The organism is Longispora albida DSM 44784, from assembly GCF_000379825.1.
Classification (GTDB): Bacteria; Actinomycetota; Actinomycetes; order Mycobacteriales; family Micromonosporaceae; genus Longispora; species Longispora albida.
On sequence record NZ_KB903836.1, the window covers coordinates 168,609 to 221,232 of the forward strand.

Genomic DNA, 52,624 nt, shown 5'->3' on the forward strand with positions numbered 1-52,624 from the left:
CCGCCATTCGCCGGAGCTGATCGAGGGCGTGCCGGAGCGCTGCCACAGCCAGGTGTTCGCCGACCTGTACCGGGCGATCGTCATCCATGCCGGGCATCGCGGGGTCGACATCCTGCCGCGCTGAGTCGCCATCTTTCCGGGTACAAGGGATAGATCGCCGGGCAATCGTGCAAGATCCATCGGTACAGTGAGCAGAAACGCGCAGTCAAGGCGCAGCGGACGCGTGCTGCTGCCCGTACGATGATCTTCATGACTGAACGGAAGCAGATCGGCTGCTGGCTGACCGACATGGACGGGGTGCTGGTCCGCGAGGGCAGCATGATCCCCGGAGCCGACGAGTTCATCAGCGCGCTGCGCGACTCCGGCCGCCCCTTCCTGGTGCTCACCAACAACAGCATCTACACCCCGCGTGACCTGCGGGCCAAGCTGCTGGCCACCGGCATCGACCTGCCGGAGGAGTCGATCTGGACCTCGGCGCTGGCCACGGCGCAGTTCCTCGACGCCCAGCGGCCGGAGGGTTCCGCGTACGTGATCGGCGAGGCCGGCCTGACGACGGCCCTGCACGAGGCCGGGTACGTGCTGACGGAGACCAGCCCCGACTACGTGGTCCTCGGCGAGACGCGCAACTACTCGTTCGAGGCGATCACCCGGGCGATCCGCCTGATCAACGACGGCTCGCGGTTCATCGCGACCAACCCGGACGTGACCGGCCCGGCCCCGGAGGGCGCGCTGCCGGCCTGCGGCTCCGTCGCGGCCCTGATCACGAAGGCGACGGGCGTCGAGCCGTACTTCGTCGGCAAGCCCAACCCGCTGATGATGCGCGAGGCTCTGAACAAGATAGAGGCGCACTCGGAGGTCACGGCGATGATCGGTGACCGGATGGACACCGACGTGCTGTGCGGGATCGAGGCAGGCCTGCGGACGTTCCTGGTCCTCACCGGCGTGACCCAGCCCGACGAGATCGACCGTTTCCCGTACCGGCCCTCGCGGGTGGTCAACTCGATCGCCGACCTGGTCAGCGAGGTCCGCGCCAAGAGCTGAGCCATCACGGGCCTCACGGGAACTGGGCGGGGCCGGGGCGCGACTATTACTGCGTGATCAGGAAACTTCTCGCCGTACCGGTTCTCGCGCTGGCCCTGGTGGCCGTGCTGGCCTCGCCGGCCGCCGCGCACAACACGCTCAAGTCCAGCAACCCGGCGAACGGATCGACAGTGGCGGCTCCGCCGGAGGCCGTCACGCTGACGTTCACCGAGCAGGTCGACGCGCCGAGTACCACGGTGACGGTGACCGGGCCGGATGGCGCTTCGGTGTCGGAGGCTCCGCAGGTCGCTGGGGCCGTGGTGACGGTCAGGCTGAAGGCTGGCCCGGCCGGGGCGTACTCGATCGTGTACCAGATCACCGGCCATGACGGCGATGTCACCAAGGAGACGCTGAAGTTCACGGCGACGGCTGGCAACCTGCCGGCCGCGGTACCTGCCACCGCGTCTCCCTCGCCCAGCCAGGTACCTTCGCCGGCCCCGGTCGTGATCGCCACCGCTCCCCAGGCTGGCGAGGTCACGAAGGAAAGCTCCTCGCTGTGGGTGTGGGCGGTGCTCGGCGGGGCCGTGGTGCTCGTCCTGGCCGGCGTCGCCCTCGTGCGGTCGCGGCGCGGCCCGGCCTGATCCGCAGTTTCATGTGGAGTGGACAGCGCACCCGCCGCGTACGCCATGATGGGGCCGTGGAAGATCGACTACAGGTGACCGCCCGGGTCGCCATCCCGCGTGCCGAGCTGCACTGGCGGTTCAGCCGCTCGGGCGGGCCCGGCGGGCAGGGCGTGAACACGGCGGACTCGAAGGCGGAGCTGCGCTTCGACCTGGAGGGCTCGCCGTCCGTCCCCGGGCATCTGAAGGCCAGGGCCGCCGAGCGGCTCGCTGGCCGCCTCGTCGACGGCTCGCTCGTCATCGTGTCCTCCGAGCACCGCGCCCAGCTCGCCAACCGGAAAGCCGCCGAGGCCCGGCTGGTCGCGCTGCTCGCCGACGCCTTCGCGCCGCCAGCGGCCCCGCGCCGTCCGACGAAGGTGTCGAGGGGCAGGCTCGAAGCCCGGATGAAGGAACGCAAGGCGCGGTCGGAGACGAAGCGGCTGCGGCGTGACCAGGGAGACTGGAAGGCATGAGCGTGCTAGCACCAGGCAGTACTGTCACCGTCCGCCTTCTCAAGGCCCCCCGGCCGGACGTCACCTATCCGGCCACTGTGCTCGGCGACGACGGTGTGCGCGTGGTCGTGCGGGCTGACTGGGCGGGGCCGCCGGTGTCGGACTTCGGCGCGTTCCGGTTCGAGACCGGCGACGTGTTCACGGAGTACTACTGGCGCGACCGGTGGTACTCCATCAAGGAGGTCCGGTCGGCCAGCGGCACGCTGAAGGGCTGGTACTGCGACGTGGCCCGCCCCGCACAGGTCACCGCCGCCGAGGTCTCCACAGCGGACCTCGACCTGGACCTGTGGCTGTCGGGCGACGGCTCGCTGGTCCTCCGGCTGGACGAGGACGAGTTCGCCGAGTCGGGGCTCGCCGATACGGACCCGGACGCGGCAGCCGAGGCCATCCGTACCCTCGACGAGCTGGAGACGCTGGCCCGGCGCGGCTTCCCCGGGCTGCTCACGCTGCCAGGTTCACCGCTTCACTGAGCTGTTGCGGCTGCGGCCGACAGGATTCTGACGACCTCGGCTCCGAAGGCCACGTCACACGGGTGAGCCGTCCGGCCACCCCGCACGTTGGCGATCAGATCACTGATCGCGACCCCGAACGCCGTGCCGGAGCCTTCCGTCCGGCCGTCTGGGAGCGCGAGCTTGCCGGACTCGCCGTAGAAGGCGACCTCCTTCACCGGGTGCGGCGCGTCGATGCTGAGCGCGAGCGAGCTGACCGCGCCGCCGGCGTGCCGGAGCAGGAGATGGCTGGTCCGGTGCGCCCCGGTCATGGCCTTGATCTCCTCGACCGGCCCGAGTACGGGCAGGGCCAGGCTCAGCGCGTGCGGCCCGAGATCCCAGAGCCCGCCGTGCTCCTGCCGCCAGACCGAATCGGCGTAGGGGCTGCCCGGCGTGAGTACCGGATAGAGCATCTGGATCCTGGCCAGTGTCCAGCCCGGACGGGCGGCAGCCTCGCTGAGGAACGCGGCGGTGGCCGGCTGGAAGCGGTTGGTGAAGAACACGACGGTGGCCAGCCCGCGATCAGCCGCCTCGGCGGCGATCGCGTCAGCCACGGCCGGGTCGAGCGCGACCGGCTTGTCGAGGATCAGGTGCTTGCCGGCCCGCGCCGCACGCAGCGCCAGCTCGCCCTGCACGGCGGGCGGGAGGGAGAAGGACAGCGCGTCGCAGCCGGCGATCAGCTTGTCCACGTCGGAGTACGCGGCCGTGCCCAGCTGCCCGGCCAGCGCCTCGGCCTTCGCCGGGTCGCGGCCCCACACGCCGGCCAGCTCGGCCTCCGGGTGGGCGGCGAGCGCCGGCCCCTGTGTCTTCTGTGCCCAGTGCCCGGTGCCGAGCAGCCCGATCCTCATGCGGCCGAGCGTAGCCGCCGGCCGGGTCACGGTGCGGAAAGCGGATCAGCGTTCCCGGACTCTGAGCAGAATCAGGCGGGCTCCGAACAGAAACGCGCGGCTAATTGCCCGGATTAGCGGGCTTGGCCCGGATGTTTCCTGCACGATCGACAGGGGCGGCACGGCCGGGAGCCGAGCTAAAGTTGATCAAGAAAACCGGACACCATCCGCGCAGGGGGAACACACTATGGCAAACGTCAGGATCAGCACGGCACTCAGCGAGGACGCCCGGAAGATCGCCGGTGAGGCACTCCAGGGCGCGCTGGCCGACCTGGTTGACCTGTCGCTGGTCGCCAAGCAGGCACACTGGAACGTCGTCGGCCGCAGCTTCCGCTCGGTCCACCTCCAGCTCGACGAGGTCGTCGACTCGGCACGGCTGTTCTCCGACCAGGTCGCGGAGCGCGCCGCTGCGATCGGCATCAACCCCGACGGCCGCGCGTCCACCGTCGCCAAGACCAGCGGCGTCCCCGAGATCGCCCTCGGCTGGCTGCCCGACACCGAGGTCGTCGGCGCCTTCGTCGCCAGCTACACGGCCGTCGTCCAGCGCATGCGGCAGCGGATCGACGCCACGGCGGACGCTGACCCGGTAACGCAGGACATCTTCATCGGCATCACGGCCGAGCTGGAGAAGCAGGCCTGGATGTTCCAGGCCGAACACGCGGGGTAGTGCCGACCCGCTGAGAGCGACGATGCGCGCGTTGTCGGGAACCCCGCATACAACACCGGTATGCGGGAACCCCTCCGCCTTCGCATCCTCGCTCTCAGCGGGCCACCTCGTGTCAGATCAAGAGCAGAAGATCAAAATCTGATTCTTGTACTGCGGGGAGCCAGCCGCCGGGTCGCCATCCTCGGCCCGGCGGCTTCACCGTGGCTGGTCAGATCTCGACGAGGCGGGTGACGAGGCGGGCCAGGTCGGCCGCCGGGTCGGCTGTCAGTCCGGTGTGGACGGGGCCGGTCCGCAGGATCGTGCTGCGGGGCGCGGTCAGCCAGCCGAAACGTTTCCCGAGGTCCAGCTCGGCGGACGGGCCGCTCGTGCAGCCGGACCGGTACGCGTCCAGCGCCCCGCGTACCCCGTCGATGTCGACCGCCGGGTCGAGCGCGAGCAGCCGGGCCTCGTCGACGTGCAGGCCGACGTCGAGGAAATCGAGGGCCTGGCAGTACAGGATCACGCCGACGTTGACGCACTCGTCCCGCTCGATCCGGGGCACGAGCTTGACCAGGGCGTAGGAGAAGGACTTCACGAGCGGCCCTCCGGCAGCCAGGAGTCAGCGGCGGCCAGGCGGGCGCCGAGGTGACTGACGTAGGCGGCCCGGACCTCGTCCGGTGAGCCGAAACCGGGCTCGTCCGCCAGCCACTCGTCGGGGATCAGCGCCGTCACCTCGCGCAGCAGGTCCGGGGTGACCTGCGGGGCCAGGGCCGCGTGCGTGCCGGCCATGTCCCGGGCGAAGGGCGCGAGCACGTGGTCGTCCCACTTGTAGGACCGGCCGACGTAGCTGGCGGCGCGGGGCCAGTTGTGGTGGAAGTACAGCGAGGCGCCGTGGTCGATCAGCCACAGCTCCTTGTGCCAGACCAGCATGTTGGGGTTGCGCCAGCTGCGGTCGACGTTCTCGATCAGCGCGTCGAACCACAGGACCCTGGCCGCCAGGGCCGGGTCGGGGCTGAATCCGGCCGGGTCGAAGCCGAGGGCGCCGGGCAGGAAGTCCATGCCCAGGTTGTCGCCGGGGCTGGCCTTGAGCAGGTGCTGGATCTCGGGGTCGGGCTCGCCGGGCGCGATGGCCGGGTCGAGCTCCGCGAGGACCAGGTCCGGGACGCGCAGTCCCAGCCGCCGGGCCAGCTCGCCGCCGATGATCTCGGCGGCGAGGGCCTTGGGGCCCTGACCGGCCCCGCGGAACTTCACGACATAGGTGCCGAGGTCGTCGGCTTCCAGCAGGCCGGGTAGTGAGCCGCCCTCGCGGAGCGGCGTCACGTACCGGATGGCAGTCACTTTGGGGAGCACGGAGTCGAGCCTAGATGACCCGGCAACGTGAATAGCTGGCTACTGCGCCCACGGCGGGGAGATGGTCCTGTCGCCCAGCATGCCGATGATGCCGGCCGAGGTGACCACAAGGCCGGTCACCTCCTCGGTGTCGCTGCCGTTGCGGATCTGGAACTTGGTGGCCGGCGGCACCATGATGACGTCACCGGGACCGGCGGCGTGGTCGACGCCGGCGATGGTGATGGTGAGCCGCCCGCTGCGGACCAGGAACAGCTCCTCCCGGGTGACGGAGTGCTCGAGGCTGGCGCCTCCGCCGGGCAGGGTCAGCTCCCACATGGCCAGCTCGCGGGAGCCACGGGACGGTGCGGCGAGGGTGCGGATCACGAAGCCCTCGGGGGTGTTGAACTCGGTTGCTGCGGCCAGGGTGGCGACGGTCAAGTGAACTCCTCTAGGATGGTCAACGTGGTTGACGATATGAAGGTAAACCGGGTTGACCAAATCCGTCAAGGGGAAAGCGCGCCCGGAACGGAGAACCTGCGCGAGATCCCGATGCTCCTGCACCGGGTGACGCGGGCGATGGTCGACCGGTTCCACGACCGGCTCGAAGCGGAGGACTGCCCGCCGCTGCGGCCCGCCCACGGGTACACCTTCAGGTTTGTGGCGGGGCAGGACCTGGTGACCACTGTGGACCTGGGGACGCACCTGGGTGTGACCAAGCAGGCGGCGGCGAAGATAGTCGCCGAGCTGGAAGGCTGGGGTTACCTCGCGCGGGCGGCACACCCGACCGACGGCCGCGCGCAGGTGCTCCGCCTGACCCAGCAGGGCTGGGACTACCTGGCCTACGCCGACCGCGTGTGGGGGGAGATCGCCGCGGAGTGGGGCGGAGTCATCGGCGGCGAACGGCTCACGGCGCTGCGCGCCGACCTCCAGTCCTACCTGGACACCTTCGCCTCCGGCCGGAACAATCTCCGGCCGGTCTGGTGACGGGCGGCGGTGCCTTGCTGGCGGAGAGGGCAGGATTCGAACCTGCGGAGGTCTTGCGACCCCTCCGGGACGGATCCCGGATCCCGATCGGCCACTACGGGGACCTCTCCATGTTTCCCGCTGTTTCCCGTTGCTGGTACCAAGTCTGGCAGCCGGCCCTGATCCGGCTCTGACCCCGGGCTGACGGCCACGGGGCAGCGAGCTGGCCGCAGGCCTGGGATGCTCGGCCGATGACTGATCTCGAAGTGCGCGAATCCGTCGACGAGGAACTGCTCCCGCAGCTGATGGCCCTCTACGCCGGCGAATGGTGGAGCAGCAAGCGCCCAGTGGAGCAGGTCCGGGCACTGCTGGCGGGCTCGGACCGGATACTGGCGCTGCTCGACCAGGGCGAGCTGGTCGCGTTCTGCCGGGCCATCACCGACGGCGTCATCCTCGCGGTGGTCCTGGACGTGATCGTCGCCCCCAGCCGGCGCGGAGCCGGGCTCGGCGACCACCTGATCCGCGAACTCCTGAATCTGATGCCAGAGGTGCGCAACTTCGAGCTGGTCTGCCGCCCGGACCTGGTCCCCTTCTATGCCCGGCACGGCTTCGCCGCCCCACCCGGCGGCTCCCAGGTCCTCCGCTTCAGCCGCACGTGAAGAGGTGACGACCCCGCGCGCGGGAATCGGCTAGGCGGGCTGCGGGTGCTGGCTGGGGATGTCCTTGCGGACGTGAGCGCTGTGATCGGTGGCTGGGGTCTGCGGGCGCGGGTTGGGGATGTCCTTGCGGGCGTGCGCGCCGGATAGGCGGTGGTTGATGCCGATCGGGCGGCCTCCGGGTACAGGAGCCCAAACGTTCGTTAAGCTGAGCGCGACACCGCCAGAGCCCGGGAGACAACGTGACCGTCGAGCGCATCCTGCCCACCGAAGAAGCCGCAGCGCTGCTGGAGCTGACCACGGAGCTGGCCGACGCCGAGCTGGCGCCGCGGGCCGCCGCCTTCGAGGAGCGGGGCGAGTTCCCGCGTGAGGTGCTGCGCACGCTCGGCCGGGCCGGGCTGCTCGGCCTGCCGTACGAGGAGAAGTACGGCGGCGCCGCCCAGCCGTACGAGGTGTATCTCCAGGTGCTCGAGATCCTCGCCTCCCGCTGGCTGACGGTCGCCGAGGCGGTCAGCGTCCACACGCTCGCCTGCTACCCGGTCGCCATGTACGGCTCGGAGGAGCTCAAGGCGCGTTTCCTCCCCGACGCGGTCGGCGGTGAGCTGCTCGGCGCGTACTGCCTGTCCGAGCCGGCCGGTGGCTCCGACGCCGCGAACCTGACGACGAAGGCCGTCCTCGACGGTGACGAGTACGTCGTCAACGGCACGAAGGCGTGGATCACGCACGCCGGTGAGGCCGACTTCTACAACGTGTTCTGCCGTACGGGCGGCCCCGGCCCGAAGGGCATCTCCTGCCTGTTCGCCGACGCGTCGACGCCGGGGCTCAACCCGCAGAAGCGTGAGCGGACGATGGGCCTGACCGGCTCGCCCGTCGCGCAGGTCGCCCTCGACGACGCCCGGGTCCCCGCCGACCGGCTCGTCGGCGGGGAGGGCATCGGCTTCACGATCGCGATGAGCGCCCTGGACGCCGGCCGGCTCGGTATCGCGGCCTGCGCCGTCGGCCTGGCGCAGGCGGCGCTGGACTACGCCGTGGAGTACGCGAAGGGCCGTGAGCAGTTCAACACGCGGATCATCGACTTCCAGGGCCTCGGGTTCATGCTCGCCGACATGGCGACCCAGGTGTCGGCGGCCCGGGCGATGGTCCTGGCGACCGCGCGGCTGCGGGACAACGGCCGCCCGTTCAGCGTGGAGGCCGCGAAGGCCAAGCTGTTCGCGACGGACATGGCCATGAAGGTCACGACGGACGCCGTGCAGGTGCTCGGCGGCTACGGCTACGTGCACGACCACCCGGTCGAGCGGTACATGCGTGAGGCCAAGCTGCTCCAGATCGTCGAGGGCACGAACCAGATCCAGCGCCTGGTCATCTCGCGTTCACTGGCCAAGTAGGGCCAGCGCGGCGTCGACAGCTGCCTGCGGGGCCGGTACGAGGGGGAGGCGTACGTCCGGGGCCGGGATGCGGCCCTGGGCGTGGAGTACTCCCTTGATGACGGTCGGGTTGGGCGCGGCGAACAGCGCCGCTGACAGCCTCGCGAGCCGGGCGCCACGTTCCCGGTCCGGCTCGGCGATCTGCGCGGCGAAGTGGGCCGTCTCGATGTGCGCCGAGGCGAGGACGCCGCCGTGCGCGCCGAGCGCGAGCATGGGGGAGAGGAACACGTCGTCCCCAGCCAGCACGGAGAACCCGGCCGGCGGGTCGGCGAGCAGGTCCACCGTGTCGGCGTCGATCCCGCCCACCGCGTACTTGACGGCGGCCACGCCCGGGATGGCGGCGATCCGGCGGAGCGCGCCAGCGCTGAGAGCCTGCCCCGTGCGGTACGGGATGTGATAGACGACGAGCGGCACGGGGCTGGCGGCGGCGAGCGCGGTGAAGTGGGCGACGACGCCGTCCTCGCCGGGGCGGAGGAACGGCGGCACGAGCGTGAGCGCCGCGTCCGTCCACTCTGGATCGATCGCGCGGAAGGCCTCCGGCGTGTTCGCGCCGATGATGAGCTTCGCGCCGTGCGCGTGGCAGGCCGCGGCGGCCACGGTGATCACCGTTTCCTGTTCGGCGGGGCTCAGCGAACCTGGCTCGCCGGTCGTGCCGAGCGCGACAAGGCCGGCCGCTCCGGCGGTGAGCGCGTCGCCGGCGAGCTTCGCCAGGGCGTCGGCGGCCAGGGAGCCGTCGGTGTCGAAGGGCGTGATCAGGGGGACGAAGAGCCCGGTCAGTGTCATGATCCCAGCCTGCGGCCTGATGATGGTGAAGGTCCAGTTCACTTTTCTGTACCTGACCGTAAGCTGAGCTTATGCTCGACGTCCGCCGCCTCCACCTGCTCCGCGACCTGGCCCGCCTCGGGACCATCGCCGCCGTCGCCGGGATGCACCGGTACACGCCGTCGGCCGTGTCGCAGCAGCTCGCGACCCTCGAACGCGAAGCCGGCACGCCGCTGCTCGAACGGACCGGGCGCCGGGTCACCCTGACCCCGGCCGGGCGCGTGCTGGCCGAGCACGCCGAGGCCGTCCTCGCCGCGCTGGAGGAAGCCGGGTCGGCGGTCGCGGCCGTGGCCAGGGGGCTGAGCGGGCCGCTGAGGATCGGCGCGTACCCGACGGCCGTCCGCGCCCTGCTTCCCGCCACACTCGCCGCGCTCGGCCGCCGCCATCCCGGGCTGGAGCTGCGCGTCGACGAACTCGACCCGGCCCTCGTCCCGGCCGCCCTCCGCGAACGCCGGCTCGACGTCGGGCTGCTCCACGACTACGACGCCGTCCCCGTGCGGCCCGACCCGGCGCTCGACACGACACCCCTGCTCGACGAGACCGTGTACCTGGCTGTGCCCGCAGCGGACGGCCCGCCGCCCGGCGAGGACCCCGTCCGGGCATCCCGGGACCGGCCCTGGATTCTCGGCAGCCCCGGCACGCTGTGCCACACGGTCGCGGTGGAGCTGGGAAGGCGGGCCGGGTACGCCCCGCGCGCCCGCCACCACGCCGACGACTTCGCGACCGTGGTGGCTCTGGTCGCCGCGGGGCTGGGCGTCGCCATCGTCCCCGAGCTGGCCATCGAGCACCCGCCGGCCGGTGCCCGGCTGCTCCCGCTGCCGACCAGGAGACGGACGCGGATCGCGTACCGGAAGGGCGCGGCAGACCATCCGGCTGTCGCCGCGTTCACGGCCGAGATCAGGACGGCAGTGGCGGCCCGGCCCGCGCCATTGCACTAGTCTCCTAGGACGCTTTAACGGGTTGTGACGCCCCCTACGCTTGGCGAACGTGAGCTTCTCCAACTTCGTCCGCAGAGCCCGCGACCCCGGCCGCCCGCACCTGGCCCGGGTCGCCAGCCTCTGCTCGGCAGTGCAGGTCTACCGGCCGCTCGGGCACCGCGCGACGCTGAGCTACCTGACGCGGATCTCCGGCCCGTACGAGAAGGACGAAGCGGCTCTGCTGCGCGCGGTGGAGCTGCTGACCGCGAGCCGGGGGATCGCAGTACAGGAACGGGCGGCCTACGGGGCCCGGCGGGGCACCGAGAAGGCAGCCGGCCGGCGCAGGCCCGCACCCGGCGACTACCCGGACCAGCAGATCTGGCACCTCGACCCGCGCGACGGCGCGATGCACGCGCTCTGGTTCTGGCTACGGGACACGCGGCGGGCGGGACACCGGGACCCCGGGCTCGTGCGGCTGGCCCGCGAATGCCTGGTAACCGGAAGCCTCAGCCCAGCCGATCAGGAAGCCCTGGCTGAGGTGCACAGCGTGAGCCAGGCAGTCGTGCGCATGCCCTGGACAGGAGCCCCGGGTGGTGACTCGCGATGGCATACTGCCCGGCAGCGGCTGAGGATCGTCCACCATCTGCGGACCGCCGCCAGGCTCTACACGCCGAGGGACAGCAGCCAGTCCACGTAGCCGGCGGGCGGCTGCATGTCCTGGCTGAGCATCCAGTGCACTCTGGACACGCCGGTGAGCTGGGCCGTGATCTCGTACCCGAGCCGGACGTCCTCCGCCTGGCCGGTCCAGCCGGCCGCCGACAGCCCGGCGAGGTACGCGTCGAGGAGCCCGCCGGGCGATGGGGCCGACAGGGCCAGGTGCGCGAGGTCGGCGCCGTACGGGCTCAGGCCCATGCAGCCCCAGTCGATCGCGACGACCTCGCCGTCCGGGCCGGTGAACAGGTTGCCGAGGTGGTAGTCGCCGTGGCTGGGGACGAAGGGGAGCTCGTCGAGGATGCCGAGCAGCCGGTACCGGTCGGCCCACGCTCCGGCGAGGCGGCGGCGTACCGGGCCGTCCACTGGGAGGACGGAGAAGTCGAGCCCGCCCTTGGCGCCGGTCGCGTCGATCCGCTGGGCGAGCTGGTGCCCGGCGAGCCAGGCCGGGCGGTCGGGGGACGGGCTGCCCTGCCACGTACCGAGGGCGGTGGCTGCGGCGTGCGGGGTGGCGGGGGAGGGCGGGGTGATGGCTTCCCAGTACACGATGAGGGTGTCGGGGGTTTCTTCCACGCCGTGGCAGTGAGGTGCACGCAGGCCGTGCTGGGGCAGGATGCCGCTGGTGGCGGCGAGGGCTTCGCGGCGCCAGTAGGCGAAGTGCCGGGGGTCCTCGCTGCCGGTGGCGGGGGAGAGGTGCTTTTCGATGACGGTGAAGGGCTGCTCGTGCCCGTCCACTCTGGCCAGCCCGCTGACCTGCCAGACTCCGGCGGTCGCGCGGCCGGAACTGCCGGTCAGGGGCTTGCGGTCGCTGTGCAGGATGTCCCCCGGGAAGTGCTTCACGCCAGGAAGTATCCCGTATGAGGTCTCTGGCTAGTTTCCTAGGATGCACAAGCCACAGTGACGTGCCCCGCAAACCTCGGTAACGTCAGCAAGCATGGAAGACACCGACCGGGCGATCGTCGCCGCCCTGCGCGCTGACGGCAGGCTGTCCTACACGGAGCTGGCGGACAGGGTTGGGCTGTCGGTGTCTGCCGTGCACCAGCGGGTGCGGCGCCTGGAGCAGCGGGGTGTGCTGCTCGGGTACTCGGCGCGGATCGACTACGAGGCGATGGGGCTGCCGCTGACGGCGTTCGTGGCGATCCGGCCGTTCGACGCCGCGCAGCCTGACGACGCGCCTGACCGGCTGTCGCACCTGCCGGAGGTCGAGTCGTGCTATTCCGTGGCCGGGGAGGACTTCTACCTGCTGAAGGTGCGGGTTTCCAGCCCGGCCGACCTGGAGCGGCTGCTCCAGGAGATCCGGACCCTGGCGAACGTGACGACGCGGACGACGGTGGTGCTGTCCACTCCGTACGAGGGGCGTCCGGGGCGGATCTCCTGACTCCCGCCTGGGTCTCTTGATCAGTTTGTTGCCGACGGTCCACTGAGGAATCTTGCGGACCCCGGTCCGGCGTGCTCGAATACATCGAGCTTCGCCATTGGACCTGGGAGGTGTCTGCCCCGGTGGAGTACGTCTCTGTGGGCCTGCGCGTGGTTGTCGCGGTCGTGTTCTGTGTTTCCGCCGCCAGCAAGCTGCGCGGGGTTTCCGCGTTCCGTGAGTTCCGGGCTGCCGTCGCTCAGCTGGCTCCGCCGCTGAAGGGTGTGCGGGGGCCGGTGGCCGTCGTGGTGATCGCGGCTGAGGTCGTGGCGGCCGTGTTGATGCTCCTGGCGCCGCTGGCCGGGTTCGTGCTGGCTTTCGTGCTGCTCGCGGCGTTCACTGCCGGGCTGGCTGGTGTGCTGCGGCGGGGTGTGTCCGCGTCGTGCCGGTGTTTCGGCGGTGGTGCAGCTCCGGTGCGGGGCCGTCACGTGTGGCGGAACGCCGTGCTGCTGGTGGTCGCTGGCGCGGGCGTCGCCGTGCCGGCTGGCGGGGTTCTTGCCGCGCCTGGGGTGATGGTGGCGGTCGCCGCGGGTGCGGTGGCCGCTGTGCTTGTTGTCCGCTGGGATGACCTGGCTGAGGTGCTGGTGCCGGGTCCGGCTTCTGCGCGGGTGTCCGCGAGGTCTTCGGGGAAGGGCGAGTGACGATGGCGTACCTGACTGCTGCGGTTGTCCTGGTTGGCGGGTTGTGTGTGCTGAACCTGCTGCTGACGCTGGGGGTGATCCGGCGGTTGCGTGAGCACACGGAGCTGCTGTCGAGGCGGGGGTCTGTGGCTGATGACCGTACGCCGCAGCCGGGTCAGGTGATCGGGGAGTTCTCGTCCGGCGGGCTGGTGACAGCGGATCTGGGGGAGCGGACGCTGGTGGGGTTCTTCTCGCCGTCGTGCGCGCCGTGCAAGGAGATGCTGCCGTCCTTCGTGGAGCTGGCGAAGGGGTACGCGGGGCCGGTGGTGGCTGTGGTCGTGGCGGCTGGTGACGAGGACGCTCCGGGGAGTGTGGCGGCGCTGGAGCCGGTGGCCCGGGTGGTGGTCGAGGCTCCTGGTGGTGCGGCGGGGAAGGCGTTCGGGGTGTCGGCGTGGCCGACGTTCCTGGTGGTGTCGGGTGGCCGGGTCGAGGTGGCCGGGCACGATGTGGATTCGGTGGCGGCGCGGGCATGAGTGGTGACATGGGGGCTGGGGATCCGTCGCGCCGTGAGCTGGTGCGGGCTGGGCGGCTGGCTTCGGGGCTGGTGTGGCGGGCTGACCGGGGGACGGTCGGCTGGTATGTGCTGCTGACGGTGGTGATGGCCGGGGTGCCGGTGGCCGCGGCGTGGCTGACGAAGTTGTTGTTCGACGCGCTGACGGGCGGGGCTGGGCTGCGCGGGGTGCTGTGGCTGGCTGGCGGGGTGGCGGCGACGGGGGCTGCGGCTGCTGTGGTGCCGCAGGTGGTGCAGTACGTGCGGTCGGAGCTGGACAGGTCGGCTGGGCTGGCGGCGAGTGACGGGTTGTTCCGGGCGGTGGAGGGGTTCGCTGGCCTGGCGCGGTTTGAGGATCCGGCGTTCCTGGACCGGCTGCGGCTTGCTCAGCAGGGTGCTCAGGCTCCGGGTGGGCTGGTGGATTCGGGGCTGGGGGTGGTGCGCAGTGTGCTGACGCTGGGCGGTTTGCTGGGTTCGCTGTTCGTGCTGAGCCCGGTGATCACGGTGGTGGTGCTGCTGGCCGGGGTGCCGATGTTCGTGGCGGAGCTGGCGTTGTCGCGGCGGCGGGCGCGGATGATGTGGACGATCGGGCCGGTGGAGCGGCGGGAGTTCTTCTATTCGCAGCTGCTGGGGACGGTGGACGCTGCGAAGGAGATCCGGTTGTTCGGGATCGGGTCGTGGTTGCGGGGGCGGATGCTGGCGGAGCGGCGGACGGCTCTGGTGGCGCGGCGGGCTCAGGATCGGCGGGAGATGCTGGTTCAGGCTGGGCTGGGTGTGCTGGGGGCTGTGGTCGCTGGTGCCGGGATGGTGTGGGCTGTGGCGGGGGCGCGGGCCGGTTCGCTGAGTATTGGTGACATCTCGATGTTCGTGGCGGCGGTGGCATCTGTGCAGGGTGCTGTGCAGTCGCTGGTGACGGATGTGACGCATGGTCACCAGAGTCTGCTGGTGTTCTCGCATTACGCGGCGGTGGTGGACGCTGGGCCGGATCTGGCAGAGCCGGAGGTGCCTGCGGAGTTGCCGGTGCTGCGGCGGGGGATCGAGCTGCGGGATGTGTGGTTCCGGTACGCGGAGGATCAGCCGTGGATTCTGCGGGGTGTGGATCTGGTGATCCCGCACGGGGCGGCGGTGGCGCTGGTGGGGTTGAACGGGGCTGGGAAGAGCACGCTGGTGAAGTTGCTGTGCCGGTTCTATGACCCGGTGCGGGGGGCGATTCTGTGGGACGGTGTGGATCTGCGGGATGTGCCGGTGGCTGAGCTGCGGCAGCGGATCGGGGCGGTGTTCCAGGACTACATGGAGTACGACCTGACGGCCGGGGAGAACATCGCGGTGGGTGATCTGTCGGCTGTGGACGATCGGGCCCGGCTGGAGCAGGCTGCGCGGTGGGCTGGGATTCACGAGCGGCTGGCTGCGCTGCCTTCTGGGTACGAGACGTTGCTGTCGCGGATCTTCGTGAGTGAGGCTGACAAGGAGGATCCGCAGACGGGTGTGGTGTTGTCGGGCGGGCAGTGGCAGCGGCTGGCTCTGGCGCGGGCGTTCCTGCGGGAGGGGCGGGATCTGATGATCCTGGACGAGCCGAGTGCCGGGCTGGACGCTGAGGCGGAGCATGAGGTGCATGTGCAGCTGAAGCGGCATCGGGCTGGGCGTACGAGCTTGCTGATCTCGCATCGGCTGGGGGCTGTGCGGGACGCGGATCTGATTGTGACGCTGGAGGGTGGCCGGGTGGTGGAGCAGGGCGGGCATGCTGTGCTGTCGGCGGGGGATGGTCCGTACGCGCGGTTGTTCCGGTTGCAGGCCGCGGGGTATCAGGCGTCGTGATGTGGGTGTGGGTGGCGGCTGGGCTGGTGGTGCTGGCTGGGGTGGTGGTGTTTCTGCGGTTGCGGTTCGTGGCGGTGACTGTGGAGGGGCTGAGTATGGAGCCGACGTTCGCTGCTGGTGACCGGGTGCTGGTGCGGCGGGTGCGGGTGGGGGCTGTGCGGGCTGGGCAGGTGGTGGTGGCGCGTCCGCCGGAGGGGTTGCCGGGTGCTGGGTGGCTGATCAAGCGGGCTGTGGCTGTGCCGGGTGATGTGGTGCCGCGTGAGGCTGTGGCGGCGTTGCGGGATGTGCCGGAGGAGCGGGTTCCGGCGGGGGCGCTGGTGTTGCTGGGGGACAACGCGGCTGTGAGTTTCGATTCGCGGAAGTGTGGTTACTTCCTGGAGGGTCAGCTGCTGGGGGTCGCGGTGCGGCGGTTGCCGGCCGCGCGGGGGTAGGCAGTTGTTACCGGGTGGCGTGGATGAGCCAGATGGCGTTGTAGGCGTCGCGGAGCCTGGGTGGTGGCTGGGGGAGCCAGGGGCAGGTGTGGAGGTGCTCGGGGAGGTAGGCCTCGGTGTGCCAGCCGTGGGGTGCGAGCCAGGCTGCGGGGTCTGCGGTGTGGCCGGTGAAGGGTGAGCCTCTGTCTCGCAGGTACGCGATGAAGGTCTGGTTGTGGGGCTGGGCTGGGTAGCTGGTGTCGGGGATGTCGGTGAGCAGGTGTGATCCGGGGGCCGCGAGGGGGCTGATGGTGGCCAGGAGCTGGTCTGCTTCGGTGGCGGTGAGGTAGTAGAAGAGTCCTTCGGCGATCCAGACGGCGGGTTGTGCTGGGTTGTAGCCGGCGGTGGTGAGCTGGTCTGGCCAGGTGTGGTGGCGCAGGTCGGTTTCGATGGTGTGGTAGCGGCATGGGGGTTCGCCGAGGGTGGTGTGCTTGGCGGTGAGCTGGCCGGGGAAGTCGGCTTCGTAGTAGTCGAGGTCTGGGGGCAGGTGGAGGCGCCAGGGGCGGGTGTCGGTGCCGGCGCCGAGGGAGACGATCTGGCGGATGCCTGCGGGGATGGCGGTGTGGAGGATCTCGTCGCCGAATCTGCCGCGGACGATGACGACGGCGATGGGGGAGCCGGCGGCGTGGTGTTCGGCCATGATGGCGTCGTGTTCGGGGGTGGCGAGCTGGGCGGCGTAGGGGTCGTGGAGGTAGGCGTCGTGGTGGGTGGTTTCCGCGGCGCGGATGGCTGACATCCAGTCGCTGGTGCTTTTGACTGCCTCGTCGTTGTTGTCCGCCATGGGGGTGACGGTACTGGAGGTGCCCGGCGGGTGTGCCAGAAAAGCGCCGGGCGGGTGGTGGCTGTGCTACTCCTAAGCAGACAGTCCAGACTGCATCCTTTCAGGAGGGCTCATGACTGCACGACGCATCCTCGCGGCGGCGCTGGCCGCCGCGCTGCTGGTACCGGCGGGCGCCGCCACGCCAGCCGCAGGAGCAGTGACGACGGCGGCGGGGCCTGGGGCTCTGCTGAGCGCGGAGGAGTTCTGGGCGCCGGGGTTCGAGCTGGCGCGGGCGTGGCGGATCACGTACCGGTCGACCTCGGCCACCGGTGCCGCGAACACGGTCAGTGGCACGGTCCTGGTCCCGAGGTTGCCGTATCCGGGGCCTCGGCCGGTGATCGGTTACGCGGTGGGGACGCATGGGCTGGGTGACCAGTGTGCGCCGTCGCGGCGGCTGGCTTCGGGTACGGAGGGGGAGGCGGCGATCATCGGGCAGTACACGGCGCGGGGGTGGGCTGTGGCTGTGACGGACTACGAGGGGCTGGGTACGGCGGGGGACCACACGTACACGGCTGGCCGGTCGGCGGGGCACGCGCTGCTGGATGTGGTGCGGGCGGCGCAGCGGCTGACGGGGAGCCGGGGTCCGGCGGGGGTCACGGGGTATTCGCAGGGCGGGCAGGCTGCGGGGTGGGCTGCGCAGCTGCATGCCTCGTACGCGCCGGATATCGATCTGCGGGGCAGTGTTGTGGGGGCTCCGCCGGCGGATCTGGAGGGTGCGGCGCGGGCGAATGACGGGGGTCTGGGTTCGGGGCTGATCCTGGCCGCGGGGGCTGGGCTGGATGCGGCGTATCCGGAGCTGGGGCTGCCTGGGTATCTGAACGCGGCTGGGGTGTCGGCTGTGGCGGATGTGCGGGGGTCGTGTGTGGCGGAGTTCTCGGTGAGGTATGCGTTCCGGCGGCTGGCTGAGTTCACGACGGTGGATGTGCTGGCGTTGCCGGAGTGGCGGGTGCGGCTGGCTGAGCAGCGGCTGGGCGGGGTGACGCCGGATGCTCCGGTGCTGTTGTACCACTCGCCGGCTGATGAGCTGCTGCCGTTCGGGTTCAGCGAGAAGCTGAGCCGGGATTGGCGGGGTGGTGAGCTGACGTGGTGGGTGGCTCCGGCGGGTGGTCATGTGCCGACGCTGGTGGTGGTGAATCCGGCGGCGGTGCAGTGGCTGGCCTCCGCTATTACCGCCGGGTAACATCGTCGGCATGCTGACTTCCGACGCCATCGCCGCCAGCCTGCGCGACGCCGTGCCGTTCGTGCGGACCCTCGGGCTGGAGTACCTGGAGCTCGAGCCGGGCCGGGCGCTCCTGCGGCTGCCCGACGACGCCGCTCATCACAACCATGTGGCCGGGCCGCACGCCGGGGCCATGTTCACGCTCGCCGAGTCGGCGTCCGGTGCCATCGTGATCGGCAGTTTCGCGCATCTGCTGGACCGGGCGACGCCGCTGGCCGCGCGGGCGGAGATCCGGTACCAGAAGCTGGCGATGGGGCCGGTGCTGGCGGAGGCGACGCTGGGGCGTGACGCCGCGGAGGTCGAGGCGGAGCTGCTGGCGGGCGGGAAGCCGGAGTTCGGCGTGCACGTGGTGCTGCGGACCGAGGACGGGACGCAGACCGGTGAGATGACGATTTTCTGGGCGCTGAAGCCGCACAAGCGCTGATATCAGGTATTTCCCTGGGGCCCGCACTGGCGACGGTGCGGGCCTCAGCCGTTCCTGCGGTGACAACTTTTTCCGACAGGCTTCACCAGAACGCTACATTGGACTAGACGTTTACGCCGATGTCCCGGTGATGCCGGGTGGTGTTCACGCGCGTCCCCTGAGCTTGACGGCACGTCCCCCCGACAAGGAGACCACCGTGAAAGCACTGACCCGCGGCCTCGTGGCCGCATCCCTCCTCGCCGCGGCCCTCACCGCGGCACCCGCCGGCGCCGCCCCGGCAGCCGTGACCGCGAAGACCCCCAAGGTCCTGGTCGTCGGCATGGACGGCCTCAACTGGGCGAAGGTGGTCCAGGCGAACGCGCCGCGCCTGGACGCCCTGGCCGCTTCCGGCACGCTGGGCGAGAGCATGCTGTACTGCGGCCCGATGGCCGCTTCGTCGTCTGGTCCTGGCTGGTCGACGATCGCGACGGGTGTGTGGCCGGACAAGCATGGCGTGAAGGACAACAGTTTCAGCGGGAAGCAGTACGGCACGTACCCGGATTTCCTGACCCGGATCGAGCGGGCGAGCAGTGCTTTCGGCACGTTCTCGGTGCTGGACTGGGCGGTGCTGCACACGCAGGGCACGTTCGGGACGGCGATCGACACGCGGATCACGTACGACGGTGACCGTGACGGGTATGTGGGCAGTGACGCGAAGGTGACGGCTGACGCGGTGCGTATCCTGCGGGACACGAACCCTGACGCCGGGTTCGTGTACCTGGGCAACACTGATGTGGTGGCGCACGCTTCTGGTACGGGCAGTGCTTACCTCGCGGCGATCGAGAAGCAGGACGCGCAGCTGGGCCAGCTGCTGGACACGATCACGGCCCGGCCGTCGTACGCGACGGAGGACTGGAAGGTCGTCGTCACGACCGATCACGGGCATGTCAACCCGGGTGGCGGGCATGGTGGCTGCGGGATCGACGAGCGCCGGACGTTCGTGCTCACGAGCGCGGGCGGGGGGCTGCGGCCGGTCGACGTGAAGCTGGTGGATGTGGCGGCGACGGCGCTGGCGCATCTGGGCCTGTCCGCGCCGATCGACGGGAAGCCGGCGCACGTGCGGTCCGCTGACCCGTTCGACGGCCTGTACGGGAGCCTGCAGTCCCGGGTGGACGAGACGGGTATCCCGAGCGGCGTCAAGGGTTTCACGCACACCACGCCGCCGGGCTGGAGCATCACGCAGAACATGCCTTCGGGCGGGGTCACGGAGTGGCGGGGCTGGTCGTTCACGACGGACGAGTTCTGGACGCGCACGCAGGCCAGCCAGTACCGGGAGCTGAACGTGCGGGCCCGGGGCGTGTTCGCTGTTGCGGATTCTGACGAGTTCGCCGACAAGGCGGGCGGCGCGTCGTATGACTCGACGCTGATCTCCCCGGCGTTCGCGGTCACGGGCGGCTCGCAGGCCACGCTGCGGTACGTCACCCACTACATGCAGGAGGGCAGCCAGACTGGTGACGTGTCGGTGTCGTTCAACGGCGGGGCGCCGCAGCTCGTCAAGCGGTACAGCGCCGACGCGGTCGCGAAGGACGAGACGGTCACCGTGAGCGTGCCGGCGGGTGCGACCAGTGTCAAGGTCCACTTCCGGTACTACAACGCGAGCAACAACTGGTTCTGGGTGATCGACGACCTGCGCGTCGCCTGACATCCGCCGTTTCCCGCACCGCCCGGCGCCGTGTCCCAGCGCCGGGCGGTGCCCCGCTTTCCAGGGCTTTTTCTTCGTACCGGCTGCGTGTGGCCCCCGCCGTCGCGGCGGTATGCCCCCGGTGCCGGCGGAATCTGGCTAAACCACCCGGGAGCCCCCGCCCCTCCTGCAAGATCGAGGGAACGGGGCGGGGGAGGTGACGCGTGGGGCACGTGCGCCAGCGGCTGCGGGAGGTGGCGGTACCTCTCGCGTTCCTGCTGGTCATCACCGGCCTGGACCTGGTGCTCGGCCGTAACGAGAACACGTTCCTCGCGCCCATCCTGCTGGCCTGCCCGGCGCTGGCCGCGGCGACGGCCGGGCCTGTCAGCGTCGCCATCATCGGGGTCCTCGTCCTCGTCACCCGCCAGGGGCTGGCCCTCTACGACGACGCGGTCACCGAGCTGGCCCGCCCCGCGGTCTTCTACAACCGCACCCTCGGCTACCTCGCCGTCATCGCCGTGTCCGTGTACCTCGCCTGGCGCCGGCAGCGCAGCGAGCGCAAACTCGAAGCCGTCACGTCCGTCGCCCTCACTGCCCAGCAGGCGATCCTCCGCTCCGCCCCGGAGACGGGCGGTGAGGTCCGCGTCGGCCTGCGCTACATCGCCGCCGCCGACGAGGCTTCCATCGGCGGTGACCTCTACGAGGTGATCAGCACCCAGTACGGCACGCGTGTCCTCATCGGCGACGTCAAAGGCTCAGGCCTCGGCGCGGTCTACGCCGCCTCGCTCGTCCTCGGTGCCTTCCGTGCCACCGCCTACGACGAACCGGACCTTGCGGCCATCGCCAGCAAAGCCGAAGCCACCGTCTACCGTCACCTCGGCCCCGACGACTTCATCACCGCGCTGTTCGTCCAGATCGGCCCGGCCGGCCTGACCCTCCTGCACCGCGGCCACGTCCCGGCCCTCGTCATCAACGACGAGGAAGGCACCGTGCACAGCGCCGAACCGCCCGTGGCCGCCCCGCCCCTGGGCCTCAGCCACCTCGTCACCACCCGCGCCCGCGAATGGACCGTCCCCTTCGGAGCCTCCGACATCCTGCTCCTCTACACCGACGGCGTCATCGAAGCCCGCGGCCCCGGTGGCTTCTACCCCCTCGCGCAGCGCGCCGCGGCCCTCGTCGACTCCGACCTCGAAGCCAGTGCCGGCCGGCTGCACGCCGACCTGCTCCGTCACACCGGCCGTTCCGGCAAGCCTCTCGCTGACGACGCCGTCATCATGCTCATCGCCCGCGACAACAGCCTCAGCCCCGCCTCACAGGAGTGACAGCAGCCGCGTGGCCTGTGACGTGAGGGTGCCGGGCGGGTTGCGGCGCGCGGCCCGGCCGCCCGGCAGCAGCAGGAGCAGCCAGAACGACGCGGCGGTCAGTCGTGCGTCGCGCAGCCGCCGCTCGTCGCGGGCGAGGCGGGCCACGAGGGGGCTGAGGCTGGCGTCGCGCATGGCGATGTGCTCCAGCATGGTGCCCAGCTCGTAGTCCGCGTCGGACATCCCGGCGTCCTCGAAGTCCACGATCCGTACCCGGCCGCCGTCGTGCAGGTAGTTCGCCGGATTCGGATCACAGTGCCCCAGCACGGCCGGCGCGGCCGGGAACTCCACCTTGGACAGGAACACCAGCGCCGCGTCGTACGCCTCGCCGGCCACACCCTCCGGGCGTGGTGCCGCCGACAGGCCAGCGTGGGTGGTTCCCGGCCACACGCCCGGAGACGACCGCCTCGGAATCAGATCGGCGGCCGGTACGCTCCACAGCTCCTCCAGGGCGTCACCCAGCGCGGTGACCTGGGCCGGGGACGGGACAGCGGGCAGGGGAGCGCCGGGCAGGCGCCCCATCAGCACCCACGGCGGATCGGCGTCCAGGTCACAGCCCAGCGGCTCGGGGACAAGGCCCGGAGCGTGCTCGTGCGCGCGGTTCAGCATCGCCCACTCCCGTGTGTGCTCGCCGCGATCCCACTCGCGGAACGTCTTGCGCAGGGCGGCGCCGGCCTCCGGTACCAGGAAATGGGTCTGAGCCATCCTGAGACCCTAACCGCCCTTTACTGTTAGGACAGTTATCTATATGGTGCGCCGTAGCCCTTCGACACCCCTCGATACGTAAAGGCGTCACCATGCTCAGGAGGATCCTCGCGGGACTGGCCATCATGGCCACTCTCGCGGCAGCGGCGGGTCCCGCCGCCGCCAGCCCCGGCGCGGCCGGGGACATCGTCACCACCACCCGCACGCCCGGCCGGCAGCTCGCCCTCACCTTCGACGACGGCCCCTCACCGGAGTGGACCCCGAAGATCCTCGGCCTGCTGCGCGAGCACCAGCTGCGGGCCACGTTCTGCCTGCTCGGCTCCCAGGCCCAGGCCCACCCGGACCTCGTCCGCCAGATCGCCGCCGGCGGGCACGCGCTGTGCAACCACACCTGGGACCACGACTACCTCGGAGCCGCCAGCCCCGCCGAGATCCGCGCGGACCTCGAAGCCACCAGCGCCGCGATCCGCACCGCCGCTGGCCGGCCCGGCCTGCCCATCCCGTACTTCCGCGCGCCCTACGGCGCCTGGGGGCAGACACCGCAGGTCGCGGCCTCCCTCGGCATGACAGCCCTGGCCTGGTCGGCCGACCCCCAGGACTGGGACGGCTCCGGCGCGCAAGCCCTCGCCGCGCGCCTGCGCGCGGGCATCCACCCGCAGGCCGTCATCCTCTCCCACGACGGCGGCGGCGACCGGGCACCCACCTGGCAGGCCTACGCGGCCGTCCTGCCGGAATGGAAAACGGCCGGCTGGTCCTTCGACCTGCCGGCCACCACCGGCGGCCCCCGCCCGCCAGCCTGCACCGCCGCACCCTGGACCGCGCACACCGCCTACACGGGAGGAGAGCGCGTCACCCGCGCCGGCCGCGTCTACCAGGCCGGCTGGTGGACGATGCTCGAAGACCCCGCAACCGCCTGGTGGGTGTGGGCGGACCTGGGCCCCTGTTAGGGAAAAGCGCTGGCCCCGGGTGCGCGCGCACCCGGGGCCAGCGTCGCAGCCAGCTCCGCGGCTGTCCCTAGGGGCAGCGGGCCAGGCAGTCAGTGGCCGGTCAGGCCGACAGCGCGGCGGCCTCACGGCTGGCCTGGGCGGCGGCCTGCGCGGCCGGGTCCTCGGCCGGGTGCTGCTCACGCCACCACGCCTGGCCGGCCTCCGGCAGCGTGTAGATCGGGTCGTAGTAGGCGTAGGTCCGCTCCAGGGCGTCCACATCCGACATCTCGATCGACGTGCGGTAGTTCTTCGTCCAGTAGGAGATGCCCTTCTCCCGGTCGTACTCGCTGAGCATGTGCACCCAGCGCTTCCCCACGAACGGCACGTCGCACACGATCCGCGGCGTCGCGTACCCGGGCAGGTAACCCATGATCGCGTGCTGCAGGGCCTGCGCCTCCCACACCGACACCCGCCAGTGCTCGGCGTTGGGGATCAGGTCGCACATGTAGAAGTAGTACGGCAGGATGTTCGCCTCACCCTGCAGCGCGAAGCACAGGTCCAGCAGGTCCACGCTCGTCGCGTTCACGCCGCGCATCAGCACACCCTGGTTACGCACGTCGCGCACACCCACGTCGATCGCGGTCCGCGCGGCCTTCGCGACCAGCGGCGTCACCGAGTTCGCGTGGTTGACGTGCGTGTGGATCGCCAGGTTCACACCCCGCCGGTGCGCGGTGTTGGCCACCCGCTCCAGGCCCTCCACCACGTCCGGCTGCAGCCAGTGCTGCGGCAGGCCCATCAGCGCCTTCGTCGCCAGCCGGATGTCACGCACCGTCTCGATGTCCAGCAGGCGCATCAGGTACGACTCGAGGTTCTTCCACGGCACGTTCGCCACGTCGCCACCCGACACGACCACGTCACGCACGCCCGGCTGCGACTTGAGGTAGCTGATGTGCGCGTCGTAACGGTCCACCGGCTTCAGCGTCAGCTTCAGCTTGTCCACGGTGGGCGTCGAGTTGCCGACCAGGTCCATCCGGGTGCAGTGGCCGCAGTACTGCGGGCACGTCGACAGCAGCTCGGCGAGAACCTTCGTCGGATACCGGTGGGTCAGGCCCTCCGCCACCCACATGTCGTGCTCGTGCAGCGAGTCACGCGTGGCATAGGGGTGCGACGGGAAGTCGGCGGCACGGTCCGACAGCACCGGCAGCATGTACCGGCGCACCGGGTCGGCGTAGAACGACTCCGTGTCCGGCACCTCGTGCGGCACCATCGTGTTCACCATGTGCGGCGGCACGAGCATCGACATCGTCGCCCGCTGCTGCTGGTCGGCCTCCAGGTCGGCGTAGAACCGCTCGTCGAGCAGGTCACCCATGACGGCCCGCAGCTGCTTCACGCTCTTCACGCAGTTGACCCGCTGCCACTGCGCGGACTCCCACTGCTCCCGCGTCACCGACCGCCAGCCGGGCAGCCGGGTCCAGTCCGGCTCGGCCAGCTCCCGCCTCCGGTACGTGTACGGCTGCTCGGTCATGTGCGAACCCCTCCTGCAAATAATGTACGCCGGGGAGACGGTACTGGAGAATCTTCGGAGTAGGAAGTACGCTGCCGGAGGATTTCCCGTCTGGAGGGGTTAGCGTGTCGTCACCGGTTGGTCTGCACCGCGTCATCGAGCCTGCCGGCGTCCTGCCTCAGGCCGCCTGGAAACTGGACGCCAGCCCCCATATCACCGGCGATGAGGTGCGCATCCGCATCGAACGCCTCAATCTGGACGCCGCCAGCTTCCGCCAGCTCGAGCAGAAGCACGCCGGCGACGGCGAGGCCATCCGCGCCGAGGTATGCCGAATCGTTGCCGAACGCGGCAAGATGCAAAACCCCGTCACCGGCTCCGGCGGCATGCTCATCGGCGTCGTCGAGGAAGCAGGCCCGGACTCCCCGCTCGGCCTCACGGCCGGCGACCGGGTCGCGACCCTCGTGTCCCTCACCCTCACCCCGCTGGCGATCACCGACGGGCTGAAGAACTGGGACGGCAGGTCCGAGCAGGTCCCCGCCGAAGGCCACGCGATCCTCTTCGGCCGCTCCATCGCCGCCAAGCTCCCCGCCGACCTCGACCCCGAGCTGGCCCTCGCCGTCCTCGACGTGTGCGGGGCACCGGCACTCACCAGCCGCGTCGTCGCCGGCTACCAGCAGCCAGCCGTCGCCGTCATCGGCGGCGCCGGCAAGAGCGGCTCCCTGTCACTGGCCGCCGCCCGCCGGGCCGGCGCCGAAACCGCCGGCATCGTCCCGCACGCCGCCGAAGCCGCAGCCCTCACCACGGCCGGCATCGCCGATCACGTGGCCATCGCCGACGCCCGCAACCCCGTCGCCCTCGCCGAAGCCGTCACCGGCGCCCTCGGCCGCGCCGCCGACGTGACCGTCGTCTGCGTCGACGTGCCGGGCTGCGAGCACGGCGCGATCCTCGCCACCGCCCCCGGCGGCACCGTCATCTTCTTCTCGATGGCCACCTCGTTCGCCGCCGCCGCCCTCGGCGCCGAAGGCCTGGCCGCCGACGTCACCATGCTCGTCGGCAACGGCTACGTCCCCGGCCACGCCGAGCACGCCATGCAGATCCTGCGCGGCGAGCCGGGCGTGAGGTCACTGTTCGAGGCCCGGCTCCGGGCAGACTGAACAGTATGGACACCACCCCCACGTTGTACGCCGCCGGCCGGGTCTACAGCCCCGCCGACCCGGCGGCCACAGCCCTGCTCACCGAAGGCGGCCGGATCACCTGGCTCGGCCCCCGCGCCGAAGCGCCGGCGGCGGCCAGGGTCGTCGACCTCGGCGGCGCGCTCGTCACACCGGCCTTCGTGGACGCCCACGTGCACGCCACCGACACCGGCCTCGCGCTGTCCGGCCTCGACCTGACAGCCTGCGAGTCCGCCGAGGACGTCCTCGACATGGTGCTGGCCAAGGCAGCCCACTCCACCGGCGTCATCATGGGCCACGGCTGGGACCTCACCGACCCGCCGACCGCCGCAGAACTCGACGCCGCGGCCGGCGGCCGGCCCGTGTACCTGACCCGCATCGACAAGCACTCCGCCCTCGTGTCCCCGGTCCTCCTCAAAGAAGCCGAAGGGCACACCGGCCACGACGAGAACGGCTGGGTGAAGATCGAGGCACACCACGCCGTCCGCACCGCCGCGTACGCCACGATGGGGCTCGCCGAGCGCACCGGAGCCCAGCGCCTCGCCCTGCGGCACGCCGCGTCGCTGGGCATCGCCGCCGTCCACGAGTGCGGCGGCCCGCTGATCTCCAGCGAAGCCGACTTCACCAGCCTCCTGGCACTCGAAGGTGACTACCCCGAGGTGTACGGGTACTGGGGCGAGCTCGGCGGCGCCGCCAAAGCCCGCGAACTCGGCGCGGCCGGCGCCGGGGGAGACCTGTTCGCCGACGGCGCGTTCGGCTCCCGCACGGCCTGCGTACGCGACCCCTACACCGATGGCGGCTGCGGCCACGCGTACCTGACAGCCGAAGAAGTAGGCGCCCACCTGGCCGAATGCACCCGCCTGGGCATGCAGGGCGGCTTCCACGCGATCGGCGACGCCGCCATCAAGGCCGTCACCGGCGGCTTCGCGATCGCCGCCGCGCAGGTCGGCGTCGAAGCGCTCCGCGAGGCCCGCCACCGCGTCGAGCACGCCGAGATGCTCGACAAGGAACTCATCGCCGCGTTCGTCGAGTACGGCATCGTCGCCAGCATGCAGCCAGCCTTCGACCGGCTCTGGGGCGGCGAGGCCGGCATGTACGCCGACCGGCTCGGCAAGCAGCGCGCCCTGAGCCTCAACCCGTTCGCCGCGCTCAAGGGCGTCGGCGTCACCCTCGCCTTCGGCAGCGACTCACCCGTCACGCCCCTCGACCCGTGGGGCGGGGTGCACGCCGCGGCGAACCACCACCACCCGGTGCACCGCATCAGCCGCCGCGCCGCGTTCGCCGCCCACACCCGGGGCGGCTGGCGCGCCGTGAAGAAGGACGAGGAAGGCGTGCTCGTACCCGGCGGCCCGGCCACCTTCGCCGCCTGGGACGCCCCGGCCGGCCCCGACGGCCTCCCCGGACTGGAAGGCGGCAGCCCGCGGTGCGTGCGGACAGTACTGCGGGGCAGGACAATTCATGAGGAGTAGAGAGTCGTGAAGCTCGATCTTGACCCGGCCCTGGTCCGCCGGGCGCGCCAGCTCGCCCGGGAGGCGGGCGCGCCCGTCGTGGACATGGCGCGCACCCACACCACGGTGTCGGTCGAACGCGCCGTGCTGCGGCTGGCCGGGATCACCGGCGCCGACCCCGACGGCATCCCCTGGGTCAACCGGCTCGTCGACGCCGTCCGCAACGACGCCGGCCTCGAGCACGGCGTGTCGCTGCCCGTGTTCCACGCGCTCGCCGAGACCGGGGAGACCGACCTGACGCTGCTCGCGCAGAAAGCGGCGGCCGGGTCGGTGCGGTTCACCGTACCGGTGAAAAAAGACGCCACGGCCGCCAAGCGGCTCGCCAGGCGGTTCGCAGGCGCGGGCATCAAGCAGATCGACAAGCGGCGCGCCGAGCGCGACAAGCTCATCAAGCGGCACGGTGACCCCAAGCAGCGGCCCTGGATCTACCTGATCGTCGCCACCGGCGACATCTACGAGGACATCCCGCAGGCCCAGGCCGCCGCCCGCGAAGGCGCCGACATCATCGCCGTCATCCGCTCCACCGGCCAGTCCCTCCTGGACTACGTGCCAGAAGGCGCGACCCGCGAGGGCTTCGCCGGCACCTACGCCACCCAGGAGAACTTCCGGCTCATGCGGGCCGCGCTCGACGAGTCCTCCAAGGAACTCGGCCGCTACGTCCGCCTCACCAACTACGCCTCCGGGCTGTGCATGCCCGAGATCGCGGCCCTCGCCGGGCTCCAGCGCCTCGACATGATGCTCAACGACTCGATGTACGGCATCCTGTTCCGCGACATCAACCCGATCCGCACCTTCGTCGACCAGCGCTTCTCCCGGCAGGTCCACGCCAGGGCCGGCATCATCATCAACACCGGCGAGGACAACTACCTCACCACGGCCGACGCCGTGGAAGCCGCGCACACCGTCACCGTGTCGCAGCTGCTCAACGAGTACTTCGCGAAGGAAGCCGGCCTCGCCGACTGGCAGCTCGGCCTCGGCCACGCCTTCGAGATCAACCCCGACATCCCCGACTCCTTCCGCCTGGAACTCGCCCACGCGCTGCTCGCCAGGGAACTGTTCCCCGAAGCGCCGCTGAAGTGGATGCCGCCGACCAAGCACATGACCGGCGACGTGTTCCGCGGCAACCTCCTCGACGGCTTCTTCAACCTCGCCGGCACCCTGACCGGCCAGGGCATCCTGCTCGTCGGCATGATGACGGAAGCCGTCGTCACGCCGTGGCTGTCCGACCGCGACATCGCCCTCCAGAACGTCCGCTACGTCCTGGGCGCGGCCGGCAACCTGCACGAGGACTTCGTGCCGGCCCCCGGCGGCTTCATCCAGAACCGGGCCAACCAGGTCCTGAACGAGGCGATCACGCTGCTGGAGGACATCAAGGCCGACACGCTGCTCAACGCGATCGCCGACGGCACGTTCGGCATCATGAAACGGCCCGCCGACCGGGGCAAGGGCCTCGACGGCGTCGCCAAGCAGGCCGAGGGCTACTACAACCCGGCCACCGAGATCCTGGAAAGCGCCCCGGCGGCCACGACCGATGTGAGCGAGCGGTGACCGACAACAAGACGATCGTCCGCCCCTACGGCGACACCACCGGCGACGGCATGGTGCAGGTGTCGTTCACCCTGCCCATCCCGCACGACAAGAAAGCCGAAGGCGCTGCCCTGCAGCTCGCCGCGAAGATGGGCCTGGAACCAGCCATGCTGGTCCACGCCAAGCCGATGGGCGGCGGGTTCACCTTCTTCGTCGTCTACGGCAGCGTCCGCCACCTCGTCGAGCTGGAGAAGGTCCAGGTCGTCGAGCGTGACTTCCCGCTGCTCGGCGCCAAGGAGGTCAACGCCGTCGTCAAGAAGCGCATGCGCCGCAAGCTCGTCGTCGTCGGCGCCTGCATCGGCACCGACGCCCACACCGTCGGCATCGACGCCATCCTCAACATCAAGGGTTACGCGGGCCAGAAAGGCCTCGAGTACTACCGCGAGCTGCGCGTCGTGAACCTCGGCGCCCAGGTCGCCGTGCCGGAACTCGTCGAACGCGCCCGCGCGGAGAAAGCCGACGCCGTCCTGGTCAGCCAGGTCGTCACCCAGAAAGACGCGCACCTGCACAACACGAAGGAGATGTCGGCGGCCTTCCGGGAGGCGTTCCCGGCCGCGAAGCGGCCGCTGCTCGTCGTCGGCGGCCCCCGCTTCGACGAGCTGGCCACCGGAGAACTCGGCGTCGACCGGATCTTCGGCCGTGGCACCACCCCCGCCGAGGTCGCCAGCTACCTCGTGCACGCCCTCGTAGAGAAGAAAGCGGTACCCGCGGCATGACCACTGTGACCCACCGGCGCTACGTCCCCTACAGCCACGCCCACTACGCGGGCAACCTCGTCGACGGCGCCTACGCCCTCGGCCTGTTCGGCGACGTCGCCACCGAGGTGTGCATCGTCCTCGACGGCGACGAGGGCCTGTTCGCCTCCTACTCCGACGTGCAGTTCAAGGCCCCGATGAAGGCCGGGGACGTGCTGGAGATCGTGGCCACGGTGACCCGGATGGGCACCCGCTCGCGGACCATCGCCTTCGAGTGCCGCGTCGTCGGCCGGGGCCGCCCCGACAAGAGCGAGTCGGCGGCCGAGATGCTCGCCGAGCCGATCGTGGCGGTCACCGCGACCGGCACCGTGGTGGTTCCCCCCAAGGCATGACACTGATCGGCTGCGTCGACGTCGGGTCGACGTTCACGAAACTGGCCGTGGTGGACACGGAGACCGGCACCCTCGCCGCCACGGCCAGCCACCCCACCACACTGGACAGCGACGTCCTGCACGGCGTGGACGCCGCCGTCGCCGCCACCGGCCTGAAACTGGACGAGCTGCGGGCCTGCTCCAGCGCCGGCGGCGGCCTGCGCCTCGGCGTGATCGGCTACGAGGCACTCGTGACAGCCGAAGCCGGCTACCGGGTCGGCATGTCCGCCGGAGCCAAGGTCGCCCACGTCACCACCGGCGCGCTCACCACAGCCGCCGTCGCGGAACTGGCCGCCGCCAGACCCGACGTGCTGCTCCTCGTCGGCGGTACCGACGGCGGCGACACCGACACGATCGTCCACAACGCCCGCAAGATCGCGAAGAGCCGCCTCAAGGTACCCGTCGTCGTCGCCGGCAACGCCGGCGCGACCGAGGAAATCCTCGGCATCCTCGAAGGCCGCACCGCCGTGGCCTGCGAGAACGTGCTCCCGAAGATCGGCGCGCTGAACCCGTCCTCTGCCCGCCTCGCCCTCCGCGACGTGTTCCTGAGGCACGTGATCGGCGGCAAGAAACTCTCCAGGGGCCCCCGCTTCGCCTCACTCGTGCGGGGCGCGACACCCGACATCGTCCTGACCGCCGTCGAGCTCCTCGACGGCGACGTGGTCGTCGCCGACGTGGGCGGAGCCACCACCGACGTCTACTCCGTGCTGACACCCGACCCCGAACGCGAAGCCGGCGTGCGGGGCGAGGTCGCCGGCACGCTCTGGCGGTCCCGCACCGTCGAAGGTGACCTCGGAGTCCGCTGGGGCGCGGCCGGAGTGGTCGAGGCAGCCGTCCGCGAGAAGCTCATCAGCCCCGAGGAGGAGACCGTCCTCGGGCTCGCCGCGCAGGCCCGGGTCGCCAACCCCGCGTACCTGGCCGACGACCTGACCGTCGACGCCCGCCTCGCGGAGCTGGCCATCACCGTCGCGCTCCGCCGCCACGCCCGGGGCGAGCGCGCCACCCCCGAGGGGCCGTACCGGGGCGGCAAGGACCTCCGCGAGGTACGCCTCGTGATCGGCTCGGGCGGCGTGCTCCGCACCCTCCCGGCCGGGGCCTCCGACGCTCTCCTCGCCGCCGCCCTCGCCGACCACGCCGGCGGCTGGCCGACCCCCCGCGCGGCCAGCAGGGGCGTCGACACCGCCTACGTCCTGGCAGCCGCGGGCCTCCTCGCCAGCGACCACCCGGACACCGCACGGCAGCTGCTGGCGGCCATCACGACCTGAACCAGCCAGAAGAGGCACTCCGGCGCGGGAAAAGGACGCACGCGGCCCGGGCCCGGGTTCGGGTGATGTCAGGGTCAGGAACGCGGAGGGGCGGCGCCGGTAAGATCAGCAATGCTGATGTTTCCGGCGAAAGGGGCAAATCATGTCCCCCGAAAGCCTCCTCCGCGCGGCAGTCTCCGACCTGCGTGACCGGCTCTCCGGGCCGGTGCTGGAGCCCGCCGGAGCCGGGTACGACGAGGCGCGGCAGGTCTTCAACGCGATGATCGACCGCCGGCCTGCCGCCATCGCCCAGTGCGAGAACCCGGCGGACGTGGCCGCGGCGATCACCTGGGCCCGGGCCCAGGACCTGGAGATCTCGGTACGCGGCGGCGGGCACTCCGTCGCCGGGCTGGCCGTCACCGGCGGCGGGCTCATGATCGACCTGCGCCGGATGCGCGGCGTGCGCGTCGACCCGCAGGCCCGCACGGCCCGGGTCGCCGGCGGGGCCACGATGAGCCACCTCGACCGGGCCACCGAGCCCTTCGGGCTGGCCGTCACCGGCGGGCGGGTGTCGACCACGGGCGTCGGCGGGTTCACGCTCGGCGGCGGCTCCGGCTGGGTGGAGCGGAAGTTCGGCCTGGCCTGCGACAACCTGCTGTCCGCCGAGCTGGTGACCGCCGACGGGGAACTGATCACCGCCGACAGCCAGCAGCACCCCGAGCTGTTCTGGGCACTGCACGGCGGCGGCGGCAACTTCGGGGTCGCCACAGCGCTTACCTTCCGGCTGCACGACCTGCCCGTGCTCACGATGGCGCTGCTGCTGTGGCCGGCCGAGGCCGGCACAGAGATCACCCGGGCCTACCGCGACTTCATGGCCGGCGCCCCCGACGAGGTCGGCGGCGGGCTCGTGTACCTGACCGGGCCGCCGGAGGAGTTCGTACCGGAGCACCTGGTCGGCCAGCTGCTCTGCGGGGTCGTGCTCTGCTACACCGGCCCGCAGGACGCTGCCCTCCCCGTCTTCGCCCCGCTGCTGGAACTCGGGGACGCCGCCCGCGTCCAGATGGAGATGCCGTACGCCGAGTTCCAGTGCATGCTGGACGACCCGCCCGGCCTGCGGAACTACTGGTCGGCCGAATACCTCGGCACGTTCCCCGACGAGGCGGCGGAGGCGTTCGGGCAGCAGGCCCGCAACATGCTCGTGCCCTCACCGTCCCAGCAGGCTCTGCTGCCGCTCGGCGGGGCGCTGGACAGGCCGGACGGCGACTACCCCGTGCCGTGGCGGCACTCGGCATGGGCCGTGCACCCCCTGGGCCTGTGGGAGGACCCGGCCGACGACACGCGGGCCAAGCAGTGGTCCGACGGCCTCCGCGACGCCATGTCGCCCTGGGCCAGCGGCGCGGTGTACCTCAACTTCATCGGGGACGAGGGCTGGTCACGGGTGGTCGCCGGGTACGGCGAGGCGGGATACGCCCGGCTGTCGGACGTCAAGGCGCAGTACGATCCGGCGAACGTCTTCCACCTCAACCACAACGTCCTGCCAGCCTGAGCCCCGGATGACCGCGCCGCCGTTCACCGAGCAGGGCGCACCGGATGGCTTCCCGGTGGTGTTCGTGCACGGGCTCGGCGACTCGCACCGCGCGTTCGAGCCGGTCCTCACGCTGCTGCCGGACGCGCTGCACGCCTACGCCTACACGTCGCGCGGGCACGGGGACGCCGGCAGCCCGCCCGGCGGGTACACGGTGGAGGATTTCGCCCTGGAACTGGGGGGTTTCCTCGACTCCCGCGGCCTGGAAGCCGCACTGCTGGCCGGGGCTTCCAGCGGCGGCCTGGCCGTGCAGCGCTTCGCGATCGACCACCCGGAACGGGTGCTGGGCATCGTCTTCCTCGGCGCGCCGTGCACCCTGCACGGCAACCCGGCCGTCGAGGACACCTGGGACTCGGTGGTGTCCAGGCTCACCGACCCGGTGCCGGAGAGCTTCGCCCGTGACTTCCAGGCCGCCGCCATCTCCCGGCCGATCGGTGATTTTTTCGAGGTACTGGTGGCAGAGGCGCTCAAACTCCCGGCCCGGGTGTGGAAGGCGACCTTCCTCGGGCTGATGGCCGACGAGTCCTGCCGGGAGGCCGGGCGGATCACCGCGCCCGTCCTGGCGATCTGGGGCGCACTCGACCCGATCCTCACCCGGGCCGGGCAGGAAGCCAGGGTCGCGGCGATCCGCGGCGCGCGCCTGCTGGTGTACGAGGACGCCGGGCACGCTGTCTACTGGGAGGTCCCGGGCCGGGTCGCGGCGGACGTCGCGGCGTTCGCGGCCGGGTGCGGGGCCTGAACGAGGCGCACCAGGACGTCACGCATGTAGCCGAGCGCCGCCCGGTCGCCGGTGATCTGCCCTGCGGGCCCGATCGCGCGGGCGGCCTCACTGACCAGGGCGCGGGCGGCGAGTGCCCCGAAGTCCCCGGCCTGGGCGAGGTACGCGAGCATGTGCGCGGCCTGTGCCTCGTGGCCCGCCGCCGCCATCATGTTCACGAACTCGATGCAGACCACGCTGGCCGCGACCACGTTGCCGGTATCGGCCAGCTCCTCCACATGGGACAGGAGCAGCTCGTACGCGCGTTGCCGCTCGCCCCGCCGGAACGCCGACCGCGCCTCGGTGCTCTTGTTCGCCGACAAGGTACCCGGCGGCAGCCGCACCTGTGCCGCCTCGTCGAAGTACCGGTCGGGCTCGTCGGCCAGGCCCTGGAACGCCGCCGAGTAGCCGAGCGTCTGCAACGCCCAGTGCAGCAGCGCTGGCGGCCCGGCGGCCCGGTACCGGCCGGCCAGCGCCGCCACCGACGCGTCGACCTCCGCGAACCGCCCGGTACCCAGCAGCGGCCCAGCCGACGTCATCTCCAGGAACGCGGCCAGATCCGGCTCACCCAGCCCGCGCAGCTCAGCGACGGCCTCCGGCAGGCACCGCCACAGCCCCTCGCCGTCCCCGGAGGCGTACGCGGCGGCATACCGGCCGAGCGCGGCCCCGGCCACGTCAAACCGGGCCGCGACCTCCCGGAACGCGGCCGGGTTCGCGTTCTGCGTGTACCGCTCGGCCACCCACACCAGCCAGAACGCCCGCTCCGTGCCGCTGCCGGCCAGCGGGAGGATCTGCTCGGCCCAGTCGCCGATCTCCTGCCGGCCCCGCAGCGGCAGCTCCGTCACGACCGGCCGGACCAGCGAGCCAGCCAGCTCCGCGTCCCCGGCCGCGCACGCCTGCGTGACAGCCGTCCGCAGATGCGGCCACAGCTCCGCGAGCCGGGCCACACCTTCGGCCTCACCCATCCCCGCCAGGAGCCGGCCAGCGCCCAGTACTTCGCCAGCGCACCAGCGGGCATGCCGGCCGGCGGCCTCAGCGGTGCCGCCGCGCGCGGCCAGGTACCCGGCGGCGAACTGCCGCATTGTCTCCAGCAGCCGGAAACGCCGCCCCGGCTGGCCAGTGTGGACGGTGACCATCGACCGCTCGGCGAGAGTACCGAGCAGCATGCCGGAATCCGGGCCGCTGCCGACAGCCTCCGCCGCGTCGAGGCTGAACGGCGCGCCGAACACCGACAGATCCTCGAACAGCGTCCGCTCGGCCGGGGTCAGCAGGTCGTACGACCACTGGATCGCCGCCCGGAGCGTGCGGTGCCGGGCCGTGCCCGTACGCCGCGCGCCCGTCACCCGGAGCTGGTCACCGAGCCGGGCTGCGAGGCCGGCCGGGTCGTGGCTGACGGTCCGGGCCGCGGCCAGCTCGATCGCCAGCGGGATGCCGTCGAGCTGGCGGCAGATCTCCGCGGCGTACCGCTGCTGGGCACGCGGGTCGTAGGCGTGGCCGGTGGCGAGCGCCCGGGCGTGGAAGAGTTCCGTCCCGGCTGCCGCGCCGAGGGGCTCCACGGTCACGACCTGCTCGTCGGCGAGCGCGAGCCGCTCACGGGAGGTGGCGAGGACACGGACCTGGGGGCATCCGTCCACAATGGCCTGGACGAGCGCCGCGGCCTCGGCGAGGACATGCTCGCAGTTGTCGGCGACCAGCAGGCCCGGCCGGCCACGCAGCGCCGCGACGATCGACGCCGTCAGCGTGAGGCCCGGCCGCTGCGGGACACCCAGAGCATCGGCCGCCGCGCGGGGCACGTCCTCCGGCGCCGTGATCCCGGCCAGCTCGACCAGCCAGGCGCCGCCACCGCTGACGGCCGCGAACGCGCGGGCGGCTGCCAGCCCGAGCTGCGTCTTGCCGATCCCGCCGGGACCGGTCAGCGTGACGACCGGCGAGGTACCGAGAGCTGCGGTGACCGCAGCCAGATCGGCGTCCCGGCCGAAGAGCCTGGTACCGCGGGCCGGCAGGTTACCGCCGGGGGTGCGGCCCTCCAGGTTCCCGTCCTGGCTGAGGATCCGCGACTCCAGGGTACGCAGGGCCGGGCCGGGCTCGACGCCCAGCTCGGTGACCAGGTGAGCGCGGGCGCGCTGGTAGGCGGCGAGGGCTTCGGACTGGCGGCCGGTCTGGTACAGGGCGGTCATCAGCAGCGCCCAGAAGTTCTCCCGCTCCGGATACTGCTGGGTGAGGCCGGCCAGGTCGCCGAGCACGCCGCGCGGGTCGGCCACGGCCCGCCGCTCCAGATCGGACTCGACGGCCGTCAGCCACTGCTCGGTGAGCCCGGCCGTGGTCGCGGCCAGGCCCGGGGCGTCGAGCCCGGCCAGGGGAGGCCCGCCCCACTCGGCGAGCGCCGCGCCCGGGTCACCGTCGCGCAGGTACTGCTGGAACCGGCTCACGTCGACCGCAGCCGGCGGCACGGCCAGCAGGTACGCGTCGCCGGCCCGCACGATCGTCCCGGTACCGAGGGCCCGGCGGAGCTTCGCGATGTGCCACTGGAGCGTCTTGGCCGCCGTCCGGGGAGGCCCGGTACCCCACACGAGGTCGATGATGCGCGGCACGGTCAGCGGCATGCCGGGGGAGAGGGCCAGCGCGGCCAGTACCACCTGGGACCTGGCCTGACCGGCATCGACCGGCGCGCCGTCGTCGCCGGCGACACGAACCCCGCCCAGCAGAAAGATCCGCACCACAGCCAGAGGCTTCCACAGCCCCCTGCCCCCGGCAAGCCGCCACCCGGCCACCCGGGCCGGGCCCGCCAACCGGCAGCCAACCGGCAGCACACCGGCCCGCGTGACCATGAGCCCATCCCGCAACCAAGGAGTGGTGACATGTCCAGCACGACATCGGCAAGGGTGGCCGGAGCACTGTTCGTCCTCGCGACGGCCGCGGGCGTCATCGGCGCGATCCTCATCGCCCCGCTCGGCCCGGCGACGACAGCGCAGGAGATCGCAGAGCGGGCCGGCGCGATCACAGCCGGGGGAGTCCTGATCCTCGTCATGCTCGGCGCGATCACGTTCATCGCCCCAGCCCTGTACCCGGTCCTCGGAGCACAGAACGCGTCACTCGCCGCCGGCTACCTCGCGGCCCGGCTGCTCGAAGTCGTGCTGCTCCTGCCCTCGGCACTCGCGCCGCTCCTGCTCGTGTCGCTGGCGACCGGCCCGGAGAGCGAGCAGGGGCCGCTCGGCGGAGTCCGCGTGCTCGCGGAGGCGTACAAAGAATGGGGTCTTGGCGCCAGCCAGCTCTTCTTCTGCGTCAGCGTCGTGATCCTGAACGCCGTCCTGTGGCGGGCACGGCTGGTGCCGCGCTGGCTGCCCGGCTGGGCCCTCGTAGCTGTGGTGCCCTACGCCGCCGACGCCTGCCTGGTGATGGGCGGCGTGATCACGGCATCGTCGGGCACCCACGGACTGCTGGTGGCGGCGCTGGCGCTCAGCGAGATGGCGCTGGCGGGATGGATGCTGGTGAAAGGATTCCGGTCCGCGGATATGCTCCACCCATGATCAATCTGCAGCCGATCGGGCATGTGACTGGCGGCCGGGCCGAGGCCTTCGACGACAACTGGGGCGCGGAGCGTGCCGTGATCCGGCTCGCGGGCTTCGGCCCGGAGGCACTGGCGGGCCTGGAGGACTTCTCCCACCTGGAGGTGGTCTTCTACTTCCACCAGGTCCGGCCGGAGAAGATCGAGCGGGGCGCCCGCCGCCCGCGCAACAATCCGGAGTGGCCGCTCACCGGGGTCTTCGCCCAGCGCGGCAAGAACCGGCCCAACCAGCTCGGCGTCTCGCGCTGCCAGCTCATCGCGGTCGACGGCACCGACATCCACGTCGCGGGGCTCGACGCGATCGACGGCACCCCGGTACTCGACATCAAGCCCTACCTCGCCGAGTTCGCCCCCCAGGGCGGCCCGGTCGTCCAGCCGGACTGGGCCACGGAACTGATGCGCGAGTACTACTGATGGCCAAGCTCGTCCGCGACCGCATCCCCGAGATCATCGCCGCGTCCGGTGCAGTACCCCAGCACCGGACGGCGGCACCGGAGGAAGCCGAAGCCCTGCTCCGGGCCAAGCTGGCCGAGGAGACGGCGGAGTTCCTCGGCTCCGGAGAGGCCGAGGAACTCGCCGACGTGCTCGAAGTCCTGCACGCCCTGGCCGCCCAGCGCGGCCTGACCCCGGCGGACCTCGAAGGGCTGCGCGCGGCCAAAGCCGAGGCCAGGGGCGCGTTCACCAGGCTCTACGTCTGGGAACAGGGCTGAGGAGGGTTCACTTCCCGGCGCCGGGCATCGCGAACCAGTCAGCGATCCGCCGCCGCAGCCCCCTGTCCCTCGGCTTGCCCAGCCAGCGCCCGTCGTTCGCGGCGAACACCAGGAACACCGCCAGGCCCGCCAGCGCCGCCAGGCAGGTGAGCCGGTTGAGCAGCCCGCCGTCATCGTCAGGCGGCCATACCGTGCCCGGGTCGCCCGTGGGCCGCACCGCTCTGGCCGGCCCGGTCAGCGGCTCGAAGAAGGGCTGGCCGTAGACAGCTGGCCCGGGCAGCTCTGGGCCGCTGGCGGGTGAGAACGTGCCGGCACAGTTCCAGAAGGTCGCGTTACGGCTGCCCTTCGTCGGCGAGCAGCTGACCGGGTGGAACGTGCCAGCCGTACCCTCCGGCGGATCGATCGAGCTGTAGAGCACGGCGCCGAGCCCGAGGACCACAGCGCCGATCACCACGCAGTACGCGATCCACCAGGGACTGGGCCGGCTCCTCATGCGGCGTCAGCGTAGCGGCCCGCGCGCGTGCCCACGAGGGCCGATCAGGCGGTCTGCGCGACGCAGAACACCCGGCGGAACTCGAACGGCACCACGCCGTGCACCACCGGGTACGCGGCGGCGAGCTTCGGCTCCAGCTCCGCCCGGAAGGCCTCCCAGCCGGCATCGCCGAGCCGCGCGCGGACCGGCCGCAGCGCCGTGCCCTCCATCCAGGTCAGGACGGGGTGGGTGCCTGCGGCGGGCAGCAGGTGCAGGTAGCTGGTCTCCCAGGCGTCCACTGTGCAGCCCTCGGCGAGCAGGAGCCCGGCGTATCCGGCGGCGTCCAGCACCGGATCCACCCTCGGCTTCCAGTCGAGCTTCGGTGCCCACGCGTCCGTGGCAGCCAGCTCGCGCAGCAGGTCGTGGGAGTGGGCGGCGAAGTTACCCGGTACCTGGAACGCGAGCCACGCCCCCGACGGCAGCGCCCGCGCCCACGACCGCAGCAGCTCCTCGTGCCCCGGCACCCACTGGAGCACCGCGTTGGACACGACCACGTCGGTGTCCGGCCCGGGTACCCAGTCGCGGACGTCGCCGACCGAGAACGTGACCCCGGCGGTCCCGGCGGCCGCCTCGATCATCTCGGCGGAGGAGTCGATGCCGGCCACCGTGGCGTCCGGCCAGCGGACGGCGAGCGCGGCCGTGAGGTTACCGGGCCCGCAGCCCAGGTCGGTGACTGTGCGGGGCGCCGTGGCCCCGATCCGGCTGACCAGGTCGAAGAAGGGGCGGCTGCGCTCGCCGCCGTACCGGGCATACGTGCCGGGGTCCCACATGAGCACTCCTCAAGAAAACAAACCGTACGTCCGTCTTGGTAAACCGTACGGCAAGCCCCGCCCCTGGGCCACCCCATCCGAGCCTGCCCCCGGCCGGGTGCCACAAGAGGCCGCCCGCCGGCCCCGGCCTGGCCCCACCGAACGCGCCGCGCACCCGCCGTCCACAGCGGAACCGCACACCGCCACGGGCACGCCCGCTGACCAGCTACGGAAGGATCGGAAACCCGCACGAGCGGGCCGGCTGGACACACAGGACAGCCACCAAACCCGCCCCGCACAAGAAGGTTTCTCAGATCACACTTCCGGGCCGGCCGACACACCGGCGACACGCCGGATTACCCAAGCCAAAATCAGCGTTTGGTTGGCGTTAACCCCCCGGCTATGCGTACCGTCTGGGAGTCCTACTTGTGAGCGGCACGTTCGCTCCGATTGCACCCACCCGGTGGGCAAGGCGGCCGACAGGTCGCGTCGTCCGCCAGCGGCCAGGTCCACAGGGCGGGGGCAGGCGGGGCGGCACAGGACAGCCGCGATGCCGGTGCGGGACAGGGAAAGCCGAGACAGCCAGTAGACAACAGTGCGGCGGGGGCAGCCAGACCCTCACCGGATTGGTCCGAAGGTTGCCGGAGCGTTCACCTGTGGCAGCGGTGGGGGGATTGCTGGGTGAACTGGGGCGCGGCGGGGGCCGCGCCCCGTTATTTTTGCCTTGCCGCACAATGGGCCGGTGCTGATCACCGAGCTGGCCCACGAGACGCGGACCCGCCTGCCGTGGCCGGCCGCGCTCCCCGCGAGCGCCGGCGCCGGGCTGCTGCTGTTGCTGTCCTTCCCGCGGTTCGGGCTGTGGTGGTGCACGCCGTTCGCTGTCGCACTGCTGGCCGTCGCCGTGCGCGGGCAGCGCGTTCTCGCCGGTTTCGGCCTCGGCATGGTGGCCGGGCTGGTGTTCTTCTTCCCACTGCTCAGCTGGACCAGCACGCAGGTCGGCCCGATGCCGTGGGTGCTGCTGTCCAGCCTGGAGGGTGTCTATCTGGGCCTGCTCGGCGCGGCCGCCGCTTTCTGCACACCCCTGATTCTCCGGTACCGGTGGAGCTGGGCACCCCTCACCGCCGTCCTGTGGGGCGGGCAGGAGGTGCTGCGCTCACACACCCCGTTCGGCGGGTTCCCGTGGGGGCGGCTCGCGTTCAGCCAGGCTGACTCGCCGGCCGTGAGGTACGCGGTCCTCGGCGGCGCCCCGCTGGTCACGTTCGTGGTCGCGCTGGCCGGCGGGCTGCTGGCGGTGGCGCTGTGGCGGCTGCGGATCGTCCCGGCCCTGGCGGCCGTCGCGCTGGTCGCCGCCGGCCTGGCCGTACCCGTGGCGGGCACCGACGGCCGCAAGGTCGTCATCGCGATCGTCCAGGGCAACGTGCCCCGGCTCGGGCTGGACTTCAACGCCCAGCGCCGCGCGGTCCTCGACAACCACGCCAGCGCCACCCTCGAACTCGCCCAGCAGGTGACCGCGGGCAAGCGGCCCCGCCCGGCCCTCGTGGTCTGGCCGGAGAACTCCTCCGACATCGACCCGCTGGACAACACCGACGCCGCCCAGGTCATCGACAGCGCGGCCCAGGCGATCGGCGCCCCGATCCTGGTCGGCGCGGTCCTCGACGCCCCGGGTACCGGGCCGGGCGGCGTCGGCCGGGTGCGCAACGCCGCGCTGCTCTGGGTACCTGGCCAGGGTCCGGTGCAGGAGTACACCAAGCAGCACCCGGTGCCGTTCGCCGAGTACATCCCGATGCGCACCCTCGTCCGCAAGATCACGAAGCTCGTGGACCGGGTACGCTCCGACTTCGTGCCCGGCACGGCACCCGGCGTGATGACCGTGCCCGGCGGCGGGCCGGTGATCGGCGACGCGATCTGCTTCGAGGTCGCCTACGACAGCCTGGTCAGGGCCACCGTCGACGGCGGCGCGCAGCTGCTGGTCACGCAGACGAACAACGCCACGTTCAACACGGCGGAGGCCGAGCAGCAGCTGGCGATGGTCCGGCTGCGCTCGGTGGAGCACGGCCGCTCGGGGCTGATGGCCTCGACGGTCGGCGTGTCCGCTTTCGTGGACTCCGGCGGCTCCGTGCACGACGCGACGGCCTTCAATACCCGCGCCGTCCTGGTACGCGAAGTGGCCTTAAGCAATCGGCGTACCCTCGCCACTAGGCTCGGGGACGCGCCGGAGGTGATACTGGCCATACTGGCGCTCTTTGGCATAGTTGCCACGGTGGCCGCACGCAGGAGGCGCCAGCCAGGCCACCAGAACGAGGAGGCAGCGTGACCGAGAACACCCCGTCGCACCTGACGGAGGAGGGCTACCCGGGTGTTGGCCGGGTCCTCGTGGTGATCCCGACGTACAACGAGCTCGAGAACGTGGGGCTGATCGTCGGGCGGGTCCGCAAGGCCGTCCCCGAGGTCGACATCCTGATCGCCGACGACAACAGCCCCGACGGCACCGGCGCGGCTGCCGACAAGCTGGCGGCAGCCGACCCGCAGGTCACGGTGCTGCACCGCAAGGGCAAGGAAGGGCTGGGCGCGGCGTACATCAACGGGTTCGCCGTCGCGAAGGAACGCGGGTACGACGCCGTCGTCGAGATGGACGCCGACGGCTCGCACGCCCCCGAGCAGCTGCACACGCTGCTGGACGCGCTGCGCGAGGCCGACGGGGTGCTCGGCTCCCGGTACGTGCCGGGCGGCTCCGTCGTCAACTGGCCGGTGCACCGGCTGGCGCTGTCCCGGGGCGGCAACGTCTACACCAAGGTCATGCTCGGCATGCCGCTGAACGACGCCACCGGCGGGTACCGCGCCTACCGGCTGCCCATGCTCGACAAGATCGACCTGGCCTCGGTCATCTCGCACGGGTACTGCTTCCAGATCGACCTGACCTACCGCGCGTTCAAGACCGGCTGCAAGCTGGTCGAGGTGCCGATCACCTTCCACGAGCGGGTGCACGGCGTCAGCAAGATGAACGGCTCGATCATCCGCGAGGCCCTGTTCAAGGTGACCCAGTGGAGCCTGCGCGACCGGCTCGGGATCGGCAGGAAAGAGAAGTAGCCGAGCTACCGTAGAACCACTATGCGGACACTCTGGCTCATCATCGCGCTGCTGATCGTCATCCCGGTCGCGGAGATCTCCGTGCTGGTCGCCGTCGGTCAGGCGATCGGCGCCGGCTGGACGGTGCTGCTCGTCCTCCTGACCTCGGCGCTGGGCGGCTGGCTGCTCAAGCGGGAGGGGCTCAGGGCACTGCGGGCCTTCCAGTCCGACACCGCGGAGGGCCGCCCACCGGGCCGTGGCATCACCGACGGCCTGCTGGTGCTGGCCGGCGGGTTGATGATGCTCGTGCCCGGCTTCGTGTCGGACGTGATCGGCCTGCTGATGATCCTGCCGCCGACCCGTGGCCTGTTCCGCGGGGTCGCGGAGCGGGCAGCGCTCAAGCGCTACGGGCCGGCGGTCAGCAGCGAGCTGTTCGGGCCGCGCCAGGTCCGGATCAGGAAAGACTCCCGGCCCGGCCCCGGCGAGGCCATCGAGGGCGAGATCGTCTAGCGGCTACCGCTTGCGCAGGACGAAGACTCCCCAGCCGAGCAGGTGCCGCGTGTACGTGACGTAGTCCAGCGGCGCCCGGTCGAGTTCCTCGCGGAAGGCCGGGGCGAGCTCGTCGTCCGGGCTGGCGTCGAGGAAGTCGCGGATGTTCATCCACTGGGCCGCGGCGTACCTGTCCCAGCTGTCCTCGTCGGCCAGCACCATCTCGACCAGGTCGTAGCCCAGCTCGCCGAACAGGCGCACCAGGCCGGGCAGGTCGGCGAAGTCCTCACGGGACGACGCGTGACAGGCCCGGACGGCCTCCTCGCTGGGCGGCTCGGCCCGCCAGAACGGCTCGCCGACCAGCAGCAGCCCGCCGGGCCGCACGCTGCGCTCCAGCAGCGCGACCGTGCCGGGTACGCCCCCGCCGATCCACGTCGCCCCGACGCAGGCGGCGATGTCGACCGGCTCGGCTGACACGTACCCGGCGGCGTCGCCGTGCTCGAAGGTCACCTGGTCGGCGACGCCGAGCTCGGCGGCCGTGGCGTGCGCCCGGCCGATGGAGACGGTACTGATGTCGACCCCGTGACCGGTGATGCCGTGGTCACGAGCCCAGGTCGCGAGCAGCTCGCCCTTGCCGCAGCAGAGGTCGAGGATGCGGGTACCGGGGGAGAGCGGGAGTGCCCGGCCGAGAGTGGCGAGCTTGCCCGCGTCGAACGGGTTGTCGATCCGGTGGCTAGCGTCCCGGATGGTGAAGCTGCGTGGGAGATCCACTGTGGTCATTCCTTACGGGTGTTGGACATGTCGTCTGGCCTGCCTGAAGACGAACGCCCATCACACGCATACAACCAGCTCCTCAGCTCACATCGCCGGGCGGTCGTGCCCGGCCTCCTGACGGGCAAGCTAGCCATCCGTCCCCAGCGGGGCAACTGGTTTAGGGGAGGGGTGGACGCGAACGAGCCCCTGCCGGGGACGGCAGGGGCTCGCTGGTGCTATGTGGTGCGACGCTCCTTAGAGCGCGGGCATGTCGATCTCGGCCTCGGCCGGCATGGTCGGGACGTCGGTCTCAGCCGGCAGCATGATCGGAACGTCGGTCTCGGCGGGGAGACGGCCGCCAACGCCGGGCTCAACTTCGCGCATGTCAGACTCCTCTGCTGAAGATCACTAACCCTGTCCTATGTGGACAAGGCGGGGACATCCCCAGCATCCCGCGCATCCCTGTACCGTGTCAATATTTTCCATATCTGGATCTAGTGCCACAAAAAGAACTGGCCCCCCGGAAGGGGAGCCAGTTCCTGTTATATGTGGTGCTATTGCGTTGCTAATTAAGCGGCGAGCTCGATGCCCGGCTGAACCTCGAACGCGATGTCGAGCGGAACCTCGAACGCCAGGGCGTCAACGGGGATCTCACGGACGGCCGGCTCGAGCGGAACCTCGCGCAGCGGAACCTCACGCATTGGATTACTCCTTTGTGTGTCTCCTATATGGACACCGTTAGCCTGCCAATCCGTTCAACAAAAGTCAAGCGTTGATCGTCAACGGTTTCCGCGGGTGTTTCCGCAGGCCAGGGACGTGTCGGCTAACGCGTCCCAACGCAGTCCTTCGGCACTGATTTCCCGAGAAGAGCACGCTAATACGGCCAATCCGGCCCCGGGGAACGCGCGGGAGCAGGCCCGGAAACGGCGGCTGCCGCCTCCCCGGGCGGGGAGACGGCAGTCAGTAGTAGTGGTGTGCTCAGACCGAGCGGCCACCGCGCCGGGCGCGGACCTCGTCCAGGCGCTCGTTGAGGATGTCCTCGAGCTCGGACATGGAACGGCGCTCCAGGAGCATGTCCCAGTGGGTCCTCGGCGGCTTGGCCTTCTTCGACTCCGGCTCGCTGCCGTCGACGAGGCGGGCGACCGTCCCGTCGAACTTGCACTCCCAGGTCGGCGGCACCTCTGCGTCAACGGCGAACGGCACCTCGAACTGGTGACCCCTGGCGCAGAGATACTCACGGGTCTGGCGAGGAGCCAGCTCGGTGTTACGGTCGGACTCGTAGCTGATGGCTCCGAGACGGCTTCCGCGCAGCATGCGCTCGCCCATGATCGGCTTTCCCCTCCGGCTGTCGTGCGCGTACAACGGGTGTAACGATCGTGGCCCGTTTCATGTTCCCCGTCGAGGGTAGTTCTCACGGTGTGTCACTACGGCCCCCGGTCATAGAAGGGTAGTCCCTCCGGTCAAGCCGTGAGTACCCTCACCCCACAATGTGATCGAGCCGATGGGTACTTGCCGACAGTTACGCCGGAATATTCGCAATCACATACCTGGCCGGGTGCCGCACTTCGATACTGACAGTTAGCGCCGCCGGCACAGGAGGTACAGCAGATGCCCGACTTCACCACCCAGGCAGCACCGGCCACGCAGGGTAAGGAGTTCTTCGGGCATCCCAGAGCACTGTCGACGCTGTTCCTGACCGAGATGTGGGAGCGGTTCAGCTACTACGGCATGCGCGCGATCCTCGTGCTGTTCCTCACCGCGACCGTCGCCAACGGCGGGCTGGGGATGGCCGAGGGCGACGCGACGGCGCTGTACGGGGTGTACGTCGGCTTCGTGTACCTGATGGCGCTGCCCGGGGGCTGGGTGGCCGACCGGCTGCTGGGCGCGCGCCGTTCCGTGCTGTGGGGCGGCATCGTCATCGCGCTCGGGCACTACGCGATGGCGGTACCGGTCAAGGCGGGGATCTTTGTCGGGCTCGTCCTGATCACCATCGGCACCGGGCTGCTCAAGCCGAACATCTCCGCGATGGTCGGCAAGCTCTACGAGGCCGACGACCCGCGGCGCGACGCCGGGTTCTCCATCTTCTACATGGGCATCAACCTGGGCGCGTTCATCTCGCCGCTGATCACGGGGTACCTGGGTGAGGAGGTCAACTGGCACCTGGGCTTCGGGGTGGCGGCGGTCGGCATGACGTTCGCGGTGGTCCAGTACGTCCTCGGGCGCCGGCACCTCCACGGTGTCGGGGACACCCCGCCGAACCCGCTGGCCGGCGAGGACCGCAGGCGGGCGCTGCGCGCGATCGCGATCGGGGTGGCGGCCGTGGTGGTGCTGATCGGGATCGCGGCGGTCACCGGGCAGCTCACCCTGAGCAAGATCGTGAGCGCGCTGGCGGTGTTCGCGGTGCTGGTCGCCGTCGTGTACTTCGCCCGGATCCTGCTCGACAAGCGCCTGACCGAGGTCGAGCGCAGCCGGATGCGCGCGTACGTGTACCTGTTCGTCTTCGCCGCGTCGTTCTGGCTGATCTACGACCAGGCGGGCTCCGTGCTGAACCTGTTCGCGGAGAAGAACACCGACCGCAACGTCTTCGGCTGGGAGATGCCGGCCTCGTGGCTCCAGTCGGTGAACCCGATCCTGGTCATCATCGGCTCACCGATCTTCGCGCTGATCTGGCTGAAGGCCGGCCACCGGCTCAGCACGCCGGTCAAGTTCACGATGGGCCTGGTCCTCAACGGGCTCTCCTTCATGCTGATGGCCCTGGCGGCGAAGGCCGCCGTCGGCGGGACGCTGGTGTCCCCGATGTGGCTGGTCGCGGTGTACGCGCTGCAGGTGTGCGGCGAGCTGTGCCTGTCTCCGGTCGGCCTGTCCGCGACGACGAAGCTCGCGCCCGCGCTGTACGGGAGCCAGATGCTCGGCCTGTGGTTCCTGTCGACGGCGGTCGGGGACGCGATCGGCGGGCAGGTGGCCAAGTGGGGCTCCGACGTGTCGCAGCCCGCGTACTTCACGGTCCTCGGCGTCGCCTCGGTGGTGCTCGGCGCCTCGGCGGTCCTGCTGACCAGGCACCTGCGGCGGCTGATGGCCGGCATCCACTGACGGTTCCCGCCCGGATTCTGGGCGGTGGGGGCCGCAAATGTGGGTACGCGGTTACCCATGCCGTAGCCGTGCCGGTGCGCCACGCTGGGTGCTGGCACCGGGACGGCGGGAGGCTGGCAGGCGATGATGATCCGGGTACTCGGCTCCCTGCTGATCTGCGGGCCGGACGGTGCCGCCGCCGACGTGCCGGCCGCCAAGCCCCGTACGCTGCTGGCCGCGCTGCTGCTGAGGCCCGGCGAGTGGGTGCGGGCCGCCCAGCTCGTCTCCGCGCTGTGGGAGAACCCGCCGCGCTCGGCCGCCGGGAACCTGCGGACGTACGTGTGGCAGCTCCGCGCCCTGCTGACCGAGGTCACCGGCAGGCCACGGCTCGACGGGCGGCCCGGCTGGTACCGGCTGGACCTCGCGCCCGGCGAGACCGACGCCGGGGAGTTCACCCGCCTCGGCGCGGAGGGCTGCGCGGCCCTGGCCCGTGGCGAGGCCGGGCAGGCGGTGACGCTGCTCAGCTCGGCGCTGGCGCTGTGGCGCGGCGAGCCGTACGAGGACGTGCCGGCCTCCGTGGTGGAGGCGCAGCTCGTCGCGCTGCGGGAGCTGCGCTGGGCCACCTGGGAACGCCTCGCCCAGGCCCGGCTGGCCCTCGGCGAGGCCCCGGCCGTCGTCGCGGAACTCCGCCCGGTCCTGATCACCGAGCCGTACCGCGAGCAGATGTGGATCCTGCTCATCCAGGCCCTCACCCAGCTCGGCAGGCGCGCCGAAGCCCTCGCGGCCTACCGGGAGGTGTACACACTCCTCGGCCGGGACCTGGGCCTGGAGCCGGGCAAGGAACTCCAGGCCGCCCACCGGTCAGCTTTCCGGTAGCACCAGGAGGTCGGCGGTGCGGGTGCGGGCGTAGAGGACGAAGCGGCCGGCGCGGTGGGCGCTGACGAGACCCGCGGCGCGCAGGGCTGTCAGGTGCTGGGAGACGCCGGGGGCGCTGATGCCGGTACGGGAGGCGAGGTCCTGTGTGGACGACGGGGTGTCCAGCTCGGCGAGGATGAGCGTGCGCGTGCGGCCCAGGACGGCGGCGAGCGGGCCGGTGCCGGTGGCCGGGCGGGGCAGCCAGAGCGTGCCGGAGCCCCGGGCCGGGTAGGCGATCTGCGGGGCGTCGGGCGGGTTGACCCGGGTGAAGACGCCGGGGCCGGTGAACGCCGACGGGATCAGGACGAGCCCCGGGCCGGACGTCGTGCGGTGGATCGGCGCGGGGCGGCTGGTGAGGCTCAGGGTCTCGCCGGCCCAGCTGATCGAGGCGTGGAGCTCGCCGAGGACGTGCGCGGCGCCGTGCTCCGCCGCCTGCCGGGCGCGGTGGAAGATGTCGGCGTCGAGGAGGGCGCGGATGCGGTCCCAGTACGGGGCGATGGCCAGGGACCAGTAGGTCTCCAGCTCGGCGGCGAGCCTGGGGAGGCGGGCGGCCGGGTCGGCGTACAGGGAGGCCAGGCGGGGGCCGAGGCGGCCGTGCCGCTGGCGGTACCGGTCGAGGTCGGCGCGGACGCGGGCCGCGGGGGTCGCGAGGAGCGCGGCGAGCTCGGTGCCGAGGCTGGGCGCCGACCCGGCCGGGGCCGGGTTGAAGAAGTCGGGGACGTAGCCGGAGACGGGGATCAGCTCCGACAGCCAGCCGGAGGCGAGCCCGGTACCGGCGAGGCGCGGGCGGACCTGCTCGGCCCAGGGGAGGTGCACGGGGTGGGTGGCGGGGCGCATGGCGATCCGGTAACTCGTGCCCAGCTCCCACAGCGGGCACACCGCGAACCGGGTCTGCGCGAGGTCACCCGCCGAGAAAGCCAGCTCCGCCAGCACCATCACGCCTCCGGTTAAGGTGTGGCTGAATCAGTGGCTCACACGGTACAAGATGATCATTCTGGGCCGCATGACCACAGTGACCATGACAGCGGCCGCGTCCGGCACCTGCCTGCTCGGCGACCTGACCGTGCACCGGATCGGCTTCGGCGCGATGCGGCTGACCCAGCACGGCCCGGCCTTCCATCCCGGCGTGGTGCCCAGCGACCGCGACACCGCTATCCGGGTGCTCCGCAGGGCCGTCGAGCTGGGTGTGAACCACATCGACACCGCCGCCTTCTACTTCTCGGCGCTGCGCTCGGCCAACGAGCTGATCGGGCGGGCGCTGGCGCCGTACGGCGAGGACCTGGTGATCGCGACCAAGGTCGGGCCGGGACGCGACCAGTCCGGCGCCTGGCTGCCGCACGCCACGCCGGAGGAGCTGCGCGGGCAGGTCGAGGAGAATCTCCGCCAGCTCGGCCGCGACCACCTGGACCTCGTCAACCTGCGGATCGTCGGCACGGACTCCATCGCGGAACGGTTCGGCGCGCTGGCCGAGCTGCGGGACGCCGGGCTGATCCGGCACCTGGGACTGTCCAACGTGCACGAGCACCACCTGGGCGAGGCGCTGGCGATCGCCCCGGTGGCGTGCGTGCAGAACCTGTACGGGATCGGGCGGCCGGGACAGGACAGCTTCGTGCGGGCCTGCGGGGAGCAGGGCATCGCGTTCGTGCCGTTCTACTCGATCGCCGGAACGGGACGGGAACGCGGCGGCGTCAGCGGGGAGTCGCCCGAGGTACTGGCGATCGCGGCGGCGCACGGCGCCGGCCCGGCGGAGATCCGGCTGGCCTGGACGCTGTCGCGCGGCCCGCACGTGCTGGCCATCCCCGGTACCGGGAACCTGGCGCACCTGGAGTCCAACGTGGCGGCCGGGGCGCTCCGGCTGACGGAGGACGAACTCGCGGCGCTGGAGGCTGTCCACCAGCGCGGGGAGTGACTACCGGATCAGGAGCACGCCGACGCCGGCCAGGAGAGTGAGCAGCGACATCGCGGAGAGCGCGGCCGCGCGGCGGCGGGACGCGCCGGTGAGCTTCACGGCGGCAGCGAGCGGTCCGACAGGGATCATGACGGCTTTCCTTCCGGGTGAGGCCCAGGCCAGCCGGGCCGCCGCGCACCAGGCGCCCAGCGTGACGCCAGCGGGGGACAGGCCGAGGGTGGTGGCGCCGGCCAGGTCGGCCAGCCATTCTTCCGTGTACCGGGCGCGCCTGGCTGCGGGCAGCAGCCGGGCGGCCAGGCGGATCAGTGCGCGGTTCACGACGCGGTCGCGGGGCGGGTCGTGGCGCGGGCAGCCGTCGAGTCCGCGCGGGCCAGGACCCGTCGAGCCTCGGCTGCCCCGCCGGCGGTGAGGGTGTACATCCGGCGGCGGGGGCCGCGCCGGTCGTTGTCCTGCTCCCACTCCGAGTGCACCCATCCGGCCCGTTCGAGCCGGTCGAGCAGCGGGTACACGCTGCCGGACGGGCGCCCGGTGAGCTTGATGACCTCCAGGCCCCAGCGCGGCTCGCCGCTGGCGAGCAGCACCCGGAGCACGTCCACAGTGGTCTTGCCGATCCGGCCGAGTGGTTCCACCCGGCCAGACTACCTATGTAGTTTAAGCGCGGCTAGCCCCGAGCTGTGCCAGAGCCACGGCCAGGTCCGAGACCTGCTTGCTGAGCCCGGCGATCTGCGCGCGGGCCTCGTCGCGCTCGGCGATGGCGGCGTCCCGGGCCTGGGCCGCGGAGGCTGCTGCGGTGTCTGCCGTCGCGGCGGAAGTGGCCTGGAGCTGGAGCTGGTCGCGGAGCGCCGTGAGTTCCTGGTCTCTGGTGACGAGGGCCTGCTGGGCTGCTTCCAGGGTGGCCTGCGCGTCCGTGAGGCCGGCCTGGAGACGGGTGACCGTGGCGCGCTCGGCGGTCAGGGCCGACTCTGTGGCGGTCAGGGTCGCGCGGGCCTCGGCGAGTTCCTTGCTGGTGGCCGCGAGGGTGGCTCCGGCGGTGGAGAGCTGGTCCGCGAGAGCGGCGTTCGCGGTGGCCAGGGCTGCGTGCTCGGCGGCCAGGGTGTCGCGTTCCCTGGTGACGGCGTCGCGTTCCTGGGCGAGCTGGTCGCGTTCCTTGGACACTGTGGACAGTTGCGTGCGGGCCGCGTCGCGCTCGGCGATCGCCTCGGCGCGGACCGCTTCGGCAGCGGTGGCCTGCGTACGGGCGGTGTCGCGGGCTTCCTCGGCGGCTGCCCGGGCCAGCTCGGCCTTGGCCTGGGAAGCGGCGGCCTGAGCTGCGGCGTCGCGGGCCTGCTGGGCCGCCGTGGCCGACGCGGCGGCCTCGGAGCGGGCGGTGGCGACGTCAGCCTCGGCCTGCGTACGGACGGCGGCGGCTTCCTCGGTGATCGCGCGGGCGCGCTGAGCTTCGGCTGAGGCCGCGACCTGGGCCTCGTCCCGTTCGGTGTGGGCTGCCGCGACAGCCGCGGCGGCCTCGGCGCGGACCTCGGCGGCCTGACGGTCCACTCCGGCCGGCGACAGCTCACCTGCGAGGGAGGTGGCCAGGTCGGCGGCCGCCAGCTCCATGCGCTCGACGAGTTCCCACGCCTTGGCCACCTGGCCGGCCAGGCCAGGGGAGGTCCGCTCCCGCTGGCGGCTGCTGCGGGCGGCGCGCAGGCAGGCGCTGTCGTTGTCACGGCAGTACTGGAACGGGCGGCCGGAACCCGCCTTCTGCTGTACCGGGCGGCCGCAGTGCGCACACGGCCGGGTTACGTCCACGCTGGTCACGGCACGGAGTCTAATCCGGCACCGTACGGACCGGATCGTGCACTGTGTGGCATGGCGGGAAGTGTCAGGGGGTTCCGCTACGCTCTAGCGCCGATGGCAGTCAACAGATACCCCGGGCAGTGCCACGTGTGCGAGCAGCGCGTGCCGGCCGGCGAGGGGACACGGGCTAGGTCGGACTCCGACGATCGCTGGATCGTGTATCACCAGCACTGCATCCCAGCCCCGCGTGCGCCGGAGCCCGGCGACCACGACGGCTGGCACCGCCGCCCGCTCGCGGCGTTCGATGTGGAGAGCACCGGCGTCCGGCACAGCGTCGACCGGATCGTGTCGGCCTCGGTGCGCGACACCGCCGGGCAGAGCATGGAGCTGCTGATCGACCCCGGCGTCGAGATCCCGGCCGGCGCCACGGCAACGCACGGCATCACCACCGAGCAGGCCAGGGCCAGCGGCCGCCAGCCTGCCGAGGCGCTGGGCGAGCTGGCCGACACGCTCGCCGCGTACCTGCGGGCCGGCACGCCGATCGTCATCTACAACGCCGTCTACGACCTGACCCTGCTGGAGTCCGAGCTGCTCCGGCACGGCCTGCCGTCCCTGCTGGCCAGGGCCGGGCGGATCGAGCCGCTGATCATCGACCCGCTGGTGCTCGACCGGCACGTCGACCGGTACCGCAAGGGTGGCCGCACGCTGGAGGTGGTGTGCGCGCACTACGGCGTCACGCACCCCGGCCCGCACCGCGCCGACGCCGACACGCAGGCCTGCCTCGACCTGGCCATCGCGATCGCCCGGCGGTACCCGGAGGTGGCCCGGATGAACCTGGCGGACCTGTTCGCCCGGCAGGCCGCCGCGCACGCCGAGCAGGCGGCCTACTGGGCGAGCCGTGGCCGCGACGCCGACCCGGCCTGGCCGGTCGGTGCGATCGCCGCCGAGGTGTGGCCCGGGTAACCCGGGCAACTGTCACGCTTCCGGGGGCCGGCTCGTCCGTATGCCATGAACATTCTTCTTGCTGGCGCCACCGGCGCCCTCGGCCTCCCGCTCACCCGCCAGCTGCTCGCCGCCGGTCACCGGGTGACCGGGCTGACCCGCTCGCACTCGCCCGTCCTCGCCGCGCTCGGCGCAGGGCAGGTGCACGGGGACGCGCTCGACGAGCGGTCGGTGCTGTCCGCCGTGGACGGACACAAGTTCGACGTCGTCATGCACCAGCTCACCGCGCTCAAGAAGGCGCCGACCCGGCACAAGGACATGTACGCGACCAACGAGCTGCGCCAGCGGGGGACCCGGACGCTGCTGGCCGCGGCGCGGGCCACGGGCGCAACCCGGTTCGTCACGCAGTCGATCATCTTCGGGTACGGCTACGGGGACGTCGGGCCGGTCACCGAGGAAACGCCGCTGGCGGAGCCGGGTACCTCGAAGTTCGCCCCGCACCTGGCGGGCATCCGGGCGGCCGAGGAGCAGATCTTCGCAGCGGCGGGGATCGAGGGCGTCGCGCTGCGGTACGGGCTGTTCTACGGCGGGGACTTCGCCTCGCTCGTGCCGATGCTGCGCAAGCGCGCCCTGCCGGTGGCCAGCCGG

60 protein-coding genes and 1 tRNA gene (2 of these 61 only partly in view) are annotated in these 52,624 nt (G+C 71.5%); 40 read left to right on the forward strand and 21 right to left on the reverse strand.

All coding sequences use genetic code 11. The features are described 5' to 3' along the window. The 5 genes from A3G1_RS0126580 to A3G1_RS41225 all read left to right on the forward strand — a co-directional run. A protein-coding gene (locus tag A3G1_RS0126580) for a hypothetical protein (protein WP_018352541.1) crosses the window boundary here: on the forward strand, positions 1 to 124 show its final stretch. It extends 191 nt beyond the left edge of the window; only the last 124 of its 315 coding nucleotides appear in the window; its start codon lies beyond the left edge, outside the window; the stop codon is at positions 122 to 124. A gap of 125 nt (positions 125 to 249) precedes the next feature. Beyond that, a complete protein-coding gene (locus A3G1_RS0126585; protein ID WP_026212548.1) occupies positions 250 to 1,041 on the forward strand; it encodes an HAD-IIA family hydrolase in 792 nt (263 codons plus the stop codon). Between the two features lie 53 nt (positions 1,042 to 1,094). Beyond that, positions 1,095 to 1,661, forward strand: a complete 567-nt coding sequence (locus tag A3G1_RS0126590) for a copper resistance CopC family protein (protein ID WP_018352543.1) — start codon at positions 1,095 to 1,097, stop codon at positions 1,659 to 1,661. A gap of 56 nt (positions 1,662 to 1,717) precedes the next feature. Continuing rightward, the gene (gene arfB, locus A3G1_RS0126595) at positions 1,718 to 2,152 is read left to right on the forward strand and encodes an alternative ribosome rescue aminoacyl-tRNA hydrolase ArfB (RefSeq protein WP_040479833.1); all 435 of its coding nucleotides are present in this window, start codon (positions 1,718 to 1,720) and stop codon (positions 2,150 to 2,152) included. Then, positions 2,149 to 2,661, forward strand: a complete 513-nt coding sequence (locus tag A3G1_RS41225) for a ribonuclease FAU-1 family protein (protein WP_018352545.1) — start codon at positions 2,149 to 2,151, stop codon at positions 2,659 to 2,661. Before arfB ends, A3G1_RS41225 begins: the two co-directional genes overlap by 4 nt. Here the strand turns inward: A3G1_RS41225 and A3G1_RS0126605 are convergent. Then, positions 2,655 to 3,527 (reverse strand): Gfo/Idh/MocA family protein, encoded by an 873-nt coding sequence (locus A3G1_RS0126605; protein WP_026212549.1) that lies wholly within the window; start codon positions 3,525 to 3,527, stop codon positions 2,655 to 2,657. The genes A3G1_RS41225 and A3G1_RS0126605 overlap by 7 nt on opposite strands. Positions 3,528 to 3,753: 226 nt before the next feature. Between A3G1_RS0126605 and A3G1_RS0126610 the strand changes: the two genes are divergently transcribed. After that, positions 3,754 to 4,233, forward strand: coding sequence for a Dps family protein (locus tag A3G1_RS0126610; RefSeq protein ID WP_018352547.1), 480 nt, complete (start codon positions 3,754 to 3,756; stop codon positions 4,231 to 4,233). Positions 4,234 to 4,441: 208 nt separating this feature from the next. Here A3G1_RS0126610 and A3G1_RS0126615 read toward each other — a convergent pair whose 3' ends face one another. The 3 genes from A3G1_RS0126615 to A3G1_RS0126625 are packed head-to-tail and all read right to left on the reverse strand — an operon-like array spanning position 4,442 to position 5,979. Next, on the reverse strand, positions 4,442 to 4,807 hold the full coding sequence (locus tag A3G1_RS0126615) for a DUF3037 domain-containing protein (RefSeq protein WP_018352548.1): 366 nt from the start codon (positions 4,805 to 4,807) through the stop codon (positions 4,442 to 4,444). After that, positions 4,804 to 5,562: a HipA family kinase gene (locus A3G1_RS37010; RefSeq protein WP_051110673.1), complete on the reverse strand. Its 759-nt coding sequence runs from the start codon at positions 5,560 to 5,562 to the stop codon at positions 4,804 to 4,806. The genes A3G1_RS0126615 and A3G1_RS37010 overlap by 4 nt, the downstream gene beginning before the upstream one ends. A gap of 39 nt (positions 5,563 to 5,601) precedes the next feature. Beyond that, entirely contained in the window at positions 5,602 to 5,979 is a 378-nt protein-coding gene (locus A3G1_RS0126625) for a cupin domain-containing protein (protein ID WP_018352550.1), read from the reverse strand. 111 nt (positions 5,980 to 6,090) lie between these two features. On the opposite strand from A3G1_RS0126625, the gene A3G1_RS0126630 reads away from it, so the two are divergent. Further along, the gene (locus A3G1_RS0126630; RefSeq protein WP_018352551.1) at positions 6,091 to 6,525 is read left to right on the forward strand and encodes a MarR family winged helix-turn-helix transcriptional regulator; all 435 of its coding nucleotides are present in this window, start codon (positions 6,091 to 6,093) and stop codon (positions 6,523 to 6,525) included. A gap of 18 nt (positions 6,526 to 6,543) precedes the next feature. Here the strand turns inward: A3G1_RS0126630 and A3G1_RS40895 are convergent. Then, positions 6,544 to 6,635, reverse strand: a tRNA-Arg gene (locus A3G1_RS40895). A gap of 120 nt (positions 6,636 to 6,755) precedes the next feature. Here A3G1_RS40895 and A3G1_RS37015 point away from each other — a divergent pair. Beyond that, positions 6,756 to 7,163, forward strand: coding sequence for a GNAT family N-acetyltransferase (locus A3G1_RS37015; protein WP_018352553.1), 408 nt, complete (start codon positions 6,756 to 6,758; stop codon positions 7,161 to 7,163). Positions 7,164 to 7,402: 239 nt separating this feature from the next. Continuing rightward, positions 7,403 to 8,545, forward strand: a complete 1,143-nt coding sequence (locus A3G1_RS0126645; RefSeq protein WP_018352554.1) for an acyl-CoA dehydrogenase family protein — start codon at positions 7,403 to 7,405, stop codon at positions 8,543 to 8,545. Here the strand turns inward: A3G1_RS0126645 and A3G1_RS0126650 are convergent. Beyond that, positions 8,531 to 9,367 carry a dihydrodipicolinate synthase family protein gene (locus A3G1_RS0126650; RefSeq protein WP_026212551.1) on the reverse strand — a complete coding sequence of 279 codons (837 nt, stop codon included), beginning with the start codon at positions 9,365 to 9,367 and terminating at the stop codon, positions 8,531 to 8,533. The two genes, A3G1_RS0126645 and A3G1_RS0126650, sit on opposite strands and share 15 nt — an antisense overlap. A 71-nt stretch (positions 9,368 to 9,438) precedes the next feature. Here A3G1_RS0126650 and A3G1_RS0126655 point away from each other — a divergent pair, with 71 nt between their 5' ends. Continuing rightward, positions 9,439 to 10,344 (forward strand): LysR family transcriptional regulator, encoded by a 906-nt coding sequence (locus A3G1_RS0126655; protein ID WP_018352556.1) that lies wholly within the window; start codon positions 9,439 to 9,441, stop codon positions 10,342 to 10,344. Positions 10,345 to 10,393: 49 nt separating this feature from the next. After that, positions 10,394 to 11,020, forward strand: a complete 627-nt coding sequence (locus tag A3G1_RS39105) for a hypothetical protein (RefSeq protein ID WP_157641421.1) — start codon at positions 10,394 to 10,396, stop codon at positions 11,018 to 11,020. On the opposite strand, the gene A3G1_RS0126665 is transcribed toward A3G1_RS39105, so the two are convergent. Beyond that, positions 10,987 to 11,874 (reverse strand): aminoglycoside phosphotransferase family protein, encoded by an 888-nt coding sequence (locus A3G1_RS0126665; RefSeq protein ID WP_018352558.1) that lies wholly within the window; start codon positions 11,872 to 11,874, stop codon positions 10,987 to 10,989. The genes A3G1_RS39105 and A3G1_RS0126665 overlap by 34 nt on opposite strands. A gap of 94 nt (positions 11,875 to 11,968) precedes the next feature. Between A3G1_RS0126665 and A3G1_RS0126670 the strand changes: the two genes are divergently transcribed. The 5 genes from A3G1_RS0126670 (at position 11,969) to A3G1_RS37030 (ending at position 15,864) form a co-directional block, all read left to right on the forward strand. Next, positions 11,969 to 12,412 carry an Lrp/AsnC family transcriptional regulator gene (locus A3G1_RS0126670; RefSeq protein WP_018352559.1) on the forward strand — a complete coding sequence of 148 codons (444 nt, stop codon included), beginning with the start codon at positions 11,969 to 11,971 and terminating at the stop codon, positions 12,410 to 12,412. Positions 12,413 to 12,534: 122 nt separating this feature from the next. Continuing rightward, positions 12,535 to 13,089 carry a MauE/DoxX family redox-associated membrane protein gene (locus A3G1_RS37025; RefSeq protein WP_018352560.1) on the forward strand — a complete coding sequence of 185 codons (555 nt, stop codon included), beginning with the start codon at positions 12,535 to 12,537 and terminating at the stop codon, positions 13,087 to 13,089. A 2-nt stretch (positions 13,090 to 13,091) separates the two neighbouring features. Continuing rightward, a complete protein-coding gene (locus tag A3G1_RS42155) occupies positions 13,092 to 13,601 on the forward strand; it encodes a TlpA family protein disulfide reductase (protein ID WP_026212553.1) in 510 nt (169 codons plus the stop codon). A gap of 8 nt (positions 13,602 to 13,609) precedes the next feature. After that, on the forward strand, positions 13,610 to 15,433 hold the full coding sequence (locus tag A3G1_RS42160) for an ABC transporter ATP-binding protein (protein WP_018352562.1): 1,824 nt from the start codon (positions 13,610 to 13,612) through the stop codon (positions 15,431 to 15,433). Beyond that, positions 15,433 to 15,864, forward strand: coding sequence for a S26 family signal peptidase (locus A3G1_RS37030; RefSeq protein WP_018352563.1), 432 nt, complete (start codon positions 15,433 to 15,435; stop codon positions 15,862 to 15,864). The genes A3G1_RS42160 and A3G1_RS37030 overlap by 1 nt, the downstream gene beginning before the upstream one ends. Before the next feature lie 7 nt (positions 15,865 to 15,871). Here A3G1_RS37030 and A3G1_RS39110 read toward each other — a convergent pair whose 3' ends face one another. After that, the gene (locus tag A3G1_RS39110; RefSeq protein WP_018352564.1) at positions 15,872 to 16,684 is read right to left on the reverse strand and encodes a class I SAM-dependent methyltransferase; all 813 of its coding nucleotides are present in this window, start codon (positions 16,682 to 16,684) and stop codon (positions 15,872 to 15,874) included. A gap of 112 nt (positions 16,685 to 16,796) precedes the next feature. On the opposite strand from A3G1_RS39110, the gene A3G1_RS0126700 reads away from it, so the two are divergent. The 4 genes from A3G1_RS0126700 to A3G1_RS37040 all read left to right on the forward strand — a co-directional run bounded on the left by A3G1_RS0126700 (position 16,797) and on the right by A3G1_RS37040 (position 21,348). Beyond that, a complete protein-coding gene (locus A3G1_RS0126700; RefSeq protein ID WP_026212554.1) occupies positions 16,797 to 17,903 on the forward strand; it encodes a lipase family protein in 1,107 nt (368 codons plus the stop codon). 10 nt (positions 17,904 to 17,913) lie between these two features. Further along, positions 17,914 to 18,366, forward strand: a complete 453-nt coding sequence (locus tag A3G1_RS0126705; protein ID WP_018352566.1) for a DUF4442 domain-containing protein — start codon at positions 17,914 to 17,916, stop codon at positions 18,364 to 18,366. A 196-nt stretch (positions 18,367 to 18,562) separates the two neighbouring features. Then, complete coding sequence (locus A3G1_RS0126710; RefSeq protein WP_018352567.1) at positions 18,563 to 20,047, forward strand: alkaline phosphatase family protein; 1,485 nt, start codon at positions 18,563 to 18,565, stop codon at positions 20,045 to 20,047. Positions 20,048 to 20,250: 203 nt separating this feature from the next. Next, positions 20,251 to 21,348 carry a PP2C family protein-serine/threonine phosphatase gene (locus A3G1_RS37040; protein ID WP_018352568.1) on the forward strand — a complete coding sequence of 366 codons (1,098 nt, stop codon included), beginning with the start codon at positions 20,251 to 20,253 and terminating at the stop codon, positions 21,346 to 21,348. On the opposite strand, the gene A3G1_RS39115 is transcribed toward A3G1_RS37040, so the two are convergent. Further along, positions 21,337 to 22,092, reverse strand: a complete 756-nt coding sequence (locus A3G1_RS39115) for an aminoglycoside phosphotransferase family protein (protein WP_018352569.1) — start codon at positions 22,090 to 22,092, stop codon at positions 21,337 to 21,339. The two genes, A3G1_RS37040 and A3G1_RS39115, sit on opposite strands and share 12 nt — an antisense overlap. A 92-nt stretch (positions 22,093 to 22,184) precedes the next feature. Between A3G1_RS39115 and A3G1_RS37045 the strand changes: the two genes are divergently transcribed. Then, positions 22,185 to 23,039 carry a polysaccharide deacetylase family protein gene (locus A3G1_RS37045; protein WP_018352570.1) on the forward strand — a complete coding sequence of 285 codons (855 nt, stop codon included), beginning with the start codon at positions 22,185 to 22,187 and terminating at the stop codon, positions 23,037 to 23,039. Positions 23,040 to 23,139: 100 nt separating this feature from the next. Here the strand turns inward: A3G1_RS37045 and A3G1_RS0126730 are convergent, their stop codons facing one another. After that, on the reverse strand, positions 23,140 to 24,543 hold the full coding sequence (locus tag A3G1_RS0126730; protein WP_018352571.1) for a KamA family radical SAM protein: 1,404 nt from the start codon (positions 24,541 to 24,543) through the stop codon (positions 23,140 to 23,142). Positions 24,544 to 24,647: 104 nt separating this feature from the next. Between A3G1_RS0126730 and kdd the strand changes: the two genes are divergently transcribed. The 8 genes from kdd to A3G1_RS37050 all read left to right on the forward strand — a co-directional run bounded on the left by kdd (position 24,648) and on the right by A3G1_RS37050 (position 33,483). Beyond that, complete coding sequence (kdd, locus tag A3G1_RS0126735) at positions 24,648 to 25,676, forward strand: L-erythro-3,5-diaminohexanoate dehydrogenase (protein ID WP_018352572.1); 1,029 nt, start codon at positions 24,648 to 24,650, stop codon at positions 25,674 to 25,676. 5 nt (positions 25,677 to 25,681) lie between these two features. After that, positions 25,682 to 27,163, forward strand: coding sequence for an amidohydrolase (locus A3G1_RS0126740; RefSeq protein WP_018352573.1), 1,482 nt, complete (start codon positions 25,682 to 25,684; stop codon positions 27,161 to 27,163). A gap of 6 nt (positions 27,164 to 27,169) precedes the next feature. Continuing rightward, positions 27,170 to 28,750, forward strand: a complete 1,581-nt coding sequence (kamD, locus tag A3G1_RS0126745; RefSeq protein WP_018352574.1) for a lysine 5,6-aminomutase subunit alpha — start codon at positions 27,170 to 27,172, stop codon at positions 28,748 to 28,750. Further along, positions 28,747 to 29,505: a lysine 5,6-aminomutase subunit beta gene (gene kamE / locus A3G1_RS0126750; protein WP_018352575.1), complete on the forward strand. Its 759-nt coding sequence runs from the start codon at positions 28,747 to 28,749 to the stop codon at positions 29,503 to 29,505. Before kamD ends, kamE begins: the two co-directional genes overlap by 4 nt. Beyond that, complete coding sequence (gene kal, locus A3G1_RS0126755) at positions 29,502 to 29,876, forward strand: 3-aminobutyryl-CoA ammonia lyase (protein WP_018352576.1); 375 nt, start codon at positions 29,502 to 29,504, stop codon at positions 29,874 to 29,876. Before kamE ends, kal begins: the two co-directional genes overlap by 4 nt. Next, a complete protein-coding gene (locus A3G1_RS0126760) occupies positions 29,873 to 31,180 on the forward strand; it encodes a glutamate mutase L (RefSeq protein WP_018352577.1) in 1,308 nt (435 codons plus the stop codon). Before kal ends, A3G1_RS0126760 begins: the two co-directional genes overlap by 4 nt. A 142-nt stretch (positions 31,181 to 31,322) precedes the next feature. Beyond that, complete coding sequence (locus tag A3G1_RS0126765) at positions 31,323 to 32,705, forward strand: FAD-binding oxidoreductase (protein ID WP_018352578.1); 1,383 nt, start codon at positions 31,323 to 31,325, stop codon at positions 32,703 to 32,705. Between the two features lie 7 nt (positions 32,706 to 32,712). Then, the gene (locus A3G1_RS37050; protein ID WP_018352579.1) at positions 32,713 to 33,483 is read left to right on the forward strand and encodes an alpha/beta fold hydrolase; all 771 of its coding nucleotides are present in this window, start codon (positions 32,713 to 32,715) and stop codon (positions 33,481 to 33,483) included. Here A3G1_RS37050 and A3G1_RS37055 read toward each other — a convergent pair. Next, a complete protein-coding gene (locus A3G1_RS37055) occupies positions 33,417 to 36,221 on the reverse strand; it encodes an AfsR/SARP family transcriptional regulator (protein WP_051110689.1) in 2,805 nt (934 codons plus the stop codon). The genes A3G1_RS37050 and A3G1_RS37055 overlap by 67 nt on opposite strands. Before the next feature lie 138 nt (positions 36,222 to 36,359). Here A3G1_RS37055 and A3G1_RS0126780 point away from each other — a divergent pair, with 138 nt between their 5' ends. Genes A3G1_RS0126780 through A3G1_RS0126790 form a run of 3 tightly spaced genes read left to right on the forward strand, consistent with a single transcriptional unit; the run spans position 36,360 to position 37,776 of the window. Next, on the forward strand, positions 36,360 to 37,028 hold the full coding sequence (locus A3G1_RS0126780) for a DUF4386 domain-containing protein (protein WP_083937133.1): 669 nt from the start codon (positions 36,360 to 36,362) through the stop codon (positions 37,026 to 37,028). Beyond that, positions 37,025 to 37,480: an SAM-dependent methyltransferase gene (locus tag A3G1_RS0126785; RefSeq protein WP_018352582.1), complete on the forward strand. Its 456-nt coding sequence runs from the start codon at positions 37,025 to 37,027 to the stop codon at positions 37,478 to 37,480. The genes A3G1_RS0126780 and A3G1_RS0126785 overlap by 4 nt, the downstream gene beginning before the upstream one ends. Next, positions 37,480 to 37,776 (forward strand): nucleoside triphosphate pyrophosphohydrolase, encoded by a 297-nt coding sequence (locus tag A3G1_RS0126790; RefSeq protein WP_018352583.1) that lies wholly within the window; start codon positions 37,480 to 37,482, stop codon positions 37,774 to 37,776. Before A3G1_RS0126785 ends, A3G1_RS0126790 begins: the two co-directional genes overlap by 1 nt. 7 nt (positions 37,777 to 37,783) lie before the next feature. Here the strand turns inward: A3G1_RS0126790 and A3G1_RS0126795 are convergent, their stop codons facing one another. Beyond that, the gene (locus tag A3G1_RS0126795; protein ID WP_157641422.1) at positions 37,784 to 38,269 is read right to left on the reverse strand and encodes a hypothetical protein; all 486 of its coding nucleotides are present in this window, start codon (positions 38,267 to 38,269) and stop codon (positions 37,784 to 37,786) included. Positions 38,270 to 38,313: 44 nt separating this feature from the next. After that, on the reverse strand, positions 38,314 to 39,078 hold the full coding sequence (locus tag A3G1_RS0126800) for a trans-aconitate 2-methyltransferase (RefSeq protein WP_018352585.1): 765 nt from the start codon (positions 39,076 to 39,078) through the stop codon (positions 38,314 to 38,316). Between the two features lie 721 nt (positions 39,079 to 39,799). Here A3G1_RS0126800 and lnt point away from each other — a divergent pair. The 3 genes from lnt to A3G1_RS0126815 are packed head-to-tail and all read left to right on the forward strand — an operon-like array spanning position 39,800 to position 42,633. Next, positions 39,800 to 41,371: an apolipoprotein N-acyltransferase gene (gene lnt, locus A3G1_RS0126805; RefSeq protein WP_018352586.1), complete on the forward strand. Its 1,572-nt coding sequence runs from the start codon at positions 39,800 to 39,802 to the stop codon at positions 41,369 to 41,371. Continuing rightward, a complete protein-coding gene (locus A3G1_RS0126810; protein ID WP_018352587.1) occupies positions 41,368 to 42,144 on the forward strand; it encodes a polyprenol monophosphomannose synthase in 777 nt (258 codons plus the stop codon). The genes lnt and A3G1_RS0126810 overlap by 4 nt, the downstream gene beginning before the upstream one ends. 21 nt (positions 42,145 to 42,165) lie before the next feature. Beyond that, positions 42,166 to 42,633: an FxsA family protein gene (locus A3G1_RS0126815; RefSeq protein ID WP_018352588.1), complete on the forward strand. Its 468-nt coding sequence runs from the start codon at positions 42,166 to 42,168 to the stop codon at positions 42,631 to 42,633. Positions 42,634 to 42,636: 3 nt separating this feature from the next. Here A3G1_RS0126815 and A3G1_RS0126820 read toward each other — a convergent pair whose 3' ends face one another. The 4 genes from A3G1_RS0126820 to A3G1_RS0126835 form a co-directional block, all read right to left on the reverse strand. Beyond that, the gene (locus A3G1_RS0126820; protein ID WP_211216389.1) at positions 42,637 to 43,392 is read right to left on the reverse strand and encodes an SAM-dependent methyltransferase; all 756 of its coding nucleotides are present in this window, start codon (positions 43,390 to 43,392) and stop codon (positions 42,637 to 42,639) included. Positions 43,393 to 43,620: 228 nt separating this feature from the next. Further along, the gene (locus A3G1_RS42165; RefSeq protein ID WP_018352590.1) at positions 43,621 to 43,749 is read right to left on the reverse strand and encodes a hypothetical protein; all 129 of its coding nucleotides are present in this window, start codon (positions 43,747 to 43,749) and stop codon (positions 43,621 to 43,623) included. Between the two features lie 185 nt (positions 43,750 to 43,934). Next, on the reverse strand, positions 43,935 to 44,066 hold the full coding sequence (locus A3G1_RS42170; protein WP_018352591.1) for a hypothetical protein: 132 nt from the start codon (positions 44,064 to 44,066) through the stop codon (positions 43,935 to 43,937). Positions 44,067 to 44,343: 277 nt separating this feature from the next. Beyond that, complete coding sequence (locus A3G1_RS0126835) at positions 44,344 to 44,691, reverse strand: RNA polymerase-binding protein RbpA (RefSeq protein WP_018352592.1); 348 nt, start codon at positions 44,689 to 44,691, stop codon at positions 44,344 to 44,346. Positions 44,692 to 44,973: 282 nt separating this feature from the next. Here A3G1_RS0126835 and A3G1_RS0126840 point away from each other — a divergent pair, with 282 nt between their 5' ends. Next, positions 44,974 to 46,455: a peptide MFS transporter gene (locus A3G1_RS0126840; protein ID WP_018352593.1), complete on the forward strand. Its 1,482-nt coding sequence runs from the start codon at positions 44,974 to 44,976 to the stop codon at positions 46,453 to 46,455. 123 nt (positions 46,456 to 46,578) lie between these two features. Further along, entirely contained in the window at positions 46,579 to 47,310 is a 732-nt protein-coding gene (locus tag A3G1_RS37060) for an AfsR/SARP family transcriptional regulator (RefSeq protein WP_018352594.1), read from the forward strand. Here the strand turns inward: A3G1_RS37060 and A3G1_RS0126850 are convergent. Then, positions 47,296 to 48,285: a winged helix-turn-helix domain-containing protein gene (locus A3G1_RS0126850; protein ID WP_018352595.1), complete on the reverse strand. Its 990-nt coding sequence runs from the start codon at positions 48,283 to 48,285 to the stop codon at positions 47,296 to 47,298. The two genes, A3G1_RS37060 and A3G1_RS0126850, sit on opposite strands and share 15 nt — an antisense overlap. A 67-nt stretch (positions 48,286 to 48,352) precedes the next feature. On the opposite strand from A3G1_RS0126850, the gene A3G1_RS0126855 reads away from it, so the two are divergent. Further along, positions 48,353 to 49,258, forward strand: a complete 906-nt coding sequence (locus A3G1_RS0126855) for an aldo/keto reductase (RefSeq protein ID WP_026212558.1) — start codon at positions 48,353 to 48,355, stop codon at positions 49,256 to 49,258. Here the strand turns inward: A3G1_RS0126855 and A3G1_RS0126860 are convergent, their stop codons facing one another. The 3 genes from A3G1_RS0126860 to A3G1_RS0126870 are packed head-to-tail and all read right to left on the reverse strand — an operon-like array spanning position 49,259 to position 51,055. Next, on the reverse strand, positions 49,259 to 49,576 hold the full coding sequence (locus A3G1_RS0126860; RefSeq protein WP_018352597.1) for a hypothetical protein: 318 nt from the start codon (positions 49,574 to 49,576) through the stop codon (positions 49,259 to 49,261). Continuing rightward, the gene (locus A3G1_RS0126865; RefSeq protein ID WP_018352598.1) at positions 49,573 to 49,887 is read right to left on the reverse strand and encodes a PadR family transcriptional regulator; all 315 of its coding nucleotides are present in this window, start codon (positions 49,885 to 49,887) and stop codon (positions 49,573 to 49,575) included. The genes A3G1_RS0126860 and A3G1_RS0126865 overlap by 4 nt, the downstream gene beginning before the upstream one ends. Before the next feature lie 22 nt (positions 49,888 to 49,909). Continuing rightward, positions 49,910 to 51,055, reverse strand: a complete 1,146-nt coding sequence (locus tag A3G1_RS0126870) for a coiled-coil domain-containing protein (RefSeq protein ID WP_018352599.1) — start codon at positions 51,053 to 51,055, stop codon at positions 49,910 to 49,912. Positions 51,056 to 51,148: 93 nt separating this feature from the next. Here A3G1_RS0126870 and A3G1_RS37065 point away from each other — a divergent pair, with 93 nt between their 5' ends. Together A3G1_RS37065 and A3G1_RS0126880 are read left to right on the forward strand one after the other, a co-directional pair. Further along, positions 51,149 to 51,997 carry an exonuclease domain-containing protein gene (locus A3G1_RS37065; protein WP_018352600.1) on the forward strand — a complete coding sequence of 283 codons (849 nt, stop codon included), beginning with the start codon at positions 51,149 to 51,151 and terminating at the stop codon, positions 51,995 to 51,997. Between the two features lie 45 nt (positions 51,998 to 52,042). Further along, positions 52,043 to 52,624, forward strand: the 5' portion of a protein-coding gene (locus A3G1_RS0126880; RefSeq protein WP_018352601.1) for an NAD-dependent epimerase/dehydratase family protein. The gene runs 333 nt beyond the window's last position; 582 of the gene's 915 nt are visible here — the first part of the coding sequence; its start codon is at positions 52,043 to 52,045; the stop codon falls past the right edge of the window.

What these genes read in the sequence shown, in the direction of transcription:
- A3G1_RS0126585 (WP_026212548.1), top strand. Translation starts at nt 250, where the DNA reads ATGACTGAACGGAAGCAGATCGGCTGCTGGCTGACCGACATGGACGGG.
- A3G1_RS41225 (WP_018352545.1), top strand. Translation starts at nt 2,149, where the DNA reads ATGAGCGTGCTAGCACCAGGCAGTACTGTCACCGTCCGCCTTCTCAAG.
- A3G1_RS0126605 (WP_026212549.1), bottom strand. Translation starts at nt 3,527, where the DNA reads ATGAGGATCGGGCTGCTCGGCACCGGGCACTGGGCACAGAAGACACAG.
- A3G1_RS0126610 (WP_018352547.1), top strand. Translation starts at nt 3,754, where the DNA reads ATGGCAAACGTCAGGATCAGCACGGCACTCAGCGAGGACGCCCGGAAG.
- A3G1_RS0126630 (WP_018352551.1), top strand. Translation starts at nt 6,091, where the DNA reads ATGCTCCTGCACCGGGTGACGCGGGCGATGGTCGACCGGTTCCACGAC.
- A3G1_RS37015 (WP_018352553.1), top strand. Translation starts at nt 6,756, where the DNA reads ATGACTGATCTCGAAGTGCGCGAATCCGTCGACGAGGAACTGCTCCCG.
- A3G1_RS0126650 (WP_026212551.1), bottom strand. Translation starts at nt 9,367, where the DNA reads ATGACACTGACCGGGCTCTTCGTCCCCCTGATCACGCCCTTCGACACC.
- A3G1_RS0126655 (WP_018352556.1), top strand. Translation starts at nt 9,439, where the DNA reads ATGCTCGACGTCCGCCGCCTCCACCTGCTCCGCGACCTGGCCCGCCTC.
- A3G1_RS0126670 (WP_018352559.1), top strand. Translation starts at nt 11,969, where the DNA reads ATGGAAGACACCGACCGGGCGATCGTCGCCGCCCTGCGCGCTGACGGC.
- A3G1_RS42155 (WP_026212553.1), top strand. Translation starts at nt 13,092, where the DNA reads ATGGCGTACCTGACTGCTGCGGTTGTCCTGGTTGGCGGGTTGTGTGTG.
- A3G1_RS42160 (WP_018352562.1), top strand. Translation starts at nt 13,610, where the DNA reads ATGGGGGCTGGGGATCCGTCGCGCCGTGAGCTGGTGCGGGCTGGGCGG.
- A3G1_RS37030 (WP_018352563.1), top strand. Translation starts at nt 15,433, where the DNA reads ATGTGGGTGTGGGTGGCGGCTGGGCTGGTGGTGCTGGCTGGGGTGGTG.
- A3G1_RS39110 (WP_018352564.1), bottom strand. Translation starts at nt 16,684, where the DNA reads ATGGCGGACAACAACGACGAGGCAGTCAAAAGCACCAGCGACTGGATG.
- A3G1_RS0126700 (WP_026212554.1), top strand. Translation starts at nt 16,797, where the DNA reads ATGACTGCACGACGCATCCTCGCGGCGGCGCTGGCCGCCGCGCTGCTG.
- A3G1_RS0126705 (WP_018352566.1), top strand. Translation starts at nt 17,914, where the DNA reads ATGCTGACTTCCGACGCCATCGCCGCCAGCCTGCGCGACGCCGTGCCG.
- A3G1_RS39115 (WP_018352569.1), bottom strand. Translation starts at nt 22,092, where the DNA reads ATGGCTCAGACCCATTTCCTGGTACCGGAGGCCGGCGCCGCCCTGCGC.
- A3G1_RS37045 (WP_018352570.1), top strand. Translation starts at nt 22,185, where the DNA reads ATGCTCAGGAGGATCCTCGCGGGACTGGCCATCATGGCCACTCTCGCG.
- A3G1_RS0126730 (WP_018352571.1), bottom strand. Translation starts at nt 24,543, where the DNA reads ATGACCGAGCAGCCGTACACGTACCGGAGGCGGGAGCTGGCCGAGCCG.
- A3G1_RS0126740 (WP_018352573.1), top strand. Translation starts at nt 25,682, where the DNA reads ATGGACACCACCCCCACGTTGTACGCCGCCGGCCGGGTCTACAGCCCC.
- kal (WP_018352576.1), top strand. Translation starts at nt 29,502, where the DNA reads ATGACCACTGTGACCCACCGGCGCTACGTCCCCTACAGCCACGCCCAC.
- A3G1_RS0126760 (WP_018352577.1), top strand. Translation starts at nt 29,873, where the DNA reads ATGACACTGATCGGCTGCGTCGACGTCGGGTCGACGTTCACGAAACTG.
- A3G1_RS0126765 (WP_018352578.1), top strand. Translation starts at nt 31,323, where the DNA reads ATGTCCCCCGAAAGCCTCCTCCGCGCGGCAGTCTCCGACCTGCGTGAC.
- A3G1_RS37050 (WP_018352579.1), top strand. Translation starts at nt 32,713, where the DNA reads ATGACCGCGCCGCCGTTCACCGAGCAGGGCGCACCGGATGGCTTCCCG.
- A3G1_RS0126780 (WP_083937133.1), top strand. Translation starts at nt 36,360, where the DNA reads ATGTCCAGCACGACATCGGCAAGGGTGGCCGGAGCACTGTTCGTCCTC.
- A3G1_RS0126785 (WP_018352582.1), top strand. Translation starts at nt 37,025, where the DNA reads ATGATCAATCTGCAGCCGATCGGGCATGTGACTGGCGGCCGGGCCGAG.
- A3G1_RS0126790 (WP_018352583.1), top strand. Translation starts at nt 37,480, where the DNA reads ATGGCCAAGCTCGTCCGCGACCGCATCCCCGAGATCATCGCCGCGTCC.
- A3G1_RS0126795 (WP_157641422.1), bottom strand. Translation starts at nt 38,269, where the DNA reads ATGAGGAGCCGGCCCAGTCCCTGGTGGATCGCGTACTGCGTGGTGATC.
- A3G1_RS0126800 (WP_018352585.1), bottom strand. Translation starts at nt 39,078, where the DNA reads ATGTGGGACCCCGGCACGTATGCCCGGTACGGCGGCGAGCGCAGCCGC.
- A3G1_RS0126815 (WP_018352588.1), top strand. Translation starts at nt 42,166, where the DNA reads ATGCGGACACTCTGGCTCATCATCGCGCTGCTGATCGTCATCCCGGTC.
- A3G1_RS0126820 (WP_211216389.1), bottom strand. Translation starts at nt 43,392, where the DNA reads ATGACCACAGTGGATCTCCCACGCAGCTTCACCATCCGGGACGCTAGC.
- A3G1_RS42165 (WP_018352590.1), bottom strand. Translation starts at nt 43,749, where the DNA reads ATGCGCGAAGTTGAGCCCGGCGTTGGCGGCCGTCTCCCCGCCGAGACC.
- A3G1_RS42170 (WP_018352591.1), bottom strand. Translation starts at nt 44,066, where the DNA reads ATGCGTGAGGTTCCGCTGCGCGAGGTTCCGCTCGAGCCGGCCGTCCGT.
- A3G1_RS0126835 (WP_018352592.1), bottom strand. Translation starts at nt 44,691, where the DNA reads ATGGGCGAGCGCATGCTGCGCGGAAGCCGTCTCGGAGCCATCAGCTAC.
- A3G1_RS0126840 (WP_018352593.1), top strand. Translation starts at nt 44,974, where the DNA reads ATGCCCGACTTCACCACCCAGGCAGCACCGGCCACGCAGGGTAAGGAG.
- A3G1_RS37060 (WP_018352594.1), top strand. Translation starts at nt 46,579, where the DNA reads ATGATGATCCGGGTACTCGGCTCCCTGCTGATCTGCGGGCCGGACGGT.
- A3G1_RS0126850 (WP_018352595.1), bottom strand. Translation starts at nt 48,285, where the DNA reads ATGGTGCTGGCGGAGCTGGCTTTCTCGGCGGGTGACCTCGCGCAGACC.
- A3G1_RS0126855 (WP_026212558.1), top strand. Translation starts at nt 48,353, where the DNA reads ATGACCACAGTGACCATGACAGCGGCCGCGTCCGGCACCTGCCTGCTC.
- A3G1_RS37065 (WP_018352600.1), top strand. Translation starts at nt 51,149, where the DNA reads ATGGCAGTCAACAGATACCCCGGGCAGTGCCACGTGTGCGAGCAGCGC.